Annotated in this window: 52 protein-coding genes (2 of these 52 only partly in view); 28 read left to right on the top strand and 24 right to left on the bottom strand. The window is 68.0% G+C overall.

Annotation, left to right across the window (positions count from 1 at the left end):
- Window positions 1–164 carry the beginning of a molybdopterin-dependent oxidoreductase gene (locus E0H50_RS24135; protein ID WP_131292358.1) on the bottom strand. It extends 517 nt beyond the left edge of the window, so only the first 164 of its 681 coding nucleotides appear in the window; the start codon lies at window positions 162–164; its stop codon lies beyond the left edge, outside the window.
- A 65-nt stretch (window positions 165–229) separates the two neighbouring features.
- Here E0H50_RS24135 and E0H50_RS24130 point away from each other — a divergent pair, with 65 nt between their 5' ends.
- A complete protein-coding gene (locus E0H50_RS24130) occupies window positions 230–832 on the top strand; it encodes a TetR/AcrR family transcriptional regulator (RefSeq protein ID WP_131292356.1) in 603 nt (200 codons plus the stop codon).
- Between the two features lie 169 nt (window positions 833–1,001).
- Here the strand turns inward: E0H50_RS24130 and E0H50_RS24125 are convergent, their stop codons facing one another.
- Window positions 1,002–2,003 carry a LacI family DNA-binding transcriptional regulator gene (locus E0H50_RS24125; RefSeq protein WP_165547275.1) on the bottom strand — a complete coding sequence of 334 codons (1,002 nt, stop codon included), beginning with the start codon at window positions 2,001–2,003 and terminating at the stop codon, window positions 1,002–1,004.
- A 200-nt stretch (window positions 2,004–2,203) separates the two neighbouring features.
- Here E0H50_RS24125 and E0H50_RS24120 point away from each other — a divergent pair, with 200 nt between their 5' ends.
- The 11 genes from E0H50_RS24120 (at window position 2,204) to E0H50_RS24070 (ending at window position 16,129) form a co-directional block, all read left to right on the top strand.
- Window positions 2,204–5,554 (top strand): alginate lyase family protein, encoded by a 3,351-nt coding sequence (locus E0H50_RS24120; protein ID WP_238151186.1) that lies wholly within the window; start codon window positions 2,204–2,206, stop codon window positions 5,552–5,554.
- 49 nt (window positions 5,555–5,603) lie between these two features.
- Entirely contained in the window at window positions 5,604–6,617 is a 1,014-nt protein-coding gene (locus E0H50_RS24115; RefSeq protein WP_131292350.1) for a LacI family DNA-binding transcriptional regulator, read from the top strand.
- 142 nt (window positions 6,618–6,759) lie between these two features.
- Window positions 6,760–8,004, top strand: a complete 1,245-nt coding sequence (locus E0H50_RS24110) for a polysaccharide pyruvyl transferase family protein (RefSeq protein ID WP_165547273.1) — start codon at window positions 6,760–6,762, stop codon at window positions 8,002–8,004.
- Entirely contained in the window at window positions 8,004–8,990 is a 987-nt protein-coding gene (locus E0H50_RS24105) for an ABC transporter permease (RefSeq protein WP_131292346.1), read from the top strand. Before E0H50_RS24110 ends, E0H50_RS24105 begins: the two co-directional genes overlap by 1 nt.
- Entirely contained in the window at window positions 8,987–9,937 is a 951-nt protein-coding gene (locus E0H50_RS24100) for a carbohydrate ABC transporter permease (RefSeq protein ID WP_131292344.1), read from the top strand. The genes E0H50_RS24105 and E0H50_RS24100 overlap by 4 nt, the downstream gene beginning before the upstream one ends.
- 36 nt (window positions 9,938–9,973) lie before the next feature.
- Window positions 9,974–11,602 carry an extracellular solute-binding protein gene (locus tag E0H50_RS24095; RefSeq protein ID WP_131292343.1) on the top strand — a complete coding sequence of 543 codons (1,629 nt, stop codon included), beginning with the start codon at window positions 9,974–9,976 and terminating at the stop codon, window positions 11,600–11,602.
- Entirely contained in the window at window positions 11,599–12,684 is a 1,086-nt protein-coding gene (locus E0H50_RS24090) for an alginate lyase family protein (protein ID WP_165547272.1), read from the top strand. The genes E0H50_RS24095 and E0H50_RS24090 overlap by 4 nt, the downstream gene beginning before the upstream one ends.
- 5 nt (window positions 12,685–12,689) lie before the next feature.
- The gene (locus E0H50_RS24085) at window positions 12,690–13,664 is read left to right on the top strand and encodes a heparin lyase I family protein (RefSeq protein WP_131292338.1); all 975 of its coding nucleotides are present in this window, start codon (window positions 12,690–12,692) and stop codon (window positions 13,662–13,664) included.
- Between the two features lie 454 nt (window positions 13,665–14,118).
- Window positions 14,119–15,291 carry an MFS transporter gene (locus E0H50_RS24080; RefSeq protein ID WP_202868305.1) on the top strand — a complete coding sequence of 391 codons (1,173 nt, stop codon included), beginning with the start codon at window positions 14,119–14,121 and terminating at the stop codon, window positions 15,289–15,291.
- Between the two features lie 29 nt (window positions 15,292–15,320).
- A complete protein-coding gene (locus tag E0H50_RS24075) occupies window positions 15,321–15,800 on the top strand; it encodes an SRPBCC domain-containing protein (protein WP_131292334.1) in 480 nt (159 codons plus the stop codon).
- Window positions 15,797–16,129 carry an ArsR/SmtB family transcription factor gene (locus E0H50_RS24070; protein ID WP_131292332.1) on the top strand — a complete coding sequence of 111 codons (333 nt, stop codon included), beginning with the start codon at window positions 15,797–15,799 and terminating at the stop codon, window positions 16,127–16,129. The genes E0H50_RS24075 and E0H50_RS24070 overlap by 4 nt, the downstream gene beginning before the upstream one ends.
- A gap of 98 nt (window positions 16,130–16,227) precedes the next feature.
- Here E0H50_RS24070 and E0H50_RS24065 read toward each other — a convergent pair whose 3' ends face one another.
- Window positions 16,228–16,677 (bottom strand): Lrp/AsnC family transcriptional regulator, encoded by a 450-nt coding sequence (locus E0H50_RS24065; protein WP_131292330.1) that lies wholly within the window; start codon window positions 16,675–16,677, stop codon window positions 16,228–16,230.
- A 157-nt stretch (window positions 16,678–16,834) separates the two neighbouring features.
- On the opposite strand from E0H50_RS24065, the gene E0H50_RS24060 reads away from it, so the two are divergent.
- Window positions 16,835–20,389, top strand: a complete 3,555-nt coding sequence (locus E0H50_RS24060; protein WP_131292328.1) for an indolepyruvate ferredoxin oxidoreductase family protein — start codon at window positions 16,835–16,837, stop codon at window positions 20,387–20,389.
- Here E0H50_RS24060 and E0H50_RS24055 read toward each other — a convergent pair.
- The 5 genes from E0H50_RS24055 to nadA all read right to left on the bottom strand — a co-directional run bounded on the left by E0H50_RS24055 (window position 20,368) and on the right by nadA (window position 24,865).
- Window positions 20,368–20,559, bottom strand: a complete 192-nt coding sequence (locus E0H50_RS24055; RefSeq protein WP_131292326.1) for a heavy-metal-associated domain-containing protein — start codon at window positions 20,557–20,559, stop codon at window positions 20,368–20,370. The genes E0H50_RS24060 and E0H50_RS24055 overlap by 22 nt on opposite strands.
- A 295-nt stretch (window positions 20,560–20,854) precedes the next feature.
- Window positions 20,855–21,889 carry a cation diffusion facilitator family transporter gene (locus tag E0H50_RS24050; RefSeq protein ID WP_131292324.1) on the bottom strand — a complete coding sequence of 345 codons (1,035 nt, stop codon included), beginning with the start codon at window positions 21,887–21,889 and terminating at the stop codon, window positions 20,855–20,857.
- A complete protein-coding gene (locus E0H50_RS24045; protein WP_131292322.1) occupies window positions 21,886–22,266 on the bottom strand; it encodes an ArsR/SmtB family transcription factor in 381 nt (126 codons plus the stop codon). The genes E0H50_RS24050 and E0H50_RS24045 overlap by 4 nt, the downstream gene beginning before the upstream one ends.
- A gap of 32 nt (window positions 22,267–22,298) precedes the next feature.
- Window positions 22,299–23,828, bottom strand: coding sequence for an L-aspartate oxidase (nadB, locus tag E0H50_RS24040; RefSeq protein WP_202868304.1), 1,530 nt, complete (start codon window positions 23,826–23,828; stop codon window positions 22,299–22,301).
- Entirely contained in the window at window positions 23,825–24,865 is a 1,041-nt protein-coding gene (gene nadA, locus E0H50_RS24035) for a quinolinate synthase NadA (RefSeq protein ID WP_131292700.1), read from the bottom strand. Before nadA ends, nadB begins: the two co-directional genes overlap by 4 nt.
- Window positions 24,866–24,872: 7 nt before the next feature.
- Here nadA and E0H50_RS24030 point away from each other — a divergent pair, with 7 nt between their 5' ends.
- Window positions 24,873–25,577 (top strand): NUDIX hydrolase, encoded by a 705-nt coding sequence (locus E0H50_RS24030; protein ID WP_131292318.1) that lies wholly within the window; start codon window positions 24,873–24,875, stop codon window positions 25,575–25,577.
- Here the strand turns inward: E0H50_RS24030 and nadC are convergent.
- The gene (nadC, locus tag E0H50_RS24025) at window positions 25,511–26,452 is read right to left on the bottom strand and encodes a carboxylating nicotinate-nucleotide diphosphorylase (protein ID WP_131292316.1); all 942 of its coding nucleotides are present in this window, start codon (window positions 26,450–26,452) and stop codon (window positions 25,511–25,513) included. The two genes, E0H50_RS24030 and nadC, sit on opposite strands and share 67 nt — an antisense overlap.
- A gap of 88 nt (window positions 26,453–26,540) precedes the next feature.
- Here nadC and E0H50_RS24020 point away from each other — a divergent pair, with 88 nt between their 5' ends.
- Window positions 26,541–27,119: a hypothetical protein gene (locus E0H50_RS24020; RefSeq protein ID WP_131292314.1), complete on the top strand. Its 579-nt coding sequence runs from the start codon at window positions 26,541–26,543 to the stop codon at window positions 27,117–27,119.
- Here the strand turns inward: E0H50_RS24020 and E0H50_RS24015 are convergent.
- The 4 genes from E0H50_RS24015 to E0H50_RS24000 form a co-directional block, all read right to left on the bottom strand.
- The gene (locus tag E0H50_RS24015; RefSeq protein ID WP_238151174.1) at window positions 27,109–27,888 is read right to left on the bottom strand and encodes a class I SAM-dependent methyltransferase; all 780 of its coding nucleotides are present in this window, start codon (window positions 27,886–27,888) and stop codon (window positions 27,109–27,111) included. The genes E0H50_RS24020 and E0H50_RS24015 overlap by 11 nt on opposite strands.
- Window positions 27,889–27,945: 57 nt before the next feature.
- Window positions 27,946–28,761: a class I SAM-dependent methyltransferase gene (locus tag E0H50_RS24010; protein ID WP_131292310.1), complete on the bottom strand. Its 816-nt coding sequence runs from the start codon at window positions 28,759–28,761 to the stop codon at window positions 27,946–27,948.
- Between the two features lie 98 nt (window positions 28,762–28,859).
- Window positions 28,860–30,482 carry a helix-turn-helix transcriptional regulator gene (locus tag E0H50_RS24005; protein ID WP_131292308.1) on the bottom strand — a complete coding sequence of 541 codons (1,623 nt, stop codon included), beginning with the start codon at window positions 30,480–30,482 and terminating at the stop codon, window positions 28,860–28,862.
- Between the two features lie 121 nt (window positions 30,483–30,603).
- The gene (locus tag E0H50_RS24000) at window positions 30,604–31,188 is read right to left on the bottom strand and encodes a TetR/AcrR family transcriptional regulator (protein ID WP_131292306.1); all 585 of its coding nucleotides are present in this window, start codon (window positions 31,186–31,188) and stop codon (window positions 30,604–30,606) included.
- 68 nt (window positions 31,189–31,256) lie between these two features.
- Between E0H50_RS24000 and E0H50_RS23995 the strand changes: the two genes are divergently transcribed.
- A complete protein-coding gene (locus E0H50_RS23995; RefSeq protein ID WP_131292304.1) occupies window positions 31,257–32,432 on the top strand; it encodes a cytochrome P450 in 1,176 nt (391 codons plus the stop codon).
- A gap of 41 nt (window positions 32,433–32,473) precedes the next feature.
- Here E0H50_RS23995 and E0H50_RS23990 read toward each other — a convergent pair whose 3' ends face one another.
- From E0H50_RS23990 to E0H50_RS23980, 3 genes are read right to left on the bottom strand one after another with little or no spacing between them, the layout of a single operon-like run.
- Window positions 32,474–32,881: a rhodanese-like domain-containing protein gene (locus tag E0H50_RS23990; protein WP_131292302.1), complete on the bottom strand. Its 408-nt coding sequence runs from the start codon at window positions 32,879–32,881 to the stop codon at window positions 32,474–32,476.
- Between the two features lie 46 nt (window positions 32,882–32,927).
- Window positions 32,928–34,169, bottom strand: a complete 1,242-nt coding sequence (locus E0H50_RS23985) for an MFS transporter (protein WP_131292300.1) — start codon at window positions 34,167–34,169, stop codon at window positions 32,928–32,930.
- Entirely contained in the window at window positions 34,169–35,491 is a 1,323-nt protein-coding gene (locus tag E0H50_RS23980; RefSeq protein ID WP_202868303.1) for an MBL fold metallo-hydrolase, read from the bottom strand. Before E0H50_RS23980 ends, E0H50_RS23985 begins: the two co-directional genes overlap by 1 nt.
- A 93-nt stretch (window positions 35,492–35,584) precedes the next feature.
- Between E0H50_RS23980 and E0H50_RS23975 the strand changes: the two genes are divergently transcribed.
- On the top strand, window positions 35,585–36,244 hold the full coding sequence (locus E0H50_RS23975) for an ArsR/SmtB family transcription factor (RefSeq protein WP_131292296.1): 660 nt from the start codon (window positions 35,585–35,587) through the stop codon (window positions 36,242–36,244).
- A gap of 17 nt (window positions 36,245–36,261) precedes the next feature.
- Here E0H50_RS23975 and E0H50_RS23970 read toward each other — a convergent pair whose 3' ends face one another.
- Complete coding sequence (locus E0H50_RS23970; RefSeq protein WP_131292294.1) at window positions 36,262–36,615, bottom strand: ArsR/SmtB family transcription factor; 354 nt, start codon at window positions 36,613–36,615, stop codon at window positions 36,262–36,264.
- A 71-nt stretch (window positions 36,616–36,686) separates the two neighbouring features.
- On the opposite strand from E0H50_RS23970, the gene E0H50_RS23965 reads away from it, so the two are divergent.
- Both E0H50_RS23965 and E0H50_RS23960 read left to right on the top strand, forming a co-directional pair.
- Window positions 36,687–38,063, top strand: a complete 1,377-nt coding sequence (locus E0H50_RS23965; RefSeq protein WP_131292292.1) for an FAD-dependent oxidoreductase — start codon at window positions 36,687–36,689, stop codon at window positions 38,061–38,063.
- Entirely contained in the window at window positions 38,063–39,289 is a 1,227-nt protein-coding gene (locus tag E0H50_RS23960; RefSeq protein WP_131292290.1) for an MFS transporter, read from the top strand. Before E0H50_RS23965 ends, E0H50_RS23960 begins: the two co-directional genes overlap by 1 nt.
- 7 nt (window positions 39,290–39,296) lie before the next feature.
- Here E0H50_RS23960 and E0H50_RS23955 read toward each other — a convergent pair whose 3' ends face one another.
- Genes E0H50_RS23955 through E0H50_RS23945 form a run of 3 tightly spaced genes read right to left on the bottom strand, consistent with a single transcriptional unit; the run spans window position 39,297 to window position 42,622 of the window.
- Entirely contained in the window at window positions 39,297–40,022 is a 726-nt protein-coding gene (locus E0H50_RS23955; protein ID WP_131292288.1) for a cation diffusion facilitator family transporter, read from the bottom strand.
- Window positions 40,019–40,399 carry an ArsR/SmtB family transcription factor gene (locus E0H50_RS23950; RefSeq protein WP_131292287.1) on the bottom strand — a complete coding sequence of 127 codons (381 nt, stop codon included), beginning with the start codon at window positions 40,397–40,399 and terminating at the stop codon, window positions 40,019–40,021. Before E0H50_RS23950 ends, E0H50_RS23955 begins: the two co-directional genes overlap by 4 nt.
- 60 nt (window positions 40,400–40,459) lie before the next feature.
- Window positions 40,460–42,622 carry an ATP-binding SpoIIE family protein phosphatase gene (locus tag E0H50_RS23945; RefSeq protein WP_131292285.1) on the bottom strand — a complete coding sequence of 721 codons (2,163 nt, stop codon included), beginning with the start codon at window positions 42,620–42,622 and terminating at the stop codon, window positions 40,460–40,462.
- Between the two features lie 155 nt (window positions 42,623–42,777).
- On the opposite strand from E0H50_RS23945, the gene E0H50_RS23940 reads away from it, so the two are divergent.
- Both E0H50_RS23940 and E0H50_RS23935 read left to right on the top strand, forming a co-directional pair.
- Window positions 42,778–43,767, top strand: a complete 990-nt coding sequence (locus tag E0H50_RS23940; protein ID WP_131292283.1) for an aldo/keto reductase — start codon at window positions 42,778–42,780, stop codon at window positions 43,765–43,767.
- Window positions 43,768–43,818: 51 nt separating this feature from the next.
- Window positions 43,819–45,747, top strand: coding sequence for an acyl-CoA dehydrogenase family protein (locus E0H50_RS23935; protein ID WP_131292281.1), 1,929 nt, complete (start codon window positions 43,819–43,821; stop codon window positions 45,745–45,747).
- Here the strand turns inward: E0H50_RS23935 and E0H50_RS23930 are convergent, their stop codons facing one another.
- Window positions 45,748–48,975, bottom strand: a complete 3,228-nt coding sequence (locus tag E0H50_RS23930) for a hypothetical protein (RefSeq protein WP_131292279.1) — start codon at window positions 48,973–48,975, stop codon at window positions 45,748–45,750. It lies immediately after the preceding gene.
- 95 nt (window positions 48,976–49,070) lie between these two features.
- Here E0H50_RS23930 and E0H50_RS23925 point away from each other — a divergent pair, with 95 nt between their 5' ends.
- From E0H50_RS23925 to E0H50_RS23915, 3 genes are all read left to right on the top strand, one after another.
- The gene (locus E0H50_RS23925) at window positions 49,071–49,709 is read left to right on the top strand and encodes a DUF2461 family protein (RefSeq protein ID WP_238151173.1); all 639 of its coding nucleotides are present in this window, start codon (window positions 49,071–49,073) and stop codon (window positions 49,707–49,709) included.
- Window positions 49,706–50,593: a phosphotransferase gene (locus tag E0H50_RS23920; RefSeq protein WP_165547271.1), complete on the top strand. Its 888-nt coding sequence runs from the start codon at window positions 49,706–49,708 to the stop codon at window positions 50,591–50,593. Before E0H50_RS23925 ends, E0H50_RS23920 begins: the two co-directional genes overlap by 4 nt.
- A 476-nt stretch (window positions 50,594–51,069) precedes the next feature.
- Window positions 51,070–52,107, top strand: coding sequence for a hypothetical protein (locus E0H50_RS23915; protein ID WP_131292273.1), 1,038 nt, complete (start codon window positions 51,070–51,072; stop codon window positions 52,105–52,107).
- Between the two features lie 327 nt (window positions 52,108–52,434).
- Here the strand turns inward: E0H50_RS23915 and E0H50_RS43900 are convergent, their stop codons facing one another.
- On the bottom strand, window positions 52,435–52,629 hold the full coding sequence (locus tag E0H50_RS43900; protein WP_238151188.1) for a hypothetical protein: 195 nt from the start codon (window positions 52,627–52,629) through the stop codon (window positions 52,435–52,437).
- 75 nt (window positions 52,630–52,704) lie between these two features.
- Between E0H50_RS43900 and E0H50_RS23905 the strand changes: the two genes are divergently transcribed.
- Entirely contained in the window at window positions 52,705–53,052 is a 348-nt protein-coding gene (locus tag E0H50_RS23905; RefSeq protein WP_131292269.1) for an alpha/beta hydrolase, read from the top strand.
- A 5-nt stretch (window positions 53,053–53,057) separates the two neighbouring features.
- Here E0H50_RS23905 and E0H50_RS23900 read toward each other — a convergent pair whose 3' ends face one another.
- Entirely contained in the window at window positions 53,058–53,300 is a 243-nt protein-coding gene (locus E0H50_RS23900; protein ID WP_131292267.1) for a hypothetical protein, read from the bottom strand.
- Window positions 53,301–53,410: 110 nt separating this feature from the next.
- Between E0H50_RS23900 and E0H50_RS23895 the strand changes: the two genes are divergently transcribed.
- Window positions 53,411–54,826, top strand: a complete 1,416-nt coding sequence (locus E0H50_RS23895) for an alpha-amylase (protein ID WP_202868302.1) — start codon at window positions 53,411–53,413, stop codon at window positions 54,824–54,826.
- Here the strand turns inward: E0H50_RS23895 and E0H50_RS23890 are convergent.
- Window positions 54,823–56,154, bottom strand: a complete 1,332-nt coding sequence (locus E0H50_RS23890) for a phospholipase D-like domain-containing protein (protein WP_165547270.1) — start codon at window positions 56,152–56,154, stop codon at window positions 54,823–54,825. The genes E0H50_RS23895 and E0H50_RS23890 overlap by 4 nt on opposite strands.
- Before the next feature lie 111 nt (window positions 56,155–56,265).
- On the opposite strand from E0H50_RS23890, the gene E0H50_RS43080 reads away from it, so the two are divergent.
- Both E0H50_RS43080 and E0H50_RS23885 read left to right on the top strand, forming a co-directional pair.
- A complete protein-coding gene (locus E0H50_RS43080) occupies window positions 56,266–56,769 on the top strand; it encodes a peptidase inhibitor family I36 protein (protein ID WP_165547269.1) in 504 nt (167 codons plus the stop codon).
- Between the two features lie 19 nt (window positions 56,770–56,788).
- Window positions 56,789–56,841, top strand: the 5' portion of a protein-coding gene (locus E0H50_RS23885) for a hypothetical protein (protein WP_131292261.1). 541 nt of this gene lie beyond the right edge of the window; only the first 53 of its 594 coding nucleotides appear in the window; it begins with the start codon at window positions 56,789–56,791; the stop codon falls past the right edge of the window.

Here is a 56,841-nt window from a genome sequence, read left to right as displayed (position 1 = left end):
GGCAGCGTGGCGAGCTCCGGCAGCCGCACCTCAGACGGCTTGCGCACCACGCCGCTGATCGCGATCACCGGATCGTCTGGCACCGCGGGTGGCGGCCGGTGCAGGTGCGTGCCGAATCGCGGGAACCCCTCGACGCTCCGTTGTCCGGGCGGAAGTGGCACCATCACAATCCTCCTTCACCGACCGACGGTCGGTCACCGACTAGCGGTCAGTCTTTTATGCTTTCCGGGTGACTGTCAAGAGGCTGCGGGAACGGCAGGCGGAGGCAACCCGGGAGCTGCTGGTCGGGATCGCGCGCGAGCGGTTCGTCGAGCAGGGCTACAAAGCGACCGCGATGGACGACATCGTCCAGCGCGCAGGTCTCGCGAAGGGCGCTCTCTACCACCACTTCAGTAACAAGGACGCGCTGTTCAAGGCGGTGTACGACGTGGTGCTGGACGAGACCGCTGACGCGGTGATGGCCGCGGCCTTGGCCGAGGAGGATCCGTGGGCCGCGGTACGAGCGGGTCTGTCCGCGTTCCTCGATGCTTGTCTGCGCCCGGCGTTCAGGCGGGTCGTGATCATCGACAGTGTGACCGTGATGGCTGCACGCGCCTGGGACAGCGGCACCGAAGGCGTCGAGTTGCCAATGCTGCGGACCGTGCTGACGCCGCTGGTGGCCAGCGGTGCGTTGCCCGGTGTCGCACTCGACGCGCTGGCCCACCTCGCGCTCGGCGGTCTCTACGGCTCAGCCCTCTACATTGCCCGCGCCGACGACCCCCAGGCCGCCCGTGCCGAGGCTGACGCAGTGCTTGACGTCGTCCTGCGCGGCGTACGGGCGGCGACCACCTGATCAGTGCGCACCTCGCGACGGCGGCGGAACGGCCGCGGCGTACATCTTCTTGAGTGAAGCGCTGCGGTGACGTATCGTGATGTCAGCTTGGTGTCGGGATTCGAGCTTGCTGGTTGTTGACGAACCGCGCTGGCGAGATGCAGTCGGGTGCTGCGTCGCCGGTGGCTGGTCAGGTGTTGGTCAGGGTTGTTGCTGAGTCTCTGATGATGAGTTCGGGCTCGGGGGTGGTGATGGTGCCGCTGGTGTGGGGGTTGCCTGCCATTAGGTCGTAGAGCGCGTGGACGCCGGCTTGGCCGAGTTCGTACATGGGCATTCGGACTGCGGTTACGGCTGGGCGTAGGTGTTGCATTAGGGCTACGTCGTGGATGCCGACGACTGACAGCTGGTCGGGTACGGCGATGCCTAGGTCGTGGGCGGCGGCCAGGACTCCGACGGCGCTCATGATGTTGTTCACCACGAGCGCGGTCGGGGCGGCCGGCAACTGGAGCGCTTGGCGTAGGCCGTCGGCGCCGGCCTGTTCGCCGAAGCCGGTGGCCAGGTGCGGCGCCGGTTCCAGGCCGGCCTGCTGCATTTCGTGCTGATACCCGAGGTAGCGCTGCTGGAACGCGTGCCCGGGAGCGCCGCCGATGAAGGCGATCCGGCGATGGCGCAGGTTGAGCAGGAACCGGGTCGCGATCTCGCCCGCGCGGCGGTCGTCGATGCCGACCCACGGGTGGTGCTGGTCGTGGTCAAGGCTGAGAATCGGCTTGGGGTGCGAGCGGAGCTCGGCCATCACGTCGTCGTCGTACAGCTGGTCGTCCCGGATCAGGATGCCGTCGACGGTGCCCTGGCTGAGCAGCCGGGTGACGAACTGGCTGCTCGAGCGCATCGTCTCGGCGTCGCCGAGCAGGACTGTCCCGCCGTGCTCGGAGGCGGCCCCGTAGACACCGCGCAGCAGGTCGGCGTAGACGGGATTGTCGAGCTTGTGGAGGATCAGCGCGATCATGCCGGTGCGGTTCAGTCGCAGGGACCGGGCCGCTTGGTTGGGCTGGTAGTCGAGGTTCTCCATGGCCTGGAGGACCCGCGCGCGGGTGGCCTCGCTCATCCGGGTGTGGGTCGTGCCGTTCAGCACGGCCGACACCACCGCGACCGATACGCCCGCTGTGCGGGCGATGTCCCGTTGCGTTGTCACGCATGCCTCCTCGAACCGTTGACGTAACGTCTCAACCAAGCCTACGGTGAATTAACGATACGTCACCTAACTGGCCTCGGCTCGGACTCAGCGAGAACTCTCACGTGTCATGAGGAGATGGGATGCAACGAAGACATCTTCGGCGGAGCACTCGCCGCCGTGTCCGTGCGTGGGCTGCGACGACAGCCGCGGTGGCTCTGATGGTGGCGGGGCTGTCGCCGGCCCGGGCCGCCACGACCGGTATGTCGGATCTCGGTGAGCTGCTCGACCTGACACGTCCGGGGCTCGCCCGGGTCGCGGCGGAGCTTGCCGCCGGTGATGAGGCGGGCGCCGCCGCCGAGCTCAAGGCCTACTACGCAGGCCGCGCGGGCATCGAGTACCCGGGTGTCGGCGGGGGAGGGGGAGGTGACGCGACCGCCGACGAATTGGCGGCAGGGATCTTCCGGTTCGGCACCGTGACCCGTGACTTCTACAACGACGCCGAGCAGCGGATCGACGTGGACTGGGCGGACCTCTGGGGCGGGACGGAGACCATCCCAGGGAGCGCGCAGGTTCTGATGAGTGACTTCACGTTCATGTCGACGCTGACGAGCGCGTATCTGAAGGAGAGCGACCCGCGGAAGCGTGCGGAGTACGCGTCGGCGTGGATGGACATCTCACTGGACTTCTTCGCCGACAATCCGAGCTGGCCGCAGAACCGCAACCTTTCGGGCGGCAAGCGGCTGGCCCAGCTCGTCAGCTCGTTCTCCGTGTTCCGGACGGAGCCGAGCATCGACGCGAACGACCTCGTGGCGTACCTGTCCGGCGTGCACGCGACGACGGATCGCCTCGCGAGTGTGCTGCAGATCCACGTCGGAAACAACTGGTACGTCTCGATGGCCCGCTCGATCTACGTCGCGGCCGTCTATCTGCCCGAGTTCTCGGGATCCTTCACCTGGGAGCCGTTCGCGGTGCGCTCGGTCGAGCGGTTCCTGCGCGCCTGGGTGAAGGGCGACGGCGTGTACCGCGAGCCGACGTTCAACTATCAGGCCTACGTGGCGGATCTGATCAACACGATGATGGACGTAGCGGGTGCCAACGGGCGAACGCTGCCCGCCGGGGTTGTTCGGTCCGCGGATTGGATCGCGGATGCGCTGTTCGCGACCCGTATGCCGAATCTCGAGACCGCGCTCGTCGGGGACTCTCCGAACACGGACGCAGGCGAGAGCGCGATTCGGAAGACCGGTGAGCGCAACTCCTGGTCCGACTTCACCTGGGTCGCCTCCGGGCGCACCGAAGGGACCGCCCCGACGCTGTCGTCCACGGTGTTCCCGATCAGCTATGCGGTCCAGCGGTCCGGGTGGGACGCCAACGCCCAGTACATGCTGATCAACAACCAGAACTCCAGCTATACGGCCTCGCATCGGCATCCCGACGACCTCAGCCTGGTGATGGCGGCGTACGGGCGTCCGTTGATCGTCGACCCCGGAGCGGGGGACTACAGCGCGACACCGACGAACGACTGGATGCGCCGCACGACCGAGGCGCACAACACCGTCGAGGTCGACGGCCAACCGCAGCCCGCCGGCCTGCCCCGCTCGACGTCGCTGTGGCGCTCGAACGCGGGTCTCGACATCTACCGCGGTAAGACACAGGCCTACCGGCCGATCGCGCACGATCGCGTCGTCTACTTCGTCAAGCCCGGCTTCTGGGTCGTCTCCGATGACCTGACGGGTGACACCGGCACGCACGACTACCGGCAGCTCTGGCACTTCCCTGGCGATCCTGTCACCGTCGACCCGAACACGAACGTCGCCACGGTCGGGTTCGACACGGTGCCCGGCGCCCCACCGGTTGCCGGCGTACAGCTGGTCCCCGTGGCCTCGGCCGGCGCCGACCTCACGTCGAACGTCCACAAGAACGGCGCCGTGCGCGTGGGCGAGCAGGTTCTCACCGACGTCGACTACCTGTCGTACGACTGGTCCGCCACCGGCGCTACGGGAGTGGACACGGTCGTGGTTCCCGGCAAGGCCGGCGCCGCGCCGTCGGTCAAGGCGTCGCGCATCGAACTGCCTCAGGTGGATCACGCCGTGGCCAGCGCGATGAAGATCGACCTGCCGAAGGCGACCGGCCGCTTCTACTTGTCGCGCGAGGCGATTCCCTCGGCCAGGCAGTTCGGCGACGCCGCGACCAACGCCGAGACCGCCTACCTCGAGCGTGCCAAGGGCGGCGGGCTGACGCGGTACGCGCTGACCCAGGGATCGTCGCTGGTCGACGACGGGGACACCGTCGTCAAATCCTCCGGAGTTGTGTCCGACATCAGTGTGGAACTGAAGGGCGCTACCGCCCAGATCTCGCTCGGGGACCCCTTCACCGGCACCCTCACGATCAACGCGCCGAAGGCACGCGCGGTGAAGATCAACGGCACCCCGACCGCGTTCACCCGCACCGGCAACCTCGTCACCGTCTCGGCCAAGGCAGCTTTCGCCCCGAAGCCGTTGCTCAACGAAAAGTTCACCGACACGAGCCTGGACAGCACCGTCTACGACTTCAATAGTTCCTTTGACGGCTGGACGCCGGTGCAAGGCACCTGGGAGCTCGGCGGCGCGCAGCTGGTGCAGACCTCGGGCACAGACACGCAGTCGTTGGCGGTGCAGCAGGACGTACCGGATGACGTGATCGTGACTGCCGACATCGTTCCGGGGACAAGAAACCAGACGACGGCAACGACCGGTCTGGCGTTCCGGTATCACGACTCCCGCAACTACTACCGGGCCGATGTCGTCAGTACGTCGGGTGGCGCGAAGCTGCAGCTCGTGAAGGTTTACAACGCGACGTCTACCGTTCTCGCGGAGACCGAGCTGCCCATCACCGCAGACAGCGCGCACGCGCTGACCGTGTCCGCAGTCGGGAAGCATCTGATCGCCACAGTGGGCAACACGTCGATCTCCGCAGACGACGCGCAACTGCCGACGGGTGGCGCCGCCGTCTCCACGCATGGCCGGGCCGCGGCCTTCGACAACATCACGATCAAGGAAGGGCTCGACCAGGCCAATTGGCGGGGTATCGCGGGAAAGGCATCGGTCAACTCGGGCCAGTTGACGCTCACGCCTACCGATGGCAGGGCGCACGTCCTGGCCGACTCGACGCTGCCGTCACGCTTCTCCGAGACGTGCGACTTTGCTGCGAAGGCCACGGTCACGATCAACGGATCCGTCGGTACGGCGGGCATCTCGCTGCGAGACACCTCGGACTCCTATGGGTACCGGATCCACCTCGGCAAGACGAGCCAGGGAACGCAGTACGCGAGTATCGTCCGCGAGGCTCACGCGTCGGGTCCGGTCACGGTGGGCACGGTATCCCTCAGCAACCCGTTGACAGGTCCCGTCGAACTCGGTGGAGCGATCCAAGGTGACCGCATCACCGTCACGCTGAACGGCGTTCAGATCCTGGAAGGTCGCGACACTGTTGTCCGCAACGGCGGCGTCGGGCTCTACGCATCCACGGAGAGCACGTTCGAGAACGTCGCTGTCGCACGCTCCTGCGAGCGACAGCGCGTCCGTCCGGACTGAACTTCGCGGCCGGGGCCAGTTGGGAGGTGGACTTCGTTAGGCTGGCGGCATGACCACGCTCAAGGACATTGCGAAGCGGGCCGGGGTGTCCACGGCCGTGGTTTCCGCGGTGATCTCCGGGGCTCGCGGCAACGTCCGGATGAGCGAGGCGACCCGGCTGCGCGTCGAGCAGGCGATCCAGGACACGGGCTATCGCGTCAACCACGCCGCGCAGTCGCTGCGACTGTCCAGATCGGGAGTGATCGCAGCGGTGGTGCCGAAGATCGCGAACCCGGTCTTCGAGTTGGCGATTCGTGGCATGCATACGGCCGCCGAGGAACACGGTGACGTGCTCTTGCTGGCCGACGCGCTGTGGATCGAGCCGGGCAGCCACTTGATGAGCCGGATCGTCGGCACGGGCATGGTCGACGGGGTGTTGTTGCGGTCCACTCAATGGGGGACCGAGACCGCCGAGGAACTCACCAAGCGGTCGATCCCGTACGTGATCCTGCAGAACCCGCGACCGGACGACTCCGTGTCGGTGTGGATCGACGACGCGGCCGGGATCGGTCTGGCCACGACGCACCTGCTGGGTCTCGGGCACCGCCGGATCGCACTGGTCGGCGGTCCCGTTGTCCCGATCGCCAGCACCGCCCGGGTCGACGGCTACCGCTCGGCGTTGCGGGCAGCGGGCGTGCGCTTCGACCGGTCGCTGGTCAAGCAGGTCGGCTACGAGCCGTCGGACCTCGCGGCCGCGACGCGCGAGCTCCTGGGCTCGGCCCGGCCACCGTCCGCGCTGATCATCGACAACATCGTCGCGGCACCGGGAGCGATCGCGGCGGTGATCGATCTCGGCCTGCGGATTCCCGACGATCTGTCGATCGTCGTGTACCAGGATCTGCCCATCGCGGACGCCATGCGGCCGGCACCGAGCACGGTCCGGATGCCTGTGCAGCAAGCCGGAATGCGCGCCTATACGACCCTGCGCCGGTTGATCGACGGCCGCCGCGTCCAGTCGGCACTGGTGACGCGACCGGCGCCGAAACTGATCGATCGAGGATCGACAGCACCGTACGCCGGCTGAGCGCCCACCTGTCGAGAAGTCACGATCGGCGCACTCGTCGGGTCTTGATTAACCGATGAATCATCGGCATGATGCTCGCCTAGTAGCTCCGAATCGACCGTAAAGCCCACCGATGCTCGGGATGGGCTGGACAGGGATCCTCATGGTTCACGTCGTTCTCGTCTCCGGCTGGCAAACCGTCAACATCGGCGACGTCGCCCATACGCCGGGCGCGCTCCGGGCCTTTCAGCGCTACGCACCGGAAGCGAAGCTGACGCTGTGGGCTCGCAGCATCGACGAGAACGTACGGCGGATGCTCGGCCGCTACTTTCCGGACGTCGAGATCGTCGAGGACCGCGTCGTGCCCGGCGAGGCGCTCAGCCCCGCGCTGGAACGGTTGTTTGCCGAAGGCGACCTTTTGGTCCACGGGTCGGGGCCGTCGCTCGTTGCGCAGGTGGAGGTCGCCGAATGGCATCGGCGGACCGGAAAGCCGCACGGCGTTTTCGGGGTCACAGTCGATCCGCTCCGGCCGTACGGCTCGACGCTGGCGCGGGCGGCGAGCATGATCAGCGCGATCGACGGTGACCTGCTTACCGAGCACCAGCGCGAGGTACTCGACACGGCCGCGTTCGTCTACTGCCGGGACTCGTTGACCGAGCGGTTCCTGGCCGGCCAGGACCTCGGGGCGCCCACCATCGCGTTCGGTCCGGACGCGACCGTGATGTTCGACGTGGTCGACGACGGCGACGGCCAGGCGGTTCTCGCGGAGTACGGGTTGAAGCCCGGTCGCTTCCTCTGCGTCGTACCGCGGCTGCGTTTCACGCCGTACCACCAGATCCGGAACTACCCGCCCGCGGCCGAGGATGTTCGCCGGACGGCCTACAACGCGGGCTATCTGAAGTCCGACTTGGACGTTCTGCGGCAGACCGTGATCGGATGGGTGCGAGCCACTGGCGAGCCGGCGCTCGTCGTGCCGGAGATGAGCTATGCGATGGAACTCGCCGAGGCCGAGTTCGCGGGGACATTCCCTGCCGACGTGGCCGACCTGGTCCACATCTTGCCGCGGTTCTGGGACCTGACCGAGGCGGCCGCGGTGTACCGCCAGGCCGGCGCCGTCGTCAGCATGGAGTGCCACTCACCTCTGATCGCGTTGGCGGAAGGTGTTCCGTCGGTCTACCTGCGGCAGCCGACCGACACGATCAAGGGCCAGATGTACAACGATCTCGGCCTGCCGTTCGTCGAGTTGGGACCTGGGGCCGACGTTGCGGCCGGGCAACTCCTGCGGAAGATCGCCGACGACCGACCGGCCGCGGCCGAAGTTGCGCGGCAGGCGCGGGACGGCGCGCAGGAGCGCGTGCGGGGGATGGTCGAGGCTGCCATCGCAGCGGTCGGCAGCAGGATCCGCTGATGTCGTCGGGGACCAAGGTGCGGCCGAGGGCAGGCGCGGATCCTGTTGCGCCTGCCGCCCGCGAGACACGTGTCCGCGGACAGCTCGCGGCCCGATGGCATCGGGACCGGGTGCTGCTCGTGCTCGCGGTACCAGGCGTGATCGTCCTGGTTCTGTTCCACTACCTGCCGCTGCTGGGTAACGTGATCGCCTTCCAGGACTACCAGCCGTTCCTCGGGATCAGCGGATCGGATTTCGTTGGCCTGAGCAACTTCTCGGTCATCTTCGACGGTGACCCGGAGTTCCTGAACGCGCTCGTGAACACCTTGGTCATCACGATGGTCCAGGTGCTGTTCGTGTTCCCGTTGCCGATCGCGCTGGCCCTGGTCCTCAACTCGATGCTGAACGAACGAGCCAAGCGGCTGACGCAGTCGATCCTCTACCTGCCGCACTTCCTGTCCTGGGTCATCGTCGTGGCGTTGTTCCAGCAGATGTTCGGCAACGGCGGAATGCTGAACGAGTGGCTGCGTTCCGCGAACCTGGGCACCTTCCAGATCGTCGGCGTACCGGAGCTGTTCAAACTGCTGATCACGTCGCAGGTGATCTGGAAGGACACCGGCTGGTCGACCATCATCTTCCTGGCCGCGCTCTCCAAGGTCGACCTGAACCTGTACGAGGCCGCCGCGATCGACCGGGCCGGCCCGCTTCGGCAGCTGTGGCACGTGACGCTGCCCGCGATCCGGCCGGTGATCGTCCTGCTGCTGATCCTGCGGCTGGGTGATTCGCTCACGGTCGGTTTCGAGCAGATCCTCCTGCAGCAGGGTCCGGTCGGCGCGCAGGCTTCCGAAGTGCTCGACACCTACGTCTACAACAACGGGATCATCGGCGGGAACTGGGGTGTCTCGGCCGCGGTCGGCCTGGTGAAGGGCGTCGTCGGCGTGGTTCTCGTACTCGGGGCGAATCGGCTCGCCCACGCCATGGGGGAGCGGGGGGTGTACTCGAAATGACCGGACTACTGGAGACGACCGCGGAACGCCGGGCTCGGCGCAACCGTCGACCGGCGTCGGACGACCGGCCGGCCTGGATGGGGCGGCAACCGCACTGGGCGACCGCGGCCCGCGGTGGACTGCTGACCGTGGCCTGCCTCGCGGTGATCGTCCCGTTCGTCGCCGTCGTGATGACGAGTCTGGCGCCGCAACGCGACATCAGCGCGCGCGGTGGACTTGTCCTCTTCACCAGCGATCCGTCGCTCGCGGCGTACCGTGCCGTTCTGTCGGGAGGAGTGGTGACGCGGGCCCTCAGCGTGTCGGTCGTGGTCACCGCTGTGGGCACTGTCCTGTCGCTGGCCTGCACCATCATGCTCGCGTACGCCCTGTCGCGGCCGGGATCGCTGCTGCACAAGCCGATCCTGCTGATGACGCTGTTCACCCTCTTGTTCAATCCGGGCATGATCCCGATGTACCTGATCGTCAAGCAGCTCGGCCTGATCGACAACCTGGCGGCGTTGATCCTGCCGGTGGTGGTCAATGCCTTCAACGTGATCGTGATGCGGTCCTTCTTCCTCGAGCTTCCCGGTGAGCTGACCGAGTCGGCGAAGATCGACGGGGCCGGCGAACTCCGGATCCTCACCTCCGTCGTCCTGCCGCTCTCGAAGGCCGTCGTCGCGGTGGTCGGCTTGTTCTACGCCGTCGCCTACTGGAACGCGTTCTTCTCTGCCCTGCTCTACCTGCCGTCGCCGGAGAAGTGGCCGCTGCAGCTGGTGCTGCGAACGTTCGTCGTGAACCAGACACCGCTCGGGACGGACGAGCTCTCGGCGGCGACTGAGTCGCTGCCACCCCAGGCATCGATCCAGATGGCGATTCTGGTCATGTCCGTCATCCCGATCCTGATCATCTACCCGTTCATCCAGAAGCACTTCAGCAAGGGACTTCTGATCGGCGCCGTCAAAGGCTGATCGACCGGACGCCCGCCATGAGGAGGGACCGTAACCATGGATGCGCTTTCGCGCCGTACGTTGCTCAAAGGGCTGTCTGCGGCGGCCGTTGCCGGCGCCGCCGGATCAGCTCTCGGCTGCTCCGCCAAGACGACGACGGGAACCTCCGGCCGAATCGGAGCGGACATTCTCCCGACGTTCGCCCAGGCCGGGAACGCCGAACCCGCGCTGAAGAGCGCGAGTCCGCTCGGCATGAGCGGGTACTTCGAATACCCGCCGAATCCCGTCGCGTCAGTCAGCAAGCCTCCGCTCTCGGGTGGCCAGATCTCCGCCCTCACCTACACCTTCGACCCGGTGGCGCCTGGCAAGTCCGACAATCCGCTGTGGCAGGAGGTCGACAAGCGACTCGGTGGAAAGCTCGACATCACGTACGCGCCGGCAGCTGACTACGCTCAACGGTTCGCGACGACCGTGGCCGGCGGAGACCTGCCCGACGTGGTGTCGATCTACGGCTCGGTGCAGCAGTTGCCGGCGTTGCTGAAGGCAAAGTTCACCGACTTGACCGAGTACCTGTCGGGCGATGCCGTCAAGGACTATCCGAACCTGGCGGGTCTGTCCACCGACGCGTGGCGCAAGACCGTGTACGGCAACGCCCTGTGGGGAGTACCGATCGCCCGGGTGCCGATCCCGTCGGTCGCCTGGATCCGCGCCGACCTTGTCGCCGGTACCGGACTGCCCGCGCAGCCGAAGGACATCGGAGAGTTCAAGGCATTGCTGAAAGGGCTGACCAACGAGCGCAAGTCCCGCTGGGCCTGCGGCGATCCGGGCAGCACCCTGACCATGATCGCCGCTTCCCTGGGCATCCCGGGCAGCTGGAGCGAGGACGGCGGGAAATTCACCTCCAACATCGAACTCGAGCAGTACGAGAAGGCGCTGGCCGACACCCGCGAACTGGCCGACGCCGGCGTCTTCCATCCGGACGGCCTGGTGGCGTCCAACAACCAACGCAACGACTGGTTCACCAACGGGACCACCCCGATCGTCTTCGGCGGGTACGCCGGCTGGAGCAAGTACGAGATGTGGGGAGCCGAGGTGCCGGGCTTCAAGCTCGGGTCTCTTCCGATGTTCGGGTACGACGCGGCGAGCAAGCCCGTGCACCCTCGGGGGAGTGCGGCTCAGGCGTTCACCGCCGTCACCCAGGCCGACCCGGACCGGGTCCGCGAGGTGCTCCGGGTCCTCGATTGGCTCGCCGCGCCGTTCGGGTCGTCGGAGTACCTCCTGCGGAACTTCGGGATCGAGGGCCAGACGTTCAGGTTCGAGGGCAAGGACCCGATCGTGAACTCGCGTGGCCAGAATCTGCGGCTGGTGCCGTTCGGGTACGTCGCCGGCCCGACCCTGGCCATCTACGACCCGGGCCGGCGCGATGTCGCCCAGGCCCGCTTCGACTACCAGGAGGCCGCGCTGCCGATTCTCGCCCCTGATCCGACCCAGGGCCTGTACTCCGAGACCGATGCCGCCAAGGGCCTGCAGCTGGGCAAGGACCTGACCGATACGCGGAACGGCATCTTGGCCGGACGTGCACCCGTGTCGAGCTGGAAGGCGGCCGTGACCAAGTGGCGCAACGGCGGCGGCGACAAGATCCGGGCCGAGTTCGAGCAGGCCTTCTCGGAGGCGGGACCCAAGTGAGACGTCAGCTGGTGACCCGGGCCGACGAGTTCCTGGCCGGCCGGCCGTATTCCATCCTCGACCGGGAGCCGTCGGACTGGGCCGGAGACGCCCACGACTACTACTCGGTCGGCAACTACTCCTGGCCGAATCCGGAGACAGCCGACGGTCTGCCGTACATCAGGGTCGACGGCCGGCGGAACCCCGATGCGTGGAGCGATCGCTACGACAAACGGCGGTTCCGGCAAACGGCCGCGGCCGTCAACACCCTGGTGCAGGCCCACGTCCTGACCGGCGAGGCGCGCTACGCCGACGCCGCGGTGGCACGTCTCGAACGCTGGTTCCTGGACCCGGCGACCGCGATGCGCCCCAACTTCGCTCACGCGGCCGCGCTGCCGGGCCGGCACGACGGTGCGGCGATCGGGCAGATCGAGGCGACGCTCCTGACCGACCTCCTGGATCACGTCGACCTGCTGGTGAGGGCCGGCCGATTCGCCGAAGGTCTCCCGCTCCTGCAGGACTGGTTCGCCGAGTTGGCCAACTGGATGCGGTCGAGCGAACTCGGCCGGCAGGAAGAACTGATGACCAACAACCACGGAGTGTGGTGGGACGCGCAGGTACTGCGCTATCTGCAGTTCGTCGGTGATCGGACCGCGCTCACCGAGATCCTCGATCGGTTCGGCATCCGGCTGCGCCACATCGCTACCGGCGGCTCGCTCCCGAGAGAACTGGCTCGTCCCGACTCGTTGCTCTACACCATCTACTGTCTCCGAGCCTTCGCCGTGTGCTGTCGAGTCGCAGCCGCCGAAGGCCGCGACCTCTGGAACGCGCCCGCCGAACCCGGCTACGGCAGTCTCCGCGACGCGTTCCACTTCTGGGCCGGCCACGCGAACGACGACCGCCGCTGGATCTGGCCCCGGCAGCCCTCGGATCTCGACCGAACCGCTCTGTGGCTCGCCGACGAAGCCGCCGCCGTCTACCAGACGCCAGGCCTCAAAGCGTTCGCGGAAACCTTGCGAAGGCAGGATCTACCCGACCCCGAGATCCCGGCCACCGCAGCCATGGAACCAGCCATGGAACACATCCCGACCGGTAAGGAGTGACACAGATGCAGATCTCGGCCCCTGGTCGACTTGCTCGACAGACGATGGCTCTCACCGTGGCGTTGACCCTGAGCGCCACGGTCGGGTTCGCCGCAGTGACGAACTCACGAACCGCCGGCGCGGCAGCAGCCGCGGTGCCCAGCTACTCGGCGGGTATCGCGGGTGAGAGCTGGACGATCGAGAACGCCGGCGCATGCAGTGCGACGCTCGGGGCCGGCGGCAACCTCCGGGAGGGCGCCGGCTGGTTTCCAGGGAAGTGTCAGGGAGCGGGACAGGCGCCCCAGATCACCGGGACCGATGGCCCACGGGCGTTGACGTTCCGCACGGACAAGGACTTCGAGTACGAAGGCGCCATCGTTGAGGATCCCGCCAAGAACACCTGGAAGGACGCTGCCGGAAATACCCTCCGGGACCGCACGGAGCTGGCGACGGGGTGGGACCTGCCGTTCCACACCGACGTGTGGGTCGGGTTCGACGTACGCATCCCCGAGGGCGTCGACGACGTGACGGGCAGCGGGGCGTACGTGCTGCAGCTGTGGCAGTGCACCGCCAACCCGATCGGCGGCGTGCGGATCCAGTCCGGTGCCGGCAACGGGCACAACCTCCAGTTCGTGCGCCGGGGCGAGGACCCCGACACGAACTACGACATCTCGATGGCGACCAAGAGCATCGGTGCCAACGAGTGGCACTCCTTCGTCATCAAGTACAACGTGGAGCCCTACCACGACGGCGCGCCCAAGGGGCGTATCGCGGTCTGGCACAAGGGACCGACCACCGTCGAGGAGAAGCTTTTCGAGCGCGAGGAGTACTTCGGCTACGCGACGCGCTCCAAGTGCAAGGACGACTCCTTCAAGAACGAGTTCAGGATCAAGTTCGGTATGTACAAGGACTACCAGCCGGGCGCGACGTTCCGCTCCGACTTCCGGAACCTGAGGATCGGCGCCACCAAGACGGCGGTCCAGCCCTACAACCGCGGTTGACTGCCCTGATACGTGTTCGGTGATATGTGGCGGCCTCTGGTGACGTTTCGGAGCTCGTGCGCGACGAAGACGGTCCCGACGCCAGCAGTCGGGACCGTCTTTCGGGCATAAAGCTGAAGCAGATGGGACCGCGGACTCCTCCACCGGTACCAGGCGCGCCGAGGGCAACGTACTCTCGCTACCTGCCCGAGGTGGTACGCACCCGGTCCCTCACGCACCTGCTACGTGCGCTGCACCGGATCGTCCTGGCCGGCTGGTGCCTGCTTGTTGCGCGCCGTCGCGCGCGTGTGCAGAAGTCAACCCAGGACGCTATTGCAGCCATGGGGTTGCAGGTTGGCGGGAGATCTGTCAGGCTTGCCTGCAACCAAAGGGTTGCAGGTTGTTGGAGGTTCTGATGCCTGATCGAGGGAGTCGTTCCGGAGCAGGTCGTTCGCGAACGGCGATCATCCTGGGCGTGTTGTTCACGGGAACGTTCGTGATGGGATGCGCCGAGATGCTCGTGGCGGGCATGCTCGACCTGATGGCCGCGGACCTGGCCGTCCCGCTCTCGGCGGTCGGTGCACTGGTGTCGGCGAATGCGCTCGGGATCGCGATCGGCGGGCCGCTGCTGACGTTCCTCACCGCCCGACTGGGCCGGCGGCCGGTGCTGCTGGCCGCGCTCGCCGTGTTCACCGGGCTGAATCTGCTGCCCGCCCTCGGCGCCGGCCTGGAGACTTTCATCGCCGCCCGGCTGGTGATCGGCGCGGCGGAGGGGCTGTTCATCGCGGCGGCGATCACCACGGCGACCTCGATCGTGCCCCGGGAGCTGACCGGGCGCGCGATGGCGGTGGTGATCTCCGGGTTCGCCGTCTCCGGCGCGGTGGGGATGCCGCTGGGCCGGATGCTCGGCGATGCCGTCGGCTGGCGGGTGTCGTTCGGCGCCGTCGTCCTGGCAGCCGCCGTCGCGCTCCTGCTCGCCCTGTTCGTGGTGCCCCCTGTGCCGGCCGAGAGCGAGGTCGGAATGATGGGCCAGCTGCGGTTCGCGTTCGCCCCGCGCGTGCTGGCGGTGCTCGGCGTCGGCGTCCTCCTGTTCGCCGGCTCCTCGGCGGCGCAGACCTACCTTGTGCCCTTCATGGAAGGTGTGGCCGGCATCTCCGGGCCGTGGATCGGGGTATGCCTGATGGGCTTCGGGATCGCCGCCGCGGTCGGATCGTTCGGCGGTGGCAGGTTCGCCGACGCCGGAGCCCCACGCGCCCTGATCCTCGGCGCCATCTTCGTCGCCGCATCGCTCATCGCGATGGTGTTCTGGGGAGCGAACCCGGTGGTCGCAGTGATCGCGCTGCTCGGTCTCGGCATGTGCGGTGCAGGCGTCACGAGCCCCTGGCAGCATCGCGTCGAGCACCTCGCCGGCCCCGGTGCCATCCTCGCCGCCGCCCTGCCCGCCTCGGCCGGGAACCTCGGCGACGCCATCGGCGCCTTCTCCGGAGGGCAGGCGATCGACATCGGCGGCATCCCCGCAGCGCTCGTCACGGCCGTGATCCTCGCCACCGTATCCATCGCCGCCGCGATCGCCAGTCGGTCCCTGCGCCCTGCCGTCTCGTCGCAGACGGCCGTGTCCCGGCAACCTGAACCCGCCATGGACCACTGACAACCGCCCACAAGAGAATGGAAAACCCCATGGAGAACACGCACAACCCGGCAGCCGTGATCGACGCCGAGACCTTCAGCGTGCGACGCACGATCCACATCAGCGCGGCCCCGGAGAAGGTCTGGCGCACCGTCACCGAACCCGAGCTGATCTCGCAGTGGTTCGGCCAGCTCACCCTCACCGGCGCCGGCGCCGGCGTCGGCGCGCTCGGCACGATCGGCTGGCCGGGTGAGCGCCGGGTGCCGATCCGGGTCGAGACCTTCGACCCGCAGACGACGGTGTCCTACCGCTGGTGGAATGAGGAAGACCCGCTGCCGGAGACAGTCGACGAACAGCGCTCGACGGTCTTCACCTTCACGCTCGAGAAGGTCCCCGGCGGCACCCAGCTCACCGTCGTCGAGACCGGCTTCGACCAAACCAGCGACCCGGCGCAGTTCATGGCCGACCACCGTGGCGGCTGGGACGCCGAGCTCGACAAACTCGTCGCCCTGCTCGAGCGCGACGCATGAGCAGCGGAGCACTGCCGGACGGGACCGTGGTCGCCATGTGCAGCGCACTCGCCGACGAGACTCGGTGGAGCATCCTGACGACCCTCGGCGAGGGCGACGCCTCGGCGTCCGCCCTCGCCCGGCGCCTGCCCGTGACCCGGCAAGCCATCGCCAAGCACCTTGCTGTGCTGCACGAGGTCGGCCTCGTGGAGACCGTGCAAGCCGGACGCGAGGTGCGGTACCGGGTGATCGGGACCGAGCTGAGCGCCATGGCTCGCCGCCTCGATGCCATCGGCACCGAATGGGACCGCCGCCTCGCGACTATCAAGCACCTCGCAGAGAACATCTGACGCGGACCCATGGATGATCGGGGTTCCGTGGCCGCGATCGGAACCGGGCGTTGGGCGTGCGGGCGACGCGGCGATCGGGGAGGCGCGCCTGAAGCTTCTCAGCCGCGGCGGGTCCATTGTTCTAGGACTACCAGTGTTTTGGTGCTGGCGATGGCTTTGGTGGAGCGGAGCGAGCTGACTACTCGGCGGAGGTCTTCTACGCCTTCCACCTGGATTCGGATCAGGGCGTCGGGGTCGCCGGCGAGGGTGAGGACCTCTTTGACCTCGGGGACCTGGGCTACGAACTCCATGATCTGGGCGAGGTCCAGGTCGTCGGCGAAGTGGAGTTCGGTCATTGCTTCGATGCCGCCGGCGATGCGGCCGTGGTTGATCTGGACGGTGTAGCGCTCGATCACGCCGAGCTTCTCCAGCCGGGTGATCCGTCGCTGGACCGGCGCGACGGTCAGGCCGACCGCGGTCGCTATCTCGCGGAGGGGCCGGCGGGCGTTGTCGCGGAGCAGGTCGAGGATCGCGCGGTCGGTGTCGTCCAGGCTGGCTTGCTCGGGCACGCAACGAAGTCTACTCCGGGCATGTCCTTTGTTGCGCGCGAGCCAATGAAACAAGACCGGGGATTGCGAATCGTCGCCAAACTCGACGACATCTCTTGTGACCTGGCCCACCGAGCCCGCACTCTCGGGGGAACTGCCGCGGACCCCAGGAGAGTCGATGACCGCGATCGCCCCCGCCGAGACCTCTGCCGAGATCGCCGTCGAGATCAGTGCGGAGCGGCTCGCCGCGCTGCCGCCGTACGACCTCGACGACCGGTTCCGGCACGCCGGTCCGCCGACGCTGCTGACCGGGGTGCAGGCGATCGCGCGGCTGCTCGTGGAGCATCGCGCGCTCGACCGGCGCCGGGGGTTGCGTACGGCGTCCTTCGTCTCCGGCTACCAGGGGAGTCCGCTCGGCGGACTCGACCGGCTGCTCGCGGGCATGAAGGACGTGCTCGACGAGAACGACATCCGGTTCGTGCCCGGACTGAACGAGGAACTCGCCGCGACCTCGGTGTGGGGGAGTCAGATCGAGCTGCCGCTCGGTACCGGCACCCACGACGGCGTCACCGGCTTCTGGTACGGCAAGGGCCCTGGTGTGGACCGCGCGACCGACGCGCTGCGGCACGCCAACATGTACGGCGTGAACCCGCGCGGCGGCGCCGTACTCCTGGTCGGTGACGACCCGGCCTCGAAGTCGTCGACCGTACCGGCGGTGAGCGAGCGGTCCCTGGCCGCACTGGGGATCCCTGTCCTGTTCCCGCGCAACGCCGCCGAGATCGTGACGCTCGGCCTGCACGCGATCGAGATGTCGCGGGTGACGGGCTGCGTCGTCGCACTGAAGATCGTCGCGGACGTGGCCGACGGTGCGTGGACGGTCGACGCCGCCGCAACCGAGGTCCTGCCTGTCACGCCCGCGATCGAGTGGGAGGGCAAACCGTACGCATACGAGCAGCGTCCGATGGTTGTCCGGCCCGACGCGATCGTGCGCGCCGAGGCGGATCTGGTCGGGCCCCGGACCGAGCTGGTTCGCGCGTACGCCGTCGAGAACAGCCTCGACGTGGTTGACGTCGACTCGCCCGGCGCGCGGGTCGGATTCGTCGCCACGGGCAGCTGCTACGACTCGATGCGTCAGGCCATGACGGACCTGGGCGTCACGGACGAGGCGCTCACGCGGGCGGGTGTCCGGGTGCTGCGGCTCGGTCTGATGAGCCCGGTCGCGCCCGGGACCATCCGCTCGTTCGCCGAGGGTCTCGACCGGATCGTCGTGGTCGAGGACAAGACCGCGTTCGTCGAGACCCAGATCCGGGAGATTCTGTACGGTACGCCGGACGCGCCGCAGATCGCCGGCAAGCGCGACTCGAGTGGCCGGCTGCTGATTCCCGCCGACGGCGAACTCACGTCAGGTCGGTTGCTCGCGCCACTGCGGTACCTGCTGCAGGACCTGATCGCGATCACGCCGCCCCCGCCGCGGCGGACCCAGCTTCCGTTGCTCTCCACGAGCCGCTCGGCGTACTTCTGCAGCGGCTGTCCGCACAACCGCTCCACCGCTCTGCCCGAGGGGTCGATGGGCGGCGGCGGGATCGGCTGCCACGCGATGGTCACGATCTCCGACCGGCAGGACAGCGCCGTCACCGGAGTCACGCAGATGGGTGGTGAGGGTGCGCAGTGGATCGGGCAGGCGTGGTTCACCGACGCCGGCCACATCTTCCAGAACGTCGGCGACGGCACGTTCTTCCACTCTGGGCAGCTCGCCGTACAGGCCTGTATCGCCGCCGGCGTCAACATCACGTACAAGGTTCTCTACAACGACGTCGTCGCGATGACCGGCGCGCAGGACGCCGAGGGCGCGCTCACCGTGCCGCAGTTGACCCACAAGCTGTACGTCGAGGGCGTGCGGAAGATCGTCGTTTGCGCCGACGAGCTCGGACGGTACCGTCGCCGCGACCTCGCGCCCGGGACCTTGCTGTGGAGCCGCGATCGTCTTGACGAGGCTCAGCGGATGCTGCGGGACGTCCCCGGTGTCACGGTGCTGATCTATGACCAGCACTGCGCCGCCGACGCGCGCCGCCAGCGCAAGCGCGGCAGTCTGCCTGCCCGTACGCAGCGTGTCGTGATCAACGAGGCGGTGTGTGAGGGCTGTGGCGACTGTGGTGTGAAGAGCAACTGCCTGTCGGTGCAGCCGGTCGAGACCGAGTACGGTCGCAAGACCCGCATCGAGCAGACGTCCTGCAACACCGACTACAGCTGTCTCGACGGCGACTGCCCGTCGTTCGTGGTCGTCGAAACAGCGCCGAGTCGTACGGCGTCACGCCGTACCGCGCCTCGTCCGAAGACCACCTTCCCGGTGCCGCCGTCGGTTGCGCCGAGTAGTGCCGAGGGGCGGGTGACCGGTACCCAGAATGTCTTCCTGGCCGGCATCGGCGGGACCGGCATCGTCACCGTCAACCAGGTGCTCGCGACCGCCGCGCATCGCGCCGGGTACGCCGTGGAGTCGCTCGACCAGACCGGGCTGAGCCAGAAGGCGGGACCGGTGACCGGTCACCTGCGGTTCGCCGGCGGCGAGCTCGAGCCGGCGAACCGGCTGACTCCCGGGTCCGCGGACTGCTTCCTCGGCTTCGACCTGCTGACGCTTGCCGAGGACCGGAACCTTGCCTACGGCAACGGTGCCGCCACGCGGACGGTGGTCTCGACCAGCCGCACGGCGACCGGCGCGATGGTGTACGACCCGGCCGTCCAGCACCCTGACGAGGCCGGTCTGCTGGAACGGGTCCGCACCGCGAGCCGGGAGCTGTTCGACTTCGACGCGCTCGAGGCCGCGGACCGGATCTTCGGGAACACGATCGCCGCGAACTTCCTGCTCGTCGGCGCCGCGTACCAGACCGGCGCGCTCCGGCTCCCGGCCGCCGCCATCGAGGAAGCCATCACGATCAACGGCACCGCGGTCGCCGCGAACATCGCCGCCTTCACCTGGGGACGCGTCGCAGTCACCGACCCAGCCGCCTTCCGCGCCGCCGGCGCGGCAACGGCCCCGGCCGTGAAGGCCGACGTACCGGCTTCAGTTGACGCGTCCGGCCTGGAGGGTGAGGTACTGCGACTTGTCACGCAGCGCGCCACCGACCTTGTCGCGTACCAGAACCTCAAGCTCGCGAACTCGTACGTCGACTTCGTCGCGCGGGTCGCGGCGGCCGAGCAGGCAGTCACGATCGAGACCCGGTTCAGCGAGGCCGTTGCCCGCAACCTGTTCAAGTTGACGGCGTACAAGGACGAGTACGAGGTCGCGCGCCTCCTCACCGACCCGGCGTTCCTCGACTCGACCGGCCAATCCTTCCCCGGCGGCACGGTCTCCTTCAAGCTGCACCCGCCCGTACTGCGCGCGATCGGCCGGCAGAAGAAGATCTCCTTCGGCCCCGCGTCGCACGGCGCCCTACGCGTCCTCGCACGGCTCAAGTGGCTGCGCGGCACCCGCGCCGACCTCTTCGGCTACGCCCATCTCCGCAAGCTCGAGCGCACCCTGCGGGACCACTACCGCGCCCTGATGACCGAGCTGGCCGCCGAGCTGGACCGGGCGTCCTACGAACGCGCGGTCCAACTGGCGGAACTGCCCGACCTCGTCCGCGGCTACGAATCCGTCAAGCTGCGCAACGTCGACCGCTATACCACCGCCCTCCGCGAACTCGGCGCCGAGCCGCCCGCGGTCGGGGAGAGGCGTCAGGACGCGACCACGGTGTAGCCCTGTTCCCGGATCGCGCCGAACGCCTGCACTCGGACGTCCTCCGACGGGAAGGTGGCGGTCACCTTCTTCGAGTCGAGGCTGATCTGTACGCCGGTAGCGCCGTGGGACTCGAGGACGCTGCGGACGGTGTTGGTGCACTGGGAACCAGGTCTCCTCGGGGTAGTCACCGGTGATCGTTACCGTGTCGAGCAGCCGGATGAAGGTGCCGACGAAGGCGTCGACGATTTCGGGCACCTGCGCGGTTCGATCCGCGTGTTGCGGGCTACTCCGAGGACAGCGCGAATCCGGCGTACGAAGATCGCGGGGTCGCCGGCCGTCGCCGGGTGTACGACGGTGGGCATGCCCGTGCAGGTGGACAGTACGTATACGTCCACTGGCCGGCAACCAGCCCGGCCGCCTCGCGTACGAGCGCGGGTACTAGGCGTCTACGTACTGTCGAGCTGCAGGTCCGCCGCTGTTGCGTCAGCGGTGGTGGGCGAGGAGGTTGTGGGCCGGCGTGGAGTCGGGGGTGAGTGGCTCGGTGTGGATCGTGGCGGAGGTGAGGCGGCGTACGCCGTGGACCAGCTCGTGCTCGACCTGGTGGCTGAGGTGGTGGGCGTCGACGAGTGATGTGCTGGGGTCGACGGTGATGCTGGCTTCGGCGCGGAGGCTGTGGCCGAGCCAGCGGAGCCGGACGTCGGTCACATCGAGTACGCCAGGAGCGGACCGGATGACCTCTTCGGCTTGGTCGACGAGGTGCGGGTCGACGGCGTCCATCAGGCGGCGGTACACCTCGCGGGCGGCGTCACGCAGTACGAAGAGGATCACGACCGTGATCAGCAGACCGATGATCGGGTCGGCCAGGTCGAACCCGAGCCACGCGCCGATCGCGCTCAGAACCACGGCCAGGCTGGTGAAGCCGTCGGTGCGGGCGTGCAGGCCGTCGGCCACGAGGGCGGCCGATCCGATCCGCTTGCCGGTGCGGATCCGGTACTGCGCGACGATCTCGTTGCCGAGGAAGCCGACGACACCGGCGATGATCAGCACGCCGACGTGGCGGACCTCGGACGGGTGGATGAAGCGCATGACCGCCTCGTACCCGGCGTACGCCGACGAGGCCGCTATCAGCACCACGACCACGATGCCGGCCAGGTCCTCGGCGCGGCCGAAGCCGTACGTGTACGCGCGGGTGGCGAGCCGGCGGCCGACGATGAACGCGATCGCCAGCGGGATCGCGGTGAGCGCGTCGGCGTAGTTGTGGAGCGTGTCGCCGAGCAGCGCGACCGAGTTCGTGAGGAACACGATCACGGTCTGGATGATCGCGGTGACGATCAGGCCGGCGAAGCTGATCTTCAGGCAGCGCATGCCGTCTCTGCTGGCTTCGAGCGCGGAGTCGACCTTGTCGGCACTGTCGTGCGAGTGCGGGACGAACATCCGCTTGACCCCACTGAACCATCCGCCGCCATGCCCATGACCGTGCCCATGGCCGTGCCCATGCCCATGTTCTGTGGTGTTCATCGGCTCTTGGTCCTCGACCCGGTGACTGGGTGCGGGCGGTGGTGGGGAGGAAAGCCCCCGCTGGAGTGTTCGGCGTGGTAGATCGCGTCCTCGACCAGTTGGCTGGCGTGCGAGTTCTCGATCCGGTAGAAGACCTGGTTGCCTTGCTTGCGGCTGCGGACCAGTCGCGCCAGCCGGAGCTTGGCCAGATGCTGCGAGACACCGGCCGGCGACTTGCCAACCGTCTCCGCCAGCTCGCTGACCGACCGCTCGCCGTCGAGCATCGCCCACAGGAGCCGCACGCGGGTCGCGTCCGACAGCATCCGAAAGACCTCGACCGCCAAGGCGACGTGATCGTCCTCCGGCGTCTCCCGCGGCGACTTAGTATCTACGCGCATACGCAGATACTAAGTCGCCGAACGGCATCCGCTCAAGACCGCCCGACGAGAAGTCCAGCGGTCGAGTGGAGGGGCTCGCGTACCGCTGGGCGGCCGTCCTCGTCGAGACGGATGACAACGTGCCGGTTCCACCGGTCGTCGGTAAGCGGGTGGTCGGAGCGCCAGTGACACCCACGGCTGTCCTCGCGGGTGAGCGCTGCCGCGACGACCGTGCGCGCCACCGTCGCCAGGGGCCCGTCGCCCGCCGAGTCGAGCTGGTCGGCGGCGGTTTGCAGGCCGGCGCCGTCGCGCCGGATACCGGCGTACTCGGTCAGGAACGCCCGGATCTTGTCCGGTTCGCGGTCCTGGCCCAAGGTCAGCCGGGTCGGCTCTCCGTACGACGTCGCGGGCAGGTCGAGGGTAAGCGCCGTCGCGACCCGCCGCCCGAACACCAGGCCCTCGAGCAGGCTGTTCGATGCCAGTCGGTTGGCCCCGTGGACACCGCCGCCCGCGGCCTCGCCCACGGCGTACAGTCCCGGGACATCGGTGGCTCCGTCGCGGTTCGTGCGGATTCCGCCGCAGAGGAAGTGTTCGGCCGGGGCGACCGGGATCGGCTCGCGGAGCATGTCGACGCCGATCCGCCGGCACGACGCGAGGACGGTCGGGAACCGCCGGCGGATGGTGTCCTCCGGGATCGACCGGGCGTCCAGCCACACGTACTCACACCCGTCGCGCCGCATCGTCGCCTCGATCGCCCGCGCGACGACGTCCCGCGGAGCGAGGTCGGCACGCGGGTGTATGTCGGGCATGATCCTGCGGCCGCGCAGATCACGCAGTACGCCGCCTTCACCGCGGACCGCCTCGGTGACCAAGGGCAGCTGACCCGTGGTCTCGCCGGTGAAGAGCGCGGTCGGATGGAACTGCACGAACTCCATGTCGACCAGCGACGCCCCGGCCTGCAGCGCCAGCGCGATGCCGTCGCCGCGGACGGAAGACGGATTCGTACTGGCCAGATAGGCGTTGCCGATCCCACCGGTGGCCAGTACGACGGCGCGAGCGTCGATCTGGTTGACGTCGCGGCCCTTCTCGAGGAGTACGCCGGTGACGTGTCCGGAGCCCGACTTGACCAGACCGACGACGCGGCCAGTCACCGTACGGACGCCGGCGAGCTGCACGGCCTCGTGCAGTGCCCGATGAACCTCGGCGCCGCTGGCATCACCACCTGCGTGGACGACCCGGTGGCGATCGTGACCACCTTCGAGGGTTCGTGACAGCGAACCGTCGGCGTTGCGGTCGAACCGCGCGCCCAGGGCGATCAGCTCGGCGAGGCGCTGCGGACCCTCTTCGACCAGTGCCCGGACGTTGCGCGGGTCGCAGAACCCCGCGCCGGCGATCTCGGTGTCGTGGGCGTGGTCGAGCGGGTCGTCATCGCCGTACGCGGCGGCGATCCCGCCCTGTGCCCACGGCGTACTCCCGGAACCGGCACTGACGAGGAGTACGTTCCGCGTCGCGGCCAGGCCCAGCGCGGTGGACAGGCCGGCTACTCCGGTGCCGATGACGACGACGTCAGCGGATCGTCTCACCGAGCACCACCGGGCTTGCCGATGGCAACCATCCGCTCGACCGACTGCCGGGCCCGTTCGGCCACGTCGAAAGGCACGTGGACCTCGTCGCGGCCCTCGCGGAGGCACCGCAGCAGCAGCTCGGGCGTGATCATCTTCATGAAGCGGCACGAGGCCTTCGGGTTCACCGGCCGGAATGTCGTGTGCTGGTTGACCTTGCGCAGCTGATGGAGCATGCCGATCTCCGTCGCGATCAGCGCCGTCTTCGCCGTCATGTCGCGGGCGGCGCCGAGCATCCCGGAGGTGGACAGGATCCGGGTCCGGTCCGCGGGCAGGTCACCGACGCCGGCAAGCCAGACCGCCGAGGACGCGCAGCCGCACTCCGGATGCACCAGAATCTCCGCCGCCGGATCGGCCTCCACCTGCTCCCGCAGATCGGCCGCGCTGATCCCGGCGTGGACGTGGCATTCACCCATCCAGACGTGGATGTTGTCGCGCCCGGTCTGCCGCCGTACGTGGTTGCCGAGGAACTGGTCGGGCAGGAACAGGATCTCCTGGTCCGGCGGGATCGACTCCACGACGGCCACCGCGTTCGACGACGTGCAGCACACGTCGGCTTCCGCCTTGACCGCCGCGCTGGTGTTGACATAGGCAACCACCGCGGCACCGGGATGCTCGGCCTTCCAGCTCCGCAGCTGATCGGCGTCGATCGTGTCGGCCAGCGAACATCCGGCCTGGGCCGTGGGGATCAGTACGGTCTTGTCCGGACTGAGCAGCTTCGCGGTCTCGGCCATGAAGTGCACGCCGCAGAAGACGATCGTCGACGCGGCGGTGGTGGCGGCGATCCGCGACAGTTCGAGCGAGTCGCCGACGTGATCGGCCACATCCTGGATCGCGGGGTCCTGGTAGTTGTGGGCGAGGACGACCGCGTTCTGCTCGCGGGCCAGGCGGCGTACCTCTTCCTGCCAGGTCGTCGCAGTGCTCTGGGCAACGGACATTGCCTGTTCCCTTCCTTCTAGTTTTCGCCTAATAGGCGATAACTGGTCTGACGGTACCATCGGCGACATGCCCATGGCCAAGAAAAGTGATCCGGTCAACATCCCCAGCTACCCGCACGAGGTGCTGGCCGTGGTGCTGTCCGTCCGTGACGGACATCTGTGCGTTCTGCTGTGGCGGCGCGGACAGAGCCCGTTCCGGTACCGCTGGGCGCTGCCCGGGGGAGGCGTGCAGCCCACGGAACGGCTCCGGGAGGCGATCACCGGTCATCTCGCGGCGAAAGTCGACGTCCGTGATGTCGCCCATCTGGAGCAGTTGGCGACCCACAGTGCGATCGATCGTGATCCGCGGGCGCGGGTGCTCGCGACCGCGTACCTCGGGCTGGTTCCGTCCGACGTACGGCCGAATCTGCCGGACGACACCGCGTGGCATCGGGTGGACGAGTTGCCGCGTACGGCGTTCGACCACCACTACTTCATCGATGCCGCCGTTGCGCGTTTGCGGGCGAAGTTGTCGTACACGAATATCGGGTTCGCACTGGCTCCGGCTGAGTTCACCATCGCCGAGTTGCGCGATCTGTTCAGCGCGGCCCTGGGCTATGAGCTCAGCGCGACCAATCTGACCCGGGTGCTGACCCGGCGACAGGTGATCGGCCAGACCGAGCGGACCGCCCGGCCGGGACAGTCCGGTGGGCGGCCGGCGGCGGTTTACAAGTTCGTGGCCCGCGAGTTGACGGTGACCGACCCGTTCGCCGTACTGCGCCCACCTCGATGATCCGACTGCTGACGCTCGAACGGGCTGATCAGCAGGCTGGTGTCGAGCGCCGGCGCCGAGTGCGTCAGTGCACCGACCGACAGGGCGTCGACTCCGCTGGCGGCGATGTCGGCGACAGTCTCGAGACTGATGGTGCCCGAGGCCTCGAGCCGGCAGCCGGACCCGGATGCGTCGCGCTGCTCGATCACTGACCTCATGACGTCGATGGACATGTTGTCCAGCATGATCCAGTCGACTTGGCAGTCCATCGCCTCGTAGGCCTCGGCCAAGGTGGTGACTTCGACCTCTACGGCTAGGTGCTGGCCGGTCGCAGCCATACCGTCGCGGACACTTTGGACGGCCGGGCGGACGCCACCTGCGGCTGCCAAGTGGTTCTCCTTCAGCAGCACCATGGCGTTGAGGTCGAGCCTGTGGTTGGTGCCGCCGCCACAGGTCACCGCGTACTTGTCGAGCGCGCGGAGGCCTGGTGCCGTCTTGCGAGTATCGAGGAGTTTGACGTTGTGGTTGCCGATGGCGCCCACGAACGCGGAGGTCAGCGTGGCAATACCCGACATCCGCTGAACGAAGTTCAACGCTGCCCGCTCACCGGTAATGATCGACCGCGCCGGCCCACTGATCCACGCCATCACCTGCCCAGGCCGGACCTCGTCGCCGTCGACCACCGCCGCCCGCACCGTGACAGAAGTGTCGACCGCGTCGTACACACCTTCCACCAACGCGAGCCCCGCCACCCGCCCCGCCTGCTTCGCAATCATCGCAGCCTCGACGCGCACGCCCGCCGGGACGCTCCACTGCGTGGTCACATCGCTCTCCGCATGATCCTCGTCCAGCGCGGCACGAACGGCTGCCCGGATGGTCTCGATCGCCAGGTCCATGAGTCATCTCTCGATTCAGGTAGTTTTCGCTCTATAGGCGATAACTCCTGAAACGCTACCACGAAGTCAGGGCGTCGCGCTCGAGTTGTTGGATCACCTCGAGAATGAACTCGCCAAGTACGGCGAGTACTCACGGTTCGGCGAGCTGGTGCCGGCCGATGACCTCCGAGCGCGTCTCCTGGTCGTGAGCCAGGGAATCCACGACCAGTACGACCGTCTGGAGGCGGAAGCCACCTTCCGTATCAACGTCGCCATTCCCATGGTCGCTTTCGCCGTGGTGCTCTCTGCCAGCACCCCGGACCCCGATTGGCGTACCAAGCTGGCAACGGTCGTCGTGGTCGCGTTGGCGGCCCTGATCTTCGCCCAGGGGATACAGAAGCATCGCCTGTCCCACGGCGTGCTGATGCGCGCCGTCCTGGCGGACCTCGTCGACCACCCGTCGATCGTCAGAGCACGCCTGATGGCCGACGAGTACCCGTGCACGGGCGAGGAGGAGCAAGCCCGTTTGGCCGACATGCGCAGCTTCATGCGGCACGAACTGGCGGAGCTCTCCAGGGCCCACTCCATGAAGGCTGCCGCCGACGAACAAGACGACCCGTCTGCCGACCGACCAGCGACCAGACCCAGATCCCGTCGCAGAGTAGCTACCGACAGAGTCAGGGTTTGAGGGCTCGGGTGGCGTAGTAGCCGGGGAGCCAGCCGGCGGTGGCGTCGGCGTGGTGGGGGGCCTCTTCGAAGGCGGTGATGACGAAGCCGGCGGCTAGTTGGCCGCCTAGTTGCTCGGCCATTGAGTGGCTGTATTCGAGGGGTGCGTTCGGGCCCCAGAGGCGTTCGCGTTCCTCGGCGGGGACGTGGGTCAGGTCGCTGTAGGGGAGGCGGTGGCGGACGATCAGCTCGCCTCGGGTGTCCATGGCTTCGTTGTCGAAGAGGTAGACGTCTGGGTTCAGGAAGCCGCACAGGAGGGTGCCGCCTGGGCGCAGGACCCGGAAGCATTCGCGCCAGACGGGGGCGAGTTCGGGTACGAACAGGTTCGAGACCGGGTTGAAGACCAGGTCGAACGAGGCGTCGGCGAACTCTGACAGGTCGCGCATGTCGCCCAGTACGGTGCGGAGTTCCAGGCCGTCGCGGTCCGCGACCAGCTGGTCCTGGGCGAGCTGCCGTGGCGAGTTGTCGAAGACCGTGACCCGTGCGCCGGCTGCGGCGAGCGTTGGACCTTGCTGCCCGCCACCCGAGGCGAGGCAGAGAACGTCGACGTCGGCCAGGTCGGCGGGGAACCACGTCCGGTCGACCGGCTGGTACCCGATGAGTACGACGGACCAGTCGCCGGCGCGCGCCCGCGCGATGGTCTCGGGAGTGACCGGCCGCGACCACTCGTTGCCACTCTCAACCTGAAGGTCCCACGCCGCACGGTTGTGCGCTACCGGATCAACACTCACGCGCATACGGTAGCCCTCGCCGTCGAGAGCCGGCCCGTCGGCATCGCATCGTGACTGCTACTTGGTGCCGGTCGCGATGTTGATGGGGGCGGTGAGGGTGTGGACGGCGCGCTCGCGGAGCATGGCGTCGAGGACCTGGATGATGTCGTCGCGTTGGTGCCGGGTGAGGCCGGCGACCAGGTTGCCGGGGATGGGGTTGCCGCCGAGGGTCCAGTCCCAGAGTTGGCGGCCGCTCTTCACGGTGACGCGCTCCTGGTGCCCGGTGTCGACTGTGACGTCGTGCAGGCCTGCTTCGAGCAGTCGCCCGCGCAGGACGGCCGGGTCGGCGACCTGGAACTCGAGCAGGGGCTCGTCCTCCGGCGGGCCTTCGAAGCCGGGGACGACGGCCTGGGCCGCGCTGACGAAGAAGTGCAGGGCTTCGAACTCGTCCGGATTGCCGTAGGCAACGATCAGGATCCGGCCGCCGGGTTTCGTGACCCGGACCATTTCGCGCAGCGCCTGGGCCTGGTCCGGGACGAGCATGACGCCGAACTGCGAACCGCAGACGTCGAAGCTGTCATCGGGGAGGACCAGTGCGTGGCAGTCCATCACGCGTCCCTCGGCGTCCAGACCTTCGGCGGCGACGCGGGCTGTGAAGCGGTCGATCATCTTCGGTGACCAGTCGGTCGCGAGGACCTTCGCGCCGAGACGTGCGGCCGGAAGACTCAGGCCGCCGGTGCCCGCGGCGACGTCGAGGAAGGTGTCGCCGGGGTGCAGTGCTGCGATCCGGAGCGCGGCTTCCGCGAGGTCGGATTCGCCGGGCGCGACATGTTCGTCGTACTGGGCCGCGATCACGTCCCACGCCGCCACCGGACTGGTCTGTAGGTCGGTCATCATCGTCTCCTTTCGAGGATGAGATCGACACTAGGCGGCCGGCCCGACGGGCGGCATCGGTCGAACGACCCACGGACGGACCGGAGCCCGTGGGTACTTCATCGCACCTGGATCAGGTGGTGCTCGTACGCGTACGCCGTGGCCGCCGCCCGGGACTGTGCTCCGGTCTTGGTGAAGATGTTGCTGACGTGCCGGGCGATCGTCTTCTCCGCCAGACCGAGTTCTCGCGCGATGCTCCGATTCGTCTTCCCCGCCGCGAGCAGGTTCAGTACCTCTTCCTCCCGCGCGGTCAGGCTCCTGTGGACTGGGCGGGCGAGCCGTTCGAGGTCGGGGACCGCGCCCAGTTCCTCGAAGGTCTTCCGTGCGGCCGCGGTTTCCAGGGCCGCCGTTTCCGGGTCCCCGAGCTCGTCGCAGGCGGCGCCGATGAGCACCCGGACGCGCGCCGTTTCGTACGGCGCGTTCAGTGCGCGCCACGTCGTAGCGGCTGCGCGGAGGGTCCGGAGCGCCGCGCCCGGCTCGCCGTCGGCGAGCAGCACGGCGCCGAGCGCGGCGTCGGCCACCGCGTGCAGGTACGGCGCATCCATGAGGTCGGCGTACGCCTTCAGCCGGCTCGCGTACCCCCGTGCCGACTCGACGTCACCGGAGGCCAGCAGCGTCTCGACGTACGCCGGCATGATCCGTGATCGCGCCGGCGGATCGTCGGCCTCGCTCAGTGCGCGCGCGAGGATGCCGAGGGCGATGTCGATTCGTCCTTGCGCCAGCCGGAGCAACGCGAGACCGGGTTCGGGCGAGCGGCCCGCTTCGTTGGCCTTGCGGAAGCTCTTCTCCGCCTCGGGGAAGTCGCCTCGCAGCCGCTGCAGCTCGCCGAGCTGGTAGTACGCCGAACCGAGCGTGTCCCATTTGACCGAGCCGGACAGGTGCTCGCAGGCCTGCCGTGCAGCCGCGACGGCCTCCGGCCAAGAGCCGTCCAGCTGCATCAGTTCACAGCGGTGAACCAGGCAGTTGCCCCGGAACGGAACGAGCTCGGGCTGGGCATCGCACCACCGGGTCAGCGCCTCGGTCCACTCTCTGGCGCGGCGGAGGTCGAACACATCCGAGCAGCCGGCGATCACGGTGCAGTACGCGATACCGGCGTACATCGGCGACACCTCGCCGGAGGTGACGCCGGCCATCACCTCGTCCAGCAACGCCATCCCGGCCCGGGCGTCGCCTTGCAGAACGAGGCTCATTCCGTCGCCCAGGCGGGCCATCGCGAGCAGGTCGGTGTCGCCGCACCGTCGTCCGGCCGTCGCGCCGTCGGCGAAGGCCGGCTGCGCCTTGCCGAACTCGCCGTTCCACATCCAGACGAACGCATTCCAGGTACGCAACCAGGCGCGCTCCGGACTGTCGCCGCATCCTTCCAGCGCACGCTCGCCGCGCGCGAACCAGCCCATCGCGGGTGCCGCCGCCCCGCGGAACAACAGCCCTGCGCCGATCTGTACGGCGTACTTGGCGGCGCGCGTCGGTTCGTCGCGACGGAGCGCCGCGTGGTGTGCACGCGTCCACGCGCTGGTCGACTCCTCATCGTGACCGGACAAGTACGCCGAGAGCGCGAGACTCTCCAGGTCGGAGAGCTCGAGTGGCATCGCCGCGTCCGCTGCGGCGAAGTCCCGGTACGCACTCGCCCACAGACGCCGGGCGAAAGCCTCCCGCGCCTGATCGAGCACCCCGCTCGCCGTCACAGCCTCAGTGTGCTCCAGAGGCTTCAGAGATCACAGGCCAGTCTGGCGTCGGTCGCACGATGTCCCCGATCACCGGCGGCTGATGGACCCGTGCGGCCGGCCAGCGAGAGTCTGCGAGACATCAGAAGGGCTTCGCGGCTGCGGTGATGGCGTTGATTGCGCCGGAGATGCGTTGCGCCGCCTGGTCCGGGTCGGGTTGGCCGGCGTCGAGCCACGCCATGACGGCCTCGAGGACCAGGGTCGGGATCAGGCTGGTCGCCCAGTCCCGCCAGGGGCCGGTGGGGATCTCGCCGGTCAGGTGCCGGTCGGCGATCTGCGTTGCGCCGGTCCGGATCTGGTCGATCACGTCGGCGAACTCGGGTTCGCGGGTCGCGTGCCGGAACAGCAGCCGGAAGCCGTCCGGGTCGGCGGCGGCTGCGCGGAGGAGCGTCGCAATGGCGTCGTCGCCGTACTCGCCGGTGCCGACGGTGTCGGCGAGCCGCAGACAGGCTCGGTCGAGGACCGCGCGGTACAGGTCGGACTTCGAGGCGAAATGCCGGTACACGATCACGTGGGTGATTCCGGCCTCCGCAGCGACGTCGTCGAGCCCGGTGGAGGCGTAGCCGGCCCGCGCGAACGCACGGGTGGCCGCACCGAGGATCTGTTCGCGCCGCTCGGCCCGCGGAAGGCGCCGGGCAGGTGCGCGGGTCTCTCGATCCACAGTCATCCTCTCTTGTTAAGGATGGATTCTACATCTACGGTTGTTTAAGTCGGCTTTTACAACCGGAGGTTCCCATGTCTGAGCTCGCCCAGCTTCCGTTCGAGCAACCGCACCCGCTCGACGCCGCCCCGCAACTTCGTGAGCTTCAGGCGAACGGCGTGATTCACCGCATCAGGACCGCCGTCGGCGACGAGGCCTGGCTCGTCACTGGTCACGCACAGGTCCGGGAACTGCTCGATGACGCCCGACTCGGGCGTGCTCACCCGGCCCCCGAGACCGCGGCACGGACCGGCGAGTCAGCTCTGTTCGGCGGACCGCTCGGAAACTTCGACACCGAGCAGCTGGACCACGCCCGGATGCGATCTCTGCTTCAGCCCCATTTCAGCGCCCGTCGGATGCGGGCGCTTCGGCAGCGGATCGAAGCGCTGACCGCGCGACTCGTCGACGAGTTGGTGGCGCACGGGCCGCCGGCCGATCTGCACGCGGGGCTGGCGGTACCGCTGCCGATCCTGGTGATCTGCGAGTTGCTCGGCGTTCCGTACGAGGACCGCGACCAGTTCCGGGCGTGGACGGCCGATGCGGGGAACATCCACGATCGCGCCCGCTCCGAGCGAGGGCTCGGCGAACTGTTCCGCTACGGGCTGGGGCTCGTCACCCGCAAACGGGAGCGGCCCGGTGACGACGTGATCTCAGGTCTGTGTGCCACCGAGGGCGTGTCCGACGCCGAGGCCGCGGGTCTGTCGATGGCCCTGTTGTTCGCGGGGCACGAGACGACGGTTGTCCAGATAGGGCTCGGCACGCTGCTTCTGCTCGAGAACCCGACGCAGTGGCGGGCGCTGACCCGCGACCCCACGGTGGTCCCGGATGCCGTCGAGGAGATGCTGCGCGCACCGGCGAAAGGCGGCGGTGGCATCCCGCGCTATGCACGTACGGACTTCGAGATCGAGGGTACGACGGTCCGCGCCGGCGAGCTGGTGCTGCTGGACAACGGTGCTGCGAACCACGATCCGGCCGTGTTCACCGATCCGGACCAGGTCGACGTCACCCGGAAGGCGGGGGCTCATCTCACCTTCGGGCACGGCGCGCGGTACTGCATCGGCGCACCACTGGCCCGGATCGAACTCCAGACCGTTCTCACCCAGTTGGCCGAACGCCTCCCAGCCCTGAGACTCGCTGTCGACATCGGCGACCTCGAGCTGCGACGCGACACGCTGACCGGAGGCCTGACCGAACTGCCCGTGCGATGGTGATCGTGTCGGTTTCACGGTGACGAAAGCCCTTCACGTAGTGGTCATGCGGTGCGTGGCTCGGTCGGTGTCGCCGGGTGTACGACGGGTAGCCCGGCGTCCTGCCAGGCCTGGAATCCGCCCTCGACGTCGGTGCTGCGGAGCAACCCGAGGTCCCGGAGGGAGTCGGCTGCGAGGCTCGAGGAGTAGCCGCCTTCGCAGAGCACGATCCACTGGATGTCGGTGGACACCGCCTCGGGAATGCGCGAGGCGCAGGCCGGGTCGAGTCGCCATTCGAGGTGGTTGCGCTCGATCACGATCGCGCCGGGTACCTCGCCGGCCGCCCGGCGCTGGTACTCGGGCCGGGTGTCCACGATGTACGCCGTACCGTTCCGGACAGCCTCGAACGCCTGAACAGGCGTGAGGCGGGGGAGCCCAGCCTGGACCTCTCGCACCCGCTCGTCGATAGCCATCAGATCCCCTCCGATCCGGGCGGCGGTTCCGAGTCCGTCTGGTAAATCATCGCGTCCCCCTCGGAAGCGTGCCCGTACGACGAGGGTGCGTCTCGTACATGCGCAGCGCAACGACCAGACCCGAGAACGCGGTCACAGCCGCGACCACCCAGACCGCTGCGCGCACGCCCCAGACGTCAGCGATCATGCCGGCGAGGATCGCGCCGATCGCGAAGCCGCCGTCGCGCCACAACCGGTAGACGCCGACGGCCCGCGCTCTCCAGGCCGGATGAGCGACGTCGCCGATGCTGGCGAGCAGGGTGGGATAGACCATGGCGGTGCCGATGCCGAGCAGTACTGCGGCCGACGCCCAGACGGTGAACGAGCTTGCTGCCGCGATCACGGCCAGCGCCGCGGCTTGGACGAGCATGCCGGCGGTGATCAACTGCTTGCGCCCCCAGCGGTCGGACAGCGGGCCGGTGACAAGTTGCCCGAGGCCCCAAACGGCCGGGTAGAGGGCGGCGAGGATCCCGATGCGCGCCACCGAGAGTCCCGCGGTGCTGAACAGGATCGGGAACAGCCCCCAGGCGAGTCCGTCGTTGAGGTTGTTGACCATCCCCGCCTGGCTGGCCGAGGAGAGCGCCGGCTCCGTGAGGCTGGTACGGGTGAACACTTCCCGGTCGGTCAGTTCACCGCGACGTTCGTGTTGTGCGGCCTCGAGGTGCGCATGATCGCGCGTCTCCCGCACGGCGAACACGGACAGCCCGAGGCCGAGAGCGGCGTACGAGAGTCCGAGCAGGAACGGTGCCGGTCGGAGTCCGTGCTGTGCCGCGAGGTAACCCGTTGCGAGGGCGGTCGCCGCGACCGCGACGTACCCGGCGGCCTCGTTCAGTCCCATCGCGAGGCCGCGTCGCTCGGGACCGGCGAGGTCGATCTTCATGATGACCGTGGTCGACCAGGTGAGGCCCTGGTTGATGCCGAGCAGGACGTTGGCCACGATCACCCAGGCCCACGACGGCGCCCAGATCAGCAGCAGCGGAACGGGGAGGGCGATCAGCCACCCGGCCAGCAGGACGGGTTTCCTGCCGAACCGGTCCGACCAGGTGCCGGCGAAGTAGTTCGTCGCTGCTTTGGTCAGCCCGAAGGCCAGCACATACGTGAGCAGGAAGGTGTAGCCGGTCAGGTGGAACGTCTGCTCGGCGAGCAACGGGAGGACGGTGCGTTCCTGGCCGAGCATGCCGCCGACGAGCGCGTTGACCGCGACGAGCAAGCTGAACTGCGCGAGGTTCGCGCGGATCCCGAGCCGCATCAGGTCGCCAGGCGCCGTCCGGTCGCGGCCGCCCAGTCGTCGGCGCCGCCGATGAGTACGGCGAGGTCGCGATGCCCGGCGCGTTCGAGCACACTGGCCGCGCTCATCGCGCGTTCACCGTGTCCGCACATCACGATCGTCGGCTCCCGCCGTACCTCGTCGGCGCGGTCCGGGAGCGCTCCGAGTTCGATGTGCTGTGCGCCGGGAACGTGACCGGCGTCGTACTCGGAGTCCTGCCGTACGTCGAGAACCGCGCCACCGACCTGTTCCGCGCCGACGAGCCGGGTGCGGGTCAGTTGCCCGTCCCAAGCAGCGATCGCAACCTCACCGGCGAAGCGGTACCCGATCTTCGCCGCCTGCCAGGCGATCTCATCGGCGTCCTGATCGGTGCCTCGGACAACGATCAGCGGCCGCTCGTCCGGCACCAGCCAGCCCAGCCAGGATGCGAACGCCGCCCGGAACGGGATCGACAACGCGCCTGGTACATGCCCTGCCGCGAAGTCCCGCGTCGGGCGTACGTCGATCCACTCGGCTCCTTCACCGAGCATCGTCCGGACCTTGTCCACGGCGAGTGGTTCAAGAGCGGGAGCGCGGTCGGGCAACGGACCTCGCCGGTTGAGCTCCGCGAGTCGGAGGAAGTACGGCGGGAAGCTGCCGAGCGAACCGAGCAGCGCCGCCACGAACTCGTCCTCGCCGTCGACCTGCAGCAACGGATTCGTCGCCCGTTCCCGGCCGATCGTGCTGAGCCGGTCCGCGCCGGGCGGGGCCGAACAGAACGAACCGGCTCCGTGCGTCGGCCACACCGCGACGTCGTCGGGCAGTTCGAGAAGGCGTTGCAGCGACGCGTACTGCGCGCGAGCCAACGACTCCGTCCGGTCGGGGGAGACGAGATCGGTCCGCGCCGCCGCGCCGACGATGAGCGACCCGCCGGTGAAGACGCCCAGCGGGCGCTCGCCGTCCAGGAGCACGAACGAGAGATGCTCGTGCGTGTGGCCCGGCGTACCGAGGGCTCGCAGCCGCAGACCTCCAAGGTCGACCTCGTCGCCGTCGCGTAGTCCGCGATGTCCGAAGGTCCGCCGCCCTGCCTCCGAGGCCAGCACCTCAGCGCCCTGCATCGCGGCGAGCCGACGCGCACCGGACAGGAAGTCCGCGTGCAGGTGCGTGTCCGCTGCGAACGCCACGGTCAGCTCTCGCCGCTCGGCCGCAGCGCCGACCGCCCGCAGATCGAGACTCGCGTCCACGACCAGCGCCCGGCCGTCGTCGAGGTCGACGAGGTACGACGAGTTGCCGAGTCCTTCGTCCACAAGGGGTACTACGGTCATCAGGCCGCCTATTCAAGAGACTACTTGAATAAGACGCCGGACTCTGGGTTATTGTCAAGAGAAGACTTGAATATGCTGGTCGGGAGGCTGGGCATGGGTGATCACGCGGCGAAGGCGCGACTGTTCGACGCTTTGTCCGAGGTGGCGAAGGCGTTGGCGAACGGCCGCCGGGCCGAGCTGATCGACGTGCTGGCCCAGGGGGAGCGATCGGTCGATGAGCTCGCTGCCGAGATCGGACAGACCGTTGCGAACACCTCGCACCACCTGCAACGGCTCCTGCGCTCCGGACTCGTCCGCACTCGCCGGTCCGGAACGCACATCTACTACGCGCCGGCGAGTCCGGCGGTCGTCGCGTTGTGGGTGTCGCTGCGGGCGGCCGCCGAGGAGCATGTCGCTGGACTCGAGCAGCTCACGCGGGACTATCTCGGTGACCGTACGGCGCTGCAGACCATGACCCGCGATGAGTTGACGACGCGCCTGCGGACCGGCGATGTCGTCGTACTCGACGTCCGGCCGGCACCGGAGTTCGCGGCTGGGCACCTGCCTGGTGCGGTCTCGTTGCCGATTGACCAACTGCGCGAACGTCTCGGTGAGGTCCATGGCGGCGACGATGTGGTCGCGTACTGCCGTGGTCCGTACTGCGTGTACGCCGACGAGGCCGTTCGGATGCTCAGCACTGCCGGCCGAGCTGCATACCGTCTTGAGGACGGGTTTCCGGAGTGGTCGTTGGCGGGCCTGCCGGTCGAACGTTAGCCGCGCCTCGGCGCCGGTCAGAGGCCGGCGGCTGCGGGTGCGGACAGCAAACTGGAGAGCCAGGTCAGGCGCTCAGGCAGCGGCCAGTAGTAGACCCAGGTGCCGCGACGCTCGCAGTCGACCAGGCCGGCCTCGCGGAGAACTTTCAAATGGTGCGAGATCGTCGGGCCGCTCACCTCGAAGTGCGGCGTGATGTCACAGACGCAGATTTCGTCGCCGGCCGAGGCGATGATCGACATCAGCCGGAGCCGGATCGGGTCCGCGAGGGCCTTGAAGACCGCGGCGCCGTCGGCCGCTTGCGCCGGGTCAAGGGCGGCCTCGGAGATCGGCGTGCAGCAGCCGGTGAGCACCTGCAGCTCCTGTTTCGACATATGTCTATCTTGACTCTTATCGAATCAAGAGGCAATCTGCTGATTAGATGAACTTCTAGACAGCACGGAGGATGATCGTGACAGAGCCGGTGGTAGTCATCGGAGCAGGCCCGGTGGGACTGGCCGCGGCGGCGCACCTGGCCGAACGCGGAGTCGAGTTCCGGGTTCTGGAGTCGGGTCCGAGCGTGGCTGCGGCGATCGACGAATGGCGGCACGTCAAGCTGTTCAGCCCGTGGCGCTACGACATCGACGACGCCGCGCGCCGGCTGCTCGAGCAAGGCGAGTGGACCGAGCCCGACCTGGACGCGTTGCCGACCGGCGGCGACCTGATCGACGAGTACCTGGCCCCGCTGGCGAAGACGCTCGGCGACAAGGTCCAGTACGGCGCTGAGGTGGTCGCAGTCACCCGCGTCGGGTACGACCGTATCCGTACGGCGGGCCGTGAGTCGGCACCGTTCCTGGTGCGGCTGGCGGACGGGGAGGAGATGATCGCGTCGGCGGTGATCGACGCGGCCGGTACCTGGCGGCGGCCGAACGTTCTCGGTGCGTCGGGCATCCCGGCGCGCGGCGAGGCCGAGGTCGCGGACGCCATCTCGGCTGCGCTCCCGGACGTCCTCGGGCGCGATCGTGAACGCTTCGCGGGTCGGCGTACGGCCGTTGTGGGCGCTGGGCACTCGGCGGCGACGACGCTGCTGGAGCTGGGTGAGCTGGCCGAGCATGAGCCGGGAACGGAAGTCATTTGGGTCGTTCGTGGCACGGACCAGGCGCGGACGTACGGCGGCGGCGAGGCCGACGAACTGCCTGCGCGTGGCGCGTTGGGCGCCCGGTTGAAGAAGCTGGTGCAGTCGGGGCGGGTGCAGCTGGTGAGCAGCTTCCGGACCGAGTCGATAGGGCGTACGGCGGACGGCCGCGTGGCGCTGACGGCAGGCGACCAGCAGGTCGTTGTGGACACGGTGGTGAACTCCACCGGGTTCCGGCCGGACCACGCCATGGTGGGTGAGTTGCGGCTCGACCTGGACCCGATCCTGGGCTCGACGCGGGCGCTGGCGCCGTTGATCGACCCGAACAAGCACTCCTGCGGTACCGTCCCGCCGCACGGCGTCGACGAGCTGACGCACCCGGAGCCGGGGTACTACGCGGTCGGTGCGAAGTCGTACGGCCGGGCGCCGACGTTCCTGCTGGCGACCGGGTACGAGCAGGCTCGCTCGGTCGTCGCGGCGCTGGCCGGTGACTGGGAGGCCGCGCGGGACGTCCAGCTGAACTTGCCGGAGACCGGTGTGTGCTCGTCGAACCTGGCGTACGGCGACTCCGCCGACGAGGCCGCGGGTGGCTGCTGCGGCCCGGCCCCGGTCAGCATCGAGGCCCCGGTGACCCGCGGGCTGGCGACCGGGATCAGCGGTGGCCTGCTCACAGTCGTCGAGGCCGAGCAATCCGGCTGCTGCAACTGATGACCACAACTCCAGGTCTGACCACCAGCGCGGCGGTCAGACCTGGACGGCTGGTCGGAGTGCTCGCCGTCACCCAGACCGTCGGGTACGGCGTGCTCTACTACGCCTTCAGCGTGATCCTCGGCCCGATGAGCAACGACCTGGGAATCTCACACACCACGGCCGCCGGCGCGCTGACGATCGCCGTCCTGGTGGCAGGTCTGTTGTCGATACCGGTAGGACGCCGACTGGACGCCCGCGGCGGGCACGGGCTGATGACGGCCGGATCGATCATCGGGTCGCTGGCCGTGCTCGGGTGGTCGCACGTCCACAACGCCGTCCAGTTGTACGCCGTGTTCGCGCTGATCGGTGTGGCGTCGGCGATGGTGCTGTACGAGCCGGCGTTCGCGGTGGTCGTGGCGGCCACAGAGCCTGCACGGCGGGCGAAGGCGCTGCTGGGGATCACACTCGTCGCGGGGTTCGCGAGCTCGATCTTCATCCCGCTGACCGGTCGGCTGGTCGACCGGATCGAGTGGCGGCAGACCCTCGTCGTACTGGCGATCGCGCTCGCGCTGACCGTCCCGCTGCACGGCTTCGGGCTGCGGCACGTCTCCGCTGCTGGACATCACGAGCGACGGTTGCGGGCATCGCCGGCGTGGGTTCTGCGGGATCCCGCGTTCTGGTTGCTCGCAGCAACGTTCGTCCTGCACGGTGCGGCGCTGGCCGTGATCGCCGTACATCTCGTGCAGTACCTGATCAGCCTCGGCCACCCGGCCGTGGTTGCCGCGACCCTTGCCGGCCTGCTCGGGCTGCTGTCGGTGACCGGCCGGGTCGTCACCACCCTGTCCACGAGATGGTTGCCCATGGCGACGATCGTCGGAATCGTCCTCGTCGGTCAAGGTGTGGCGATGTCGCTGCTGCCCGTCGTGGGGCGCGACCTGCCCGGAGCGATCGCGTGCCTGGTGCTGTTCGGTCTCGGTTTCGGGGTGGCGTCGATCGCGACTCCCGTGATCCTTCTCGAGAGGTACGGCGCGACCGGGTACGGCACGATCGCGGGCACGCTGGCCGCGCCGATCCTGATCGCGAAGGCCACCGCACCGCTGGGCGGGGCGCTGCTCGCCGCCGCGCTCGGGTACCGAACCCTGGTCCTGCTGGTCGCAGCATCCTGCGCGGTCGCGGGTCTCCTCCTGTTCCTCACCCAGCGGCTGCCTGTGGAGGCGCGGTCAGAGCAGGGTCTTTCAGTATGACCGCGGCTCAGTCGCAGCAGCCGTCGCTGCAGGTGCCTTCGCCGCAGCTGCAGCCCGCAGGGCCTGTGCTCGCGATGGGGGAGCAGCAGCCTTCGCCGCGCCAGGCCTCGATGCCCTCCCGTACGGCGACCGCGGCGATGACGAGGCCCGCGATCGGGTCGGCCCAGCCCCAGCCGAGGGTCGCGTTCAGTACGAGACCGATCAGCAGGACAGCGGACAGGTACGTACAGAGCAAGGTTTGCGTCGAGTCCGCGACGACAGCGTTCGAGCCGAGGGCTTTGCCGGTACGGCGCTGCGCCCAGGACAGGAACGGCATGACGATGAGGGAAGCGATCGCGAGCCCGATACCGACCGGCGACGTGTCAGGGTCGGAGCCGGTGATCAGGGTCCGGATCGACTCGAAGGCGACGTACGCGGCGAGCCCGAAGAACGAGAACGCGAGCAGCCGCAGCGCCTGCCGCTCCCGGGTTTCGGGAAGCCGGTGACGGAACTGCCACAAGATGATCAGCCCGCTGGAGACCTCGACGACCGAGTCCAGCCCGAAGCCGACCAGCGCGACGGATCCCGCGACCAGGCCGGCGCTGATGGCGATGACGGCTTCGATGACGTTGTAGGTGACCGATGCGCCGGCGAGCAGTTGAGCGCGACGGCTCAGCTTGCGGCGTTGCTCGGCATCTGTGGTCCAGGTGCTCGGGGGAGTAGGCGATATGTGCAGGGGCTGCGGCTCGCTCATCCCTGTGCCTCCACGCCGTAGACCGGGCAGAGGGCAACCGCGTCGCCGGTCAGACCGAGCAGTTCCTCGGCCGCCGACAGCAACCGCATGGTCGCTTCGGGGTGGGTCAGGCTGAACAGAGAGGCCCGGCCTTGCGGCCGCGAGTCCACGAGGCCGCAGTCCCGCAAGCAGGCAAGATGCTTGGACACCGTCGACTGGGCCAGGCCGAGATGCTCGGTCAGATCGACCACGCGGTGCTCACCGAGCGCGAGGTGCCGCACGATCGCTAGCCGGGACGCGTCGCTGAACCCGTGGAACAGGCAGGCCGCCACGCTCAGCGCGGCCGACTCGTCACCGTGCTCCAGCGTCGCATCGACCGGGTCCACTGTTATCGCCATATGACGATGCTAACGCCTGGTAGTGCTGATTGGAAGCCGGAGCGGACTGGAAGCCTGCAGTCATTGGTCGTCTTCTGCCGGCAGGTGGCGTCGCATGTGGATCGTCGTACCGGATGGGGTTCTGTCGACGTCTACCGAGTCTGTGAGGTTCCGGATCAGGGTCAGGCCGAGGCCGCCGGTGTGGCCGGTTGGGGTTCGCCAGTGGCCGTGGTCGCGGACGGTCAGTTCGACGGTGCCGTCGACGAGTCGTGCCTCGACCTGCATGTCGCCCGGTGACGTGCCGTACGCGTGGCTGACGGCGTTGCTGCAGGCCTCCCCGCAGGCGATCTCGAGCTCGCCGGCGATCTGGGCGTCGACGCCTGACTCGCGGAGCCAGCGGCGTAACGCGTGCCGTACTTGAAAGAGCATGCGTGCCTCGGCCGGTACTTCGAGCACCAGCGGTCTACCGGCCAGCACCAACGGCTGGAGCGCAACGAGTGCGATGTCGTCGGCGACCTGGTCGAGGTCCGGGAGGGTCGAGAGGAGATGGTCGCAGAGCGCTTCGAGGTCGGATCGCGCGACCGCGGATGCTTCGGCAAGCAGCCGGTCGAGGCCGTCCTGGATCGACCGTGTGCGCTTCTCGACCAGCCCGTCGGTGTAGAGCAGCAAGGTCGCTCCGGGCCGCAAGTGCAGCGTCGCCTCGGTGTAGTCCCATCGCGTGAGTACGCCGAGCGGTGGGGCCAGCCCGCCGTCCAGGTACCGCGCGTCCCCGTCGTCGATGAGGAGCGCGGGCGGATGGCCGGCGTTCGTGAACCGCATCGTGCCGTTGTCCGGGTCGTACAGGACGTAGAGCAAGGTCACCATCTCGGCCATGGGCAGCTCGCGAACCAGGTCGTGCAGGCCGTTCATCACCGCGACCGGTGCCGGATCGTGGACGGCGTACGCGCGGACCGCCATCCGCAGCTGTGCCATCGCCGCCGCGGCCTGCAGACCGTGCCCGGCGACGTCGCCGATCACGAGACCGATCAGGCCGCCGCGCAGCTGAATCACGTCGTACCAGTCGCCGCCGACATGCAGGTCCGCGGTCGCCGGTAAGTATCGGGCAGCCACTGCCACGCCGGGGATGGCCGCCAACCGGTCCGGGAGCAAGCTCCGTTGCAGGGTCTCCGCGATGTCATGCTCGCGCTGAGAACGTGCCTCCTCCAGGGTCAGCTGTTGCTGGGCGGCGTGCCGGTGCAGGATCTCGCGGCGCAGGCGGTCGTTGGTTGCGGTGAGCTGCGCCGTACGGGTCTTGACGCGCTCCTCCAGGTCGGAAGCCGCGGACATCAGCGCGCGAGCAAACCCCACCCGCTCGGTCACGAGCGCGGCGAGGAAGAACGACGTGAGCGCGACGGTGGCATTGAACGCCTGGAGCGTCAGCATCTGCTCCAGCAGCGACTCACCCGCGTAGGGTCCGAGCTCGTGGGTTGCCGACCAGGTCGCGATCAGTGAGGCGATCAGCGCGGCAGGAGCGGCACCGCGTAACTGCAGCCGCCACGAGGCCCAGCCCAGGCACGGCAGCACCAGGAACAACAGGGCCAGGTCGGTGGACGCAGTCCACAAGGCAAGGGCCGAGGTCAGTACGAGGATTGCCGCCGCCTCGAGCCAGCGCACGGCCGTCCACGGCTCGAGCTCCCAGAACAGTGGGATGCAGAGAAGGAACGGCGCGACGGCGAGAACGCCCATCGCGTCACCGGTCCACCACACCACCCACGCACCGGCCAGCCCACCGGTTCCTTTCGAGGAAATGAGCGCGATGGAGCCGATGGTCGCGCTGATCGTCATACTCCCCAGCGCACCGAGGAAGACGATCGCGAGCGCATCACGCCACCGATCCAACTGCCGGCGGAACCCGACGCGGTCGAGGACGTACGCCGCCACCAGCGGCGCGAGTGTGTTGCCCACGGCGGTGAACAGCGCGGGTACCGGGCCGGCGCTGATCGGCAGGTTCACGGCCAGAGCCGCGACTGCGACAGCCGGCCACATCGACCTTCCCAGAACCAGGAACGCTGCCAGCGCGATGCCGCTGGGCGGCCACAACGGCGTGACGTTCCGCTCGACCAGCGACAGGCCCAGCCCCAGACGTGCACCGAGATAGTAAGCCGCACCGACCAGAACAAGGGCCGCGGCAGTATGCCCCAGATCCGCTGGCAGACGCAGCCCGAATGCCTTGGAGCTCCAAGGAACCCCCTCGCGCCCACCCATGGCTCATAGCACGCTGGAAACCGCCCTACGTCAAGCCCGGAACGCGGTGCACTCAGCGGGGCGAGGGAGGTACTGGTGGTACCTGGAACGGCAGAGACTCCCTGCGCACGTGGTGCGGGTCTACGGTCGCGGCAGCGAACTGAGGAGGAAGAAGCATGCACACGCGTACGCTCGGCCAAGGGCTGGAGGTTTCCGCGGTTGGGCTCGGCTGTATGGGGATGTCGCAGAGTTACGGGCCGAACCCTGGTGATCGCGACGACATGATCGGTGTCATCCGGTACGCCGTGGAGTCTGCCGGCGTGACGTTCTTCGACACGGCTGAGGTGTACGGGCCGTACGTCAACGAGGAACTGGTCGGCGAGGCGCTGGCGCCGGTGCGGGACCAGGTCGTGATCGCGACCAAGTTCGGGTGGAACATCCAGGACGGCCGGATGGCGGGGACGAACTCACGTCCCGAGCAGATCCGGCGGGTCGCGGACGAGTCGCTGCAGCGGCTCGGGATCGACGTGATCGATCTGTTCTACCAGCACCGGGTCGACCCCGACGTACCGATCGAGGACGTCGCCGGTGCGGTCGCCGAGCTCGTGCGGGCCGGCAAGGTCCGGCACTTCGGGCTGTCCGAGGCCGGTGCGGAGACGATCCGCCGGGCGCACGCCGTACATCCGGTGACGGCTGTGCAGAGTGAGTACTCGCTGTGGACGCGGGACCCGGAGCCGGAGGTGTTGCCGGCGTGCGCGGAGCTCGGGATCGGGTTCGTGCCGTTCAGCCCGCTGGGCAAGGGCTTCCTGACCGGCACCGTGAGTACGTCGACCGAGTTCACCGCCGACGACATCCGCTCGCGGGTCCCGCGCTTCGAGGCGGGCAATCTCACCGCCAACGAGGCACTGGTCGCCTACGTCCGCGCCCTCGCCGAGCCGAAGGGTTGCACGCCCGGCCAGATCGCCCTCGCGTGGCTGCTGGCGCAGCACCCGTGGATCGTCCCCATCCCCGGAACCCGTCGGCGTCCGCGGGTCGACGAGAACACGGCCGCGACCCAGATCGCGCTGTCGGCCGACGAGATCGCCGACCTCGACGCGCTGGCCGCTCGGATCGGCGTCCAGGGGGACCGTTACAACCCAGCAGGCATGGCCATGGTCGGACTCTGAGTTTTAGGGTACTAGCGGGTAGTAGGAGTCCTCGGACGAGGAGGGATACCCGTGACGGCACAAACCCGGCAAGTTGGCGAGCGCGAGGCCCGAGAGGTCGCGGAGGCGGCCCGGGAGACCGAGTGGACCCGGCCGAGCTTCGCCAAGAAGCTGTACCTCGGCGACTTCGACCTGTCGCTGATCCACCCCCAACCGCACGCCGTCGCGGCGGACGACGCAGCACGCGGTGACGAGTTCATCGCCCGGTTGGCGGCGTACTGCGAGACCCTCGACGGCCTGCTGATCGAGCGGGAGGCGAAGATCCCGGACGAGTACGTGCGGGGACTCGCGGAGCTGGGGACGTTCGGCATCAAGATCCCCACCGAGTACGGCGGCCTGGGCCTGCCGATGTCGTACTACGGCAAGGCGCTGATGCTGGTCGCGTCGGTGCATCCGAGCGTCAGTGCGCTCGTCTCCGCGCATCAGTCGATCGGTGTGCCGGAGCCGGTGAAGATGTTCGGGACCGACGAGCAGAAGCAGCGGTTCCTGCCTCGGTGCGCGGCCGGCGCGGTGACCGCGTTCCTGCTCACGGAGCCCGATGTGGGTTCCGACCCGGCCCGGCTCGCGTCGACCGCGACGCCGACGGACGACGGTACGGCGTACCTCCTGGACGGCGTGAAGCTCTGGACGACGAACGGTGTGATCGCCGAGCTGGTCGTGGTGATGGCCCGCGTACCGGAGCAGGACGGCCGGCGGGGTGGCATCAGCGCGTTCGTGGTCGAGGCCGACGCGCCGGGAATCACGGTGGAGAACCGCAACGCCTTCATGGGGCTGCGCGGGATCGAGAACGGTGTCACCCGTTTCCACCAGGTCCGGGTGCCGGTCGAGAACCGGCTGGGTCGGGAGGGCGACGGCCTGCGGATCGCGCTGACCACGTTGAACACCGGCCGCCTGTCCATCCCGGCAACGACCACGGCGGCGGCCAAGTGGTGCCTGAAGATCGCGCGGGAGTGGTCCGCGGAGCGCGTCCAGTGGGGCCGGCCGATCGGGGCCCACGCGGCCGTGGCCGAGAAGATCTCGTTCATCGCGGCCACCACGTTCGCGCTCGAGGCGGTACTCGACCTGTCGGCGAACCTGGCCGACGCGGGCACCAAGGACATCCGGATCGAGGCGGCGCTGGCCAAGCTGTGGGCCAGCGAGATGGCCTGGCGGATCGCCGACGAACTCGTGCAGATCCGCGGCGGACGAGGCTACGAGACCGCCGACTCGCTCGCGGCCCGCGGCGAACGGGCAGTGCCGGCGGAGCAAATCCTGCGGGACCTGCGGATCAACCGCATCTTCGAGGGCTCGACCGAGATCATGCATCTGCTGATCGCCCGGGAAGCGGTCGACGCGCACCTGTCCGCGGCCGGCGACCTGGCCTCACCGGACGCCGACCTCCAGGCCAAGGCCCGGGCCGCGGTGAACGCGAGCGGGTTCTACGCCAAGTGGCTGCCGCAGCTCGCCGTCGGCAAGGGCTCCGATCCCAGGTCGTACCGTGAATTCGGGCCGCTCGCGAAGCACTTGCGGTACGTCGAACGCTCGTCGCGCAAGCTCGCGCGGCAGACGTTCTACGGGATGGGGCGCTGGCAGGCGAAGCTCGAGTACCGGCAAGGGTTCCTGGCCAGGATCGTGGACATCGGCGCCGAGCTGTTCGCGATGGCGGCCTCCTGTTCGCGCGCCGAGACGCTCCGCGGCCAGGACGCCGGCCGGGGCGAGTCGGCGTACGAGCTGGCGGCGGTGTTCTGCGAGCAGGCGCGGCTGCGGGTCGACCACCTGTTCGATCAGCTGTGGAGCAACACGGACGACGACGATCGACGGTTGGCGCGGCAGGTGCTCGACGGGAAACACAGCTGGCTGGAGGCCGGCATCGTGGATCCGTCCGAGGGAACCGGCCCGTGGATCGCCCAATGGCAGCCGGGCGAATCCACTACCGGCAACAAGTCCCGCCGCTACCGCTGATCAAGACACGAGTGAGGTCTGAACCGCGAGGCAATACGCTCTGATCAAGGGCGGCGTGGTGGCGGCGCTGTGGGCGGCGCGGGACAGCTCGGCGATGACCCAGTGGTCACCGGCCATCGCCTTCAGTTGCTCGTCGAGGGTCGCGTCTGGGATCGCCAGCAGTTCCGTCAGCGCCGCCTGCAGCTTCTGGCGTGCCAGCAGGATCTGGCGGGCGTTGTAGCGACCGAAGTTGCGGTAGGCAACGAAGCTCGCGGTATCGAAGAACTGGTTCAGGGTCGACTCCCGCGGATAGGTCGGGTACCGCTCGTGGAAGGCGAGCAACGCCGCGGGCATCTCCTTGGCCAGGCCGGGCTTGGCGTACCAGAGGACACCGACCGGGGTCTGGCCGGTGAAGGACCCGGCACCCTTGGTGAAGAACCCGATGTTGACGGTCCGGGGCGAGTACGCCGGGACGCGCGAACCGCTCGGCGCCGCCCGGAGCGGGTCGAGGCTGATGTCGATCCGGATGTCGCACTCGCTCGGGGCGATCGCGATCGCTTTGCCGAGCGAGCTGGTCGCGTCACCTGGACCGGAGTCGGCGTCGACGCAGACGATCTCGGTGATCTCGGGGATCCGGAGCAGCTCGACGAGTCCGGTGTTCTCCCAGTGGCCGCCGTCGGTGAGGTAGAGGTAGGGGTCGTCGAGGTCGTGGACCCCGAAGAACTCCTTGAACAGATAACCGAGCCCGGTCCGGGGGTACGCGAGGTCCGGCTCGTTCGCCAGACCGGCGGCTTCGAGCTGAGTGATGAAGCGTGGGTTGGCGATCCACACGCCGAGCCGGATGTTGAAGAACGCCAGCAGCATGCTGGTCGGACCGATCTGGTACCGGCCCATCGCGGGGGAGACCGCGGCGCTGGAGATGGCGACCGCCATCATCGTGGTGATCCGCTTGTGCATCTTCTGCCCGAGCCGGTCGAGCACTCGGGTCGATGCGGCGAACTGCAGCGTGTTGCCGCGCCCGTCCTGCGGCAGATGCAGGATGGTCCGCTCCGGGTCGAACGTCACACTCAGCGCCGGAGTGCCGTACCGGGTGCGGACCGCCCGCGAGGTCACCGTGCTCGTCGTGCACACCACCAGCGGCGTACGCACCGCTGTCGTGTCGTAGTTGAAGGCGGACAGGCCAGGTTCACGCTTGGCGTCGGGAGTGCCAGGGACATCGTTGTCGTACGGCTGCACCCGGAGCTCGCCCGGCGTCTGCTCGGTCCGGTACGTCGCGTACGCCAGCCTCAGCTTGCCCCGGTAGAAGGGCGCCAGCGACCAGCTTTCCGAGCTGGGTCCAAGCAGCACAATGGTCAGCAGCACGAGTGCGAGAACCCAGTTCCAGCCGGATCGCCAGCTGAACAGATCATCCCCGGACCACGTCACCTCGTACTTGGCCGCGGTCCAGGTCGCCAGGGCCGTCACACCCAGCCCGACCACAACGAAGGCAATGCCGCCGAGCATGGGCGCGAAACGCGCAGCCGGCTTCCTGAGAATGCGCACGACCGAACCGACGACACCGGCACTCGCACCAGCTGTCGCGACCAGCGTGGCGAACGACAGGTGGGCGACAGCGCCGACCAGTTCGACGAAGCCCCACAGGGCAAGTGCGAGCAGCGCCCCCAGGGCGAACGCGCCGTACGACGCCCGCTTCAGTGTCTGCAGTATGACCCGTGCCCATTTGTTGGTCTGGGCGTACCCGACGAGGAACCGGCCGGCCAGGACCCAGAGCATCAGGACGGCGAATCCGGCGCCGAGGAAAATGAGCCCGGGGAGCGAGAGCGAATGGTTCTTGACGAGTTGGTGCATCGCCTCTTTCGGCAGGACGCCGCTCCGGTCCGTGAAGTTGCGCAGGGCCCAGCCCAGGGGCCGTGTGATCGCCCAGAGCATGCTCGTCAGCACGATCACGTTGACGGTCAGCCCTGCGATCACGGTCGCGAAAACGGCTGGACGGTACGACGCCTTGGTGGACGTCTGGTTGCTGTCGGGACCGGCTTGCCTGGTCGCTCTCGCCGCCGCCGGATCGGTGTCGGAGCCCCGAGGCTGGTTCGACCCGAGGTACCCGAGGTTGTCCACCAGGTGGCGCTCTTCGGGAGTGAGCCATCCGTTCTCCTGCTGCTGCCACGGACGTGGTGCCAGTTCGCGGAGTTGCGCCCGTGCGGTGGTCTCGGTGTCGGTCGCCGGCAGGCTGGATCGCGAGATGCTCCAGCCGGCCGCCATATTCGATCCACCCGACACAGCGGTGACCGCGCGCGCACCGGACCAGCTCAGGACCTGATCGTCGAGCGCCTGGAGTGCGCCGAGGCTGATCGACGACGCCCGGATCCCGCCGCCGGACAGGGCGATGCCGTACTTCGCCTCTCCTGGCGGGGGCGCGGTGCGTTGCATCTGGTTGCCCTCCGGGGCTTGCTCGGCCTCTTCCGGCGTGCCCGCCTTCGGCTTCATGCCGGCCGCCTTCTGCGCGTATTTCGGCAGCGCCCACGAGGCGAGCCTGACCCAGCGCGGCGTGGACCACCACGCGAAGGCACCCGCCGCGCTGTAGACGACGGCGACGACGAGCAACGCGAACTTGGCCCAGGCGAAGACCGCTACGAACCTCCAAGGCCCGTTCGACGATCCCGCGGTGAGCATGAGGACGTTCTCGAAGATGTCGAAGACGCCCGCGACGACGACGGCGATGACCACGGTGGTACGCGCCCGCCGTAGCAGTGGGAGCCGGAAGTACATGCCTGTCCAGGACGCCAGCAGGCCGAGCAGGAAGACGTACGAGACGATGAACCAGAAGTCCTGCTGGACGGCCTTCGTGAAGAGCGGGTCACACGCGCAGGCTGTCCACGCCTTGCTGCTGCCGGCGAGTTCGAGTTGGACGATCGATCGCGTCTGACCCTTGAGGCTCGCCAGGTCGCCGAAGTGCGCGGCGACCACAGCGCCCAGGATCAGGGCGCCCCAGCGCAGTCCGGCGTGCCAGTTGCGCTGCATGCGAGTGGCCGTGAAGACGGCGACGCCGCTCAGCGCGACGGCGATCAGGAGGAGCACGACCCAGACTGCCTGCGACGAATCGTTGTCTCCGGCACGGTCACCGAGAAATACGACGGCAAGCACGATGACGGCGACGCCTGCCAGCAGGAACCCGACCCGCCGCCAGTAGTGAAAGGAAACTCTCGTGTCCGATGTGAGCCCGTCGGCCGGCGGATCCTGAAGAATCCCCATGTGCTCCACCTCCGCTTCTCTCGCCCATAAGAGGCTCGTGAACGGCAGCTGATACGGCGCCTGGAGGTGCGTATTCAATCGTTATGCTGCGTTGGGTGAGTGGGACGTTCGAGGGTTGGCCGCGAGAGGCGTTCGATGTGCTGCTCAGGCTCGAGGGGGAGCCATCCGCCGAGGTGCGGCGGGAGTGCCGGCGGGAGCGGGAGGAATTGGTTCGGCAGCCGATGATCGAGCTGCTGAATGCGGTGGCGGACGCGGATTCGGCGTACGAGGACTTCTCGGTCTGGGGGTACGGCGAGGTGTTGCTGAGGGCCTGGCAGCGGCAGAGCGCGATTGTGCGGTTGGCCCGGAATGTCGAGCTCGGGGTGCGGTTCGATCTGGACGGGTTGGAGGTTTGCGTGGCGTGGTGGTACGCGCCGCCGGCGCAGATCGAGCGTTATCGCGCCGCCGTTGCGGACGACGGTTCCGGTCCGCGTTTGGTGGCGATTGCGCGGAAGCTCGAGCGGGAGGGATTCGTACTCTCGGGCGAGCTGCTGAAGCGGCCGCTGCGAGGTTATCCGGTTGATCATCCGCGGGCGGAGCTTTTCCGGCACAAGTCGGTGATCGCGACCCGCTCGCTCGGCTGCGAGGAATGGATTCACACGCCCGCCGCGGCGGATCAGGTGCTCGCCGCCTTCTCCCAGTTGCGCCCGTTGGCCCGCTGGCTGGTCAAGAACGTCGCGGAGGTGAGGCCGTGACGGAGCACAAGATCGAGTTTCGGTCCTCGGAGAATCCGTGGGCGCCGACCGCGGTCATCGAAGAGGTGAACGCTCGCACAGGCAGCGGACTGGTGCTGACCGGGCTGGCCGATCAGGACGGCGGTTCCAGCAGCGCCGCGTTCGTCGCGTGGCCGGACGGGCGCGAGTCCGCGATCACGCGCACTCGTACGTCGTTGGCGGTGATGCGGCAGACGGCGCGTGTGCTGAACGAGGTCCGCAGACGAGGCCTGCCTGTTCCGGAGCACCAGTTGGTCCTTGAGCTTTCGGACGGGTACGTCGCTGTCGTGCAGGAGAGGTTGCCTGGCCGTCATGTGAGTGCGCTGGACGCGACCACGGCGGCGTCTTTCGTCACGATGAACAACCGCTTCGCCGGGCTGCTCCGTCATGATCCACAGGTCCCGCGGCCCAGGGCCTTCCCGGATGCCGACGGCGTGTTCGAGCACACCGTCGGCCGGCTCGGGAAGCGTGGCAGGCGGCTGTTGGCGCGATTGCTGGAAATTGACGGCGGGCGGCCGTTCCGGATGCAGGGCGATGATCTCGTGCATACCGACTACACACCAGGCAACGTGCTGTTCGACGCCGACGGCAACGTCACCGGCGTCGTCGACTGGAACACCGGCGCCGTCCGCGGCGATCGCCATTACGCGCTCCTCGGCCTGCACTGGGGCAGCATCGGCCGAACGACAGTCGGCCCGGAGGAACTGAAGGTAGTCGAGAACGAACTGGCCCACCTCACCCCAGCAACAAGACGCAGCTACGAGGCCCACTGGATGGTCGACCAAGTCCACGAGTCAGTCCTCAAAGCCTTCCCACCAGAACGCGTCGAGACCGACGTGGCCCGAGCGGAGAAGTTCCTCGGCTGAGCATCCGATTGATCAAGCAAATGCATCCCCGAGGCTCGTCCTGCCGGTGATCAACCCGATCCGGGATCAGGGAACAGGCAATGGTGGGTGGGCACCCGGTATTGCCTGTCGCCAGTCACCATTGCCTGTTCCCGGTTGCCGCTATCGATCGGGTGCATCGAGTCGTGGGTCTGTCGCGATCTGCGAGTTTGTTTCCCCGCTGTTCAGGTTTCGCGTCTGGACCGGGCGCGGAGCAGACCACACCTGCCTACCCAGTTTCCTGATTCTCCGAGAATAGCCGCGATAACCGTGGAACAATTGTTTCAAGTACCAATTTTGAAAGCGCGGTCTTTACAGTTTGTGTCGCCGGGTGCACTCTGACCTTGTCGAGTGGGGGAGACATGGACGGGGATCAGGGGCAGCCGGCTGCTGGGCAAGTTCCGGTTGTGGGCGAAGAAGCGGGCAAGCCGAGGAAGGACCGCAAAAAGCTCTCGGCGATGGCATGGACGCAGATCGGCGCGGTGGGTGTGGGGTTGCTGCTGACCGCCGTCTATTCGGTGGCGGCGAGCGGAATGAGTTGGAGGAACCTGTCGGCGTCAGTGATGATCGCCGCTGCCGCACTGAGCGTCGGTGCGCTCTTCGGGCTCCTGTTCGGTGTGCCGCGGAGCCTCGCCGTCGCCCAGAACGCTCAGGCCGATGCATCCGTGCCCTCCATCGGCGCCAATACCAACCTGGAGCGGATCTCGGACTGGCTGACCACGCTGATCATCGGAGCGACGTTGACTCAGCTCGGGACCGTCAAGGACGGAGCCGGCCGTCTGTTCACAGGACTCGCGCCCGCGGTCGGCGGTCAGGCCGGAGCTAGCGCCTTCGCCGGGAGTGTCGTGATCTACTTCGCCGTTCTCGGGTTCCTGATCGGATGGCTGTACGCGAGACTTCGCCTCGGACTGAAGATGAGTGCGACGGACGCACTGCTGGGACTGTCGCGTCGTGCAGAGAGCGCTGGAGACTTCGGTACTGCGCAAGCCGCACGGGATGCCGCGATGAACATCACCCAAGCAACCACGGGCGCTGTCCGGGCGAGTTCCGGACCGGACATCGGCGGGATCGCGGACAAGTACGACGAACTGCGGGCGACGCCGGCGAGTCCACGACGGACGGGTCAGATGGAAGATCTCGTACGCCAGGCGCGTGCCATGGCGAAGTCGGGAGACTTCAGCCCCCAGGACGTCCAGAGTATGTTCGCGCTCGGTACGCCAGGCCGCCGGGTCATGGCGCTCGCGCTCATGCGATGTGACATCCATCTGGCCGACTTCGCTTCGGTGCTGCAGGCGATTCAGGACTCGCAGTCGGCGTTCGAGCAGTACCAGGGCCTGATGGTTGCGAACATGATGCTCGGCTCACTGTCGGCGGATGAACGCAGGGCACTCAAGGAAGCACTCGACAATCCAAGGGTCAACTCCCGCTGGTCTCAGGACTCCGCACGTCAGTCTCTGGCCAGGACGATCAGCGGCCGCCTGTCCGAGACACCCTAGACATTCGGACTTGCCGTGGGGGTGTGGGGTGTGCCGGTGGTGCTGATTGCGGGTGGGCCTGGGCAGTCTGGTGTTGACAACGCGGTTGTTGCGGCCGGTCTACTGCCTGATGCTGTGCTGGATCGGTTCGATCTGGTGGGGTTCGATCCGCGTGGGGTCGGGCGTTCCCAGCCCATGCGGTGTGAGCACGCCGACACCGGTACGCCGATGTTCCCCGATCTCCTGACTCACGCGGGGTACGCACGCGCTGCCGGTGTGATGCGCGGGATCACGGAGGCCTGTCCGGATAGCGGCGCGCGTACTCCGCCTGGGCCAGTCGGCACTCACCTACCTCGGAAGCGTCCTTCGATCAGTTCGCGGCCTGGGCTGGTCGAACGGCGCGAAACCCGGGGCCTCGATCCAGGTCGCGCCCGGGGCGGTCGCCTTCGAGCCCAGCGCCGCGGCGCAAGCGGCCTTGTGCAGTACGACGGCGACGGCCGGTTCGGGCATGTGCGGGGGTTCGTCGTCGATCTGGTTCACCACGCACAGGAGTCGCCGATCCCGAGCGGGCGGCCGGGTGACGACGTACCGACGTAGGGCGTCGATGTCGTCGATGCTGTGGTGGCGTCGCTGTACGACGACGCGCGCTGGCCCGATCTCGCCGATGGACTGGGGGAGGCCGCGGACGGCGACTCGGGCACGGGGCCGACGGAGAGTGAGAGCCGGGCGGCTGGTGCCCGGTTCTCCAAGGAGTACCCGCTGTTCGTGGTCGGTACCCGTCGCGACCCCGCGACGCCGTACGCCGGTGCCGTCGCGATGGCCGCGAGTCTGGGTAACGCGGAGTTACTGACCTGGGAGTGTCAAGGGCACACCGCAGTCGGTCGCAACGACTGCATCAACCGGTACGTCGCCGACTACCTGGCGTCGCTGACGGTCCCGCCGCGCAACACCCGCTGCGCAGCGTAAGCGGATCAGGCGTCGGCCTGGCCGAGGGAGTGGAGTTTCGAGAACGGAGCGGCGACCCTGAGGAGTCGTCCGGCGCCGAAGTCGATGACGACCGTGCCGTCAGTCTCAACTGAGTGGACGCGGCCGAGTCCTTCTCTGTCGTGGGAGACCCGCTCACCGACTTCGTAACTCTTGAGCGAGTCAGAAACCTGGGCCTTGAAAGGACTGGTGGAGAGGTGACGACGCGTCGTCGCGCGATAGGGCAGCATCAGGCCTCCAGTATGCGCCGTTCCGGGCGACTGTGCGACACGGGAACCCCTCGGACTCGCCGGACCGCGTGGTTTGATGAGGAGGCCCACCGCCCCGAGGGAGTCCGATGATGCGCAAACTGCTGGGTCTGTCGATGGCCGGGTTGAGTGGGGCGACTGCGCAGGCGGCGCCGGCGGGGGAGCGGGACGTGATCGTCCAGTTGTTCGAATGGAACTGGACGTCGGTCGGTCGGGAGTGCGGCCAGGTGCTCGGCCCGAAGGGGTACGGCGCCGTACAGGTCTCGCCTCCGCAGGAGCATGTCGTGCTGCCGGGGTCCGGGTATCCGTGGTGGCAGGACTACCAGCCGGTGAGCTACAAACTCGACAGCACGCGTCGCGGGACCCGCGGCGAATTCGTTGCCATGGTCAACAGTTGTCACGCGGCCGGCGTCAAGGTGTACGTCGATGCCGTGATCAACCACATGACCGGCGGCTCGTCGGGCGGCACCGGCAGCGCGGGGTCGTCGTACACGCACTACGACTACCCGGGGACGTACCAGACGCAGGACTTCCATCACTGCGGGCGCAACGGGAACGACGACATCGTCAACTACGGCGACCGCTACGAGGTGCAGAACTGCGAACTCGTCGACCTCGCCGATCTGGCCACCGACACCGACTACGTGCGCGGCCGGATCGCGGCGTACCTGAACGATCTGCTGTCGATCGGCGTCGACGGGTTCCGCCTGGACGCCTCCAAGCACATGCCCGCCGCGGACATCGCCGCGATCAAGTCGCGGTTGTCGCGTCCGGCGTACCTGTATCAGGAGGTCATCTACGGCGCCGGCGAGCCGATCACTCCGGACGAGTACGTCGGGAACGGCGATGTGCTCGAGTTCCGGTACGGGAAGGATCTCGCGAAGATCTTCAACACCGAGCGGCTCGCCTACCTGAAGACGTTCGCGGAGCCGCTGGCGTCGGATCGTGCTGTGGTGTTCACCGACAACCATGACACCCAGCGCGGCAGCGGCGTACTGACGTTCCGCGACAACGGGCGCTACGCGATGGCGAACGGCTTCATGCTGGCCTGGACGTACGGGACGCCGAAGGTGATGTCGAGTTACGAGTACACGTCGAACGACCAAGGACCGCCGTCGACCGGCAGCGGGCAGACGGTCGACACGACGTGCTTCAGCAACCGCTGGCGGTGCGAGCACGAGTGGCGGGTGATCGCCAACATGGTCGGCTTCCACAACGCCGTACGAGGGACCGGCGTGACCGAGTGGTGGGACAACGGCAACGACGCGATCGCGTTCGGGCGTGGCGGCAAGGGCTACCTGGTCCTCAACGACGAGAGCACGGCGCTCACCGGCCGGAGCTTCCACACCCAGCTTCCGGCCGGCGTGTACTGCGACGTCTTCCACGGCGACTACGCGGCCGGCAGTTGCAGCGGTCCGACGTACACCGTCGACTCGTCGGGCTGGTTCCGCGCCGACATCGCACCCACCGACGGCCTCGCCCTGCACGCTGCGGCGCGGGTCAGCTAGCAGTTGAACTCGAGATCGTCCGGGTCGGTCGTCTCGTACTTGCTCGTCTGCCAGGTGATGGCCGCGGCGGCGCGGATCTTGAAGAAGTGCTCCTTGAACTTGTCGTGCACACCCGCGTCGGTGATCCGCAGGATGATGTCGTCGTTGTGGAACGGCGACTTCTTGTTGAGGTTGTGGCTGCCGGTGAACACGACCTTCTGGTCCCCGTCGCCGTTGTAGTTGCCGTCGATCAGGATGTTCTTCTCGTGCGTACCGCACTGGTGCTCGCTGAACTCCCGCACCTCCGGCCCGTGGTACTTGCCTGTCGGAGCGCGCAGCATCCCGCCGCGGAGCGGCCCGTCGGCGGCCTGGCTGACCTCCGTGCCGACGACGTCGACGTAGCAGCCCTTGTTGTCGAGCGTGAACAGCTCGGCGGCGACGGCGGCCCCACCGCCCTTCGCGATCTGCGCCGCGGCGACCCGGACGATGGTCCGATGCTCGTTGTCGCTGGTGCCACCCGTCTTGTTACCACCGCATTCCACGTTCTTCAGAATGTTCGCGAACGTCACGTTCTCGTCCGACTCCGGACGCGGCGAGACGTACAGCTTGTACTTCTTGTTCTCCGTCGGCGCGTGCATGTTGTTGAAGTAGCTGTAGTAGTCGGCGTTGCCGGCGCCGGCGTTCTTGAGGTCGGTGAAGTAGGTCTGGTACTTGTCGTACAGCCATTTGCCGTCGTCGCCCATCGCGGTGAAGGCGGTGTTCCACATGTACGGGCCGGAGCTCTTGTTGAGGTTCGAGCTCGTCTGTACGACCACGTTCGACTTCCCGCCGGTGCTGCTGAAGAGATAGAACTTGTTGTGCATGATGTGGTCGCCCATGCACGAGGTCTTCTTGTTCTTGTCGGAATCAGCGCCGTTGCCGCAGTCCTTGATCCACGACGTCTTGCCGTCGCCGAACTTCTTGATGGCCTTCTCGACGTCCTTGTACGGCTGCTTGTCGGTGTCCTCGGCGTCGACGATCACCCGCACCTTCACATGATCGTCCTCGATCTTCTGCACGAGGGCGTTCGCGACCTTCTGGTCGTTGAACCGGTACGACGCGATGGTGATGTCCGAGTTCTCCTGAGCGCCCTCGATCAGGTTCGTCAGGTAGTCACGGATGCGGTACTGCTGGTATTCCGCCGGGACGCCCTTCTCCGTACCGTCCGGATTGTTCTCCACGAACACCGTGGGCGAGTCGGGCGCGTCGTCGTCCTTCCCCGGGTCCTCCGCGCTGGCGGTCTGACCGCCTCCGCCGTACACGAGTGCGCCGGCCGTCGCGGCGATCACGAGTCCTTTGAGCAGTTTCATACCGGCGACGGTAAGTACGCCGGTTATGCGCCGGTTATCGCGCCGGGATAACGCGCGCATAGCCACTCTTCCTAGCGTCGTGGCATCAACCATCCAGGAAGAGGAGTTGTGATGGGCACGCGATGGGTGCTGATCTCGGCGGCGACCGCCGTGCTGATGGTGGGCGGTGTCAGCGCGACCGCGATGGGGCCGCCGGTGAAGACAGGAACCGAGACCGCGCGGGAGAAGGACTGCCGGGCGACCGCCAACAGTTTGCCGAGCAGCAACAACCACATCTATCTGTACACCGAGGAGAACTGCGACAAGGCCCACGGCGCCAAGGACGATTCCGGGGAAGACCGTGACCACGGCGACGCCGAGGGTCAGATCCAGAAGTGGGACAACAAGGCGGAGTCGCTGATCAACCACAGCGACGCGACCGTGGAGTTCTACACGCGCCCCGGGTGGAGCGACAAGGGCGATCGATTCTGCGTCCGCCCCGGGCACTACGTCACGAAGCTCAAAATGTACGGCGACGGCAAGGACGAAGCGGGCAACTGGAACAACAGCATCAGCTCGCACCGAGAAGTGAAGCCGGACAAGTGCAAGCGCTTCTTCGGCTGGCTCGTCAAATAGACTCGAGGGGATAACAGACATGCGTTCACGCACGATGGCACGACTTTGGGTGGGGCTGACCGCGCTGGCGGT

This window comes from Kribbella sindirgiensis, assembly GCF_004331435.1.
Taxonomy (GTDB): domain Bacteria; phylum Actinomycetota; class Actinomycetes; order Propionibacteriales; family Kribbellaceae; genus Kribbella; species Kribbella sindirgiensis.
This window is presented reverse-complemented; position numbering and strand designations above follow the sequence as displayed.

What these genes read in the sequence shown, in the direction of transcription:
- E0H50_RS24120 (WP_238151186.1), top strand. Translation starts at nt 2,204, where the DNA reads ATGGTGGCGGGGCTGTCGCCGGCCCGGGCCGCCACGACCGGTATGTCG.
- E0H50_RS24115 (WP_131292350.1), top strand. Translation starts at nt 5,604, where the DNA reads ATGACCACGCTCAAGGACATTGCGAAGCGGGCCGGGGTGTCCACGGCC.
- E0H50_RS24110 (WP_165547273.1), top strand. Translation starts at nt 6,760, where the DNA reads ATGGTTCACGTCGTTCTCGTCTCCGGCTGGCAAACCGTCAACATCGGC.
- E0H50_RS24105 (WP_131292346.1), top strand. Translation starts at nt 8,004, where the DNA reads ATGTCGTCGGGGACCAAGGTGCGGCCGAGGGCAGGCGCGGATCCTGTT.
- E0H50_RS24100 (WP_131292344.1), top strand. Translation starts at nt 8,987, where the DNA reads ATGACCGGACTACTGGAGACGACCGCGGAACGCCGGGCTCGGCGCAAC.
- E0H50_RS24095 (WP_131292343.1), top strand. Translation starts at nt 9,974, where the DNA reads ATGGATGCGCTTTCGCGCCGTACGTTGCTCAAAGGGCTGTCTGCGGCG.
- E0H50_RS24085 (WP_131292338.1), top strand. Translation starts at nt 12,690, where the DNA reads ATGCAGATCTCGGCCCCTGGTCGACTTGCTCGACAGACGATGGCTCTC.
- E0H50_RS24075 (WP_131292334.1), top strand. Translation starts at nt 15,321, where the DNA reads ATGGAGAACACGCACAACCCGGCAGCCGTGATCGACGCCGAGACCTTC.
- E0H50_RS24070 (WP_131292332.1), top strand. Translation starts at nt 15,797, where the DNA reads ATGAGCAGCGGAGCACTGCCGGACGGGACCGTGGTCGCCATGTGCAGC.
- E0H50_RS24060 (WP_131292328.1), top strand. Translation starts at nt 16,835, where the DNA reads ATGACCGCGATCGCCCCCGCCGAGACCTCTGCCGAGATCGCCGTCGAG.
- E0H50_RS24050 (WP_131292324.1), bottom strand. Translation starts at nt 21,889, where the DNA reads ATGAACACCACAGAACATGGGCATGGGCACGGCCATGGGCACGGTCAT.
- E0H50_RS24045 (WP_131292322.1), bottom strand. Translation starts at nt 22,266, where the DNA reads ATGCGCGTAGATACTAAGTCGCCGCGGGAGACGCCGGAGGACGATCAC.
- nadA (WP_131292700.1), bottom strand. Translation starts at nt 24,865, where the DNA reads ATGGTACCGTCAGACCAGTTATCGCCTATTAGGCGAAAACTAGAAGGA.
- E0H50_RS24030 (WP_131292318.1), top strand. Translation starts at nt 24,873, where the DNA reads ATGCCCATGGCCAAGAAAAGTGATCCGGTCAACATCCCCAGCTACCCG.
- nadC (WP_131292316.1), bottom strand. Translation starts at nt 26,452, where the DNA reads ATGGACCTGGCGATCGAGACCATCCGGGCAGCCGTTCGTGCCGCGCTG.
- E0H50_RS24010 (WP_131292310.1), bottom strand. Translation starts at nt 28,761, where the DNA reads ATGACCGACCTACAGACCAGTCCGGTGGCGGCGTGGGACGTGATCGCG.
- E0H50_RS24000 (WP_131292306.1), bottom strand. Translation starts at nt 31,188, where the DNA reads ATGACTGTGGATCGAGAGACCCGCGCACCTGCCCGGCGCCTTCCGCGG.
- E0H50_RS23995 (WP_131292304.1), top strand. Translation starts at nt 31,257, where the DNA reads ATGTCTGAGCTCGCCCAGCTTCCGTTCGAGCAACCGCACCCGCTCGAC.
- E0H50_RS23990 (WP_131292302.1), bottom strand. Translation starts at nt 32,881, where the DNA reads ATGGCTATCGACGAGCGGGTGCGAGAGGTCCAGGCTGGGCTCCCCCGC.
- E0H50_RS23985 (WP_131292300.1), bottom strand. Translation starts at nt 34,169, where the DNA reads ATGCGGCTCGGGATCCGCGCGAACCTCGCGCAGTTCAGCTTGCTCGTC.
- E0H50_RS23980 (WP_202868303.1), bottom strand. Translation starts at nt 35,491, where the DNA reads ATGACCGTAGTACCCCTTGTGGACGAAGGACTCGGCAACTCGTCGTAC.
- E0H50_RS23975 (WP_131292296.1), top strand. Translation starts at nt 35,585, where the DNA reads ATGGGTGATCACGCGGCGAAGGCGCGACTGTTCGACGCTTTGTCCGAG.
- E0H50_RS23970 (WP_131292294.1), bottom strand. Translation starts at nt 36,615, where the DNA reads ATGTCGAAACAGGAGCTGCAGGTGCTCACCGGCTGCTGCACGCCGATC.
- E0H50_RS23965 (WP_131292292.1), top strand. Translation starts at nt 36,687, where the DNA reads ATGATCGTGACAGAGCCGGTGGTAGTCATCGGAGCAGGCCCGGTGGGA.
- E0H50_RS23960 (WP_131292290.1), top strand. Translation starts at nt 38,063, where the DNA reads ATGACCACAACTCCAGGTCTGACCACCAGCGCGGCGGTCAGACCTGGA.
- E0H50_RS23955 (WP_131292288.1), bottom strand. Translation starts at nt 40,022, where the DNA reads ATGAGCGAGCCGCAGCCCCTGCACATATCGCCTACTCCCCCGAGCACC.
- E0H50_RS23950 (WP_131292287.1), bottom strand. Translation starts at nt 40,399, where the DNA reads ATGGCGATAACAGTGGACCCGGTCGATGCGACGCTGGAGCACGGTGAC.
- E0H50_RS23945 (WP_131292285.1), bottom strand. Translation starts at nt 42,622, where the DNA reads ATGGGTGGGCGCGAGGGGGTTCCTTGGAGCTCCAAGGCATTCGGGCTG.
- E0H50_RS23940 (WP_131292283.1), top strand. Translation starts at nt 42,778, where the DNA reads ATGCACACGCGTACGCTCGGCCAAGGGCTGGAGGTTTCCGCGGTTGGG.
- E0H50_RS23930 (WP_131292279.1), bottom strand. Translation starts at nt 48,975, where the DNA reads ATGGGGATTCTTCAGGATCCGCCGGCCGACGGGCTCACATCGGACACG.
- E0H50_RS23915 (WP_131292273.1), top strand. Translation starts at nt 51,070, where the DNA reads ATGGCATGGACGCAGATCGGCGCGGTGGGTGTGGGGTTGCTGCTGACC.
- E0H50_RS23900 (WP_131292267.1), bottom strand. Translation starts at nt 53,300, where the DNA reads ATGCTGCCCTATCGCGCGACGACGCGTCGTCACCTCTCCACCAGTCCT.
- E0H50_RS23895 (WP_202868302.1), top strand. Translation starts at nt 53,411, where the DNA reads ATGCGCAAACTGCTGGGTCTGTCGATGGCCGGGTTGAGTGGGGCGACT.
- E0H50_RS23890 (WP_165547270.1), bottom strand. Translation starts at nt 56,154, where the DNA reads ATGAAACTGCTCAAAGGACTCGTGATCGCCGCGACGGCCGGCGCACTC.
- E0H50_RS43080 (WP_165547269.1), top strand. Translation starts at nt 56,266, where the DNA reads ATGGGCACGCGATGGGTGCTGATCTCGGCGGCGACCGCCGTGCTGATG.